Source organism: Pseudomonas sp. B21-056 (assembly GCF_026016325.1).
Classification (GTDB): domain Bacteria; phylum Pseudomonadota; class Gammaproteobacteria; order Pseudomonadales; family Pseudomonadaceae; genus Aquipseudomonas.
In genome coordinates this window covers 2,809,297-2,866,967 of record NZ_CP087203.1, presented here as the reverse complement: position 1 = coordinate 2,866,967, position 57,671 = coordinate 2,809,297, and the positions used below count along the sequence as shown (strand labels likewise).

Below are 57,671 nucleotides of genomic sequence, written 5' to 3'. Positions count from 1 at the left end.
GGCAAAGGCCCGGCGGATGGCGAGTTCAATCGCGGCGGCGCCTATTACCTGGCGGCCCGCCATGCCTTCGACAAGACCGCCGTGCTGCGCCTGGGCGGCAAGGAAGGCGTGCACGGCAGCCTGATGTGGATCAAGTCCGACAACCGTGCCCAAGCCAACACCGAAATGGCCGCCGGTACACTGGAATACACCGGCGCGCCCGGCACCCTGGGCCTGACCTACATCCATGGCATCGACGTCGACGATCACTACGCCAGCGACTTCCAGAAGCAGCGCGAAGGCATGAACATCTACAGCCTGCGCGGCAGCGGCAACGCCGGCATCGAAAACGCCCACTTCGCCTTCGAATACGCCTGGCAGGACAAGGACGCGGGGCCGGAGAAAGCCTGGTACACCGAAGCCGGCTACACCTTCGCCGACCTGCCCTGGACGCCGGACCTGACCTATCGCTACAGCCGCTACTCGCAGAACTGGGACTCGATGTTCAACGGCCTCAGCCGTGGCTACGGCACCTGGTTCCAGGGTGAAGTGACCGGCAACTATTCCGGTCCGTTCAACAGCAACACCGCCATCCAGCATATTGGCCTCAAGCTCAAGCCGGTGGAAACCGTGACCCTCGGCGCACTGCTGTTCGACTACAAGACCCTGCACACCCGCCAGGCTCTGGACCTCGACGGGCGTGAGTTGGACCTGTATGTGGAATGGGCGCTGAACGAGCACTTGATCGTCACGCCGCTGGTGGGCCTGTACAAGCCGGATAAGGACGAGAGCAACGGCGGCAACCAGGTGGGCGGCAACGGCACCAACGTCTACAGCCAGTTGGTGGTGGCGGTACCGTTCTGATGCGGTTTTTGTAGGGGCTGCCGAGGGCTGTGAATTTTTGATCTTTCGCTGGAGATTCAAGTGTCTGGGGAAAGATCGCAGCCTCGCTTCGCTCGACAGCTCCTACACATCGTTCGTCAGCACTTACGCGATGTTATTTATGTTGATGCAGCATGGTCTGGATCTGGTGCGTCGCCTGGCGGGTGCTCTCCGCCAGCTTGCGTACCTCGTCGGCCACCACGGAGAAGCCGCGTCCGACCTCACCAGCCCTGGCCGCTTCAATCGCGGCGTTCAAGGCCAGCAGATTGGTCTGGTCGGCAATCCCCTTGATCACCCCCACCACCGTGGCGATCTGGGCGTAGGTCACCTGATTCTGCTCCAGCATGCGTTGGTGGGTGGATTGGGCCGAGCGCTCATCGCTGATGTCACGCACCGCGCCAATGATCCGCACCAGTCGCCCGTGGGCGTCCCGTACTGCACGCCCGCGCTCACGGCACCAGATGTAATCCCGGCTCTTGTGGCGCATGCGGTATTCGAAGACGTATTCGCCGCTGCCCTGGGCGCCGAGGATCTCCCGGTCGAAAATCGCCATGATCTGCGGCAGGTCATCCGGGTGGGTGATACCGACCTGGGCATCCCAACCGTCGGGCAGCTCGTCCAACCCATAGCCCAGCAGCGAGCGGAACTGGCTGGAGAAACGCATGCCGCTGGCCGGGTGCTGGAGATCGCCGTTGACCACCGTGATATCCCAGCAGCCTTCGGTCAGGGTCGATTGCAGCAACTCCCAGATCTGCGCTTCCTGGCGTTGCTGCTGCAACTGCTGACGGTACTCATCCAGCCGCATTTCCAGTTCGCGTTCGCGCACCTCGGCCTGGGTCAGTTGCTGGCGCACCCTCTCCAGTTCGCGTTCGCCTTGCTGCCCGCGCGCCGTTTGCTCGTCCAGCTGTGCTTCGACCTGACGATAGCGTTCGGTAGTGTTCGCCATCTCCCGGACATGCCCGACCAGGCAGCTTCGCAGTTGTGGATACCCGTCGAGCAGCGGTGTGTCACCGGTTTCGCCAGCCAGTGCCCGCTGCACCTGGGCGCTCAACGCCAGCTTCTGTTTGTTGGTCTGGAGAAACATCGCCCGCCCCTTTGCCCATCAAGTCGAAACACCGATCTGACCGCAAACAGGCCGCGCTGGCTTGTTCCTGGCTGCAATGGGTTTTGCTCCTGGCTGCCAGATCCGCCCCCTGGCAGGCACAGACATGCGACGCGGCAGGCACAGTCAAGCCGGGCCGCCGTCCAGCGATTAACCTCGGGCTTTCCCTTGTTCGCGATCAGGAAACACTCATGAGCGATATTGCCCTGCTGCCTCAGGTCGAAGCCTTTCTCGGCCGGCGTCACGCGCTGTTCATCGATGGCCGCTACGTCGAAAGCCAAGGCAATCAGAGCCTGGACGTCATCAACCCCGCCACCGGCCAGGTCATCGCCCAGGTCAGCGACGCCGTTGCCGCCGATATCGACGCGGCGGTGGAATCGTCCCGGCGCGGGTTCAAGCAATGGTCCCAGACGGCACCCGCGGTCCGCGGCCATGTGCTGCTGAAACTGGCCGACCTGCTGGAGCAGAACCGCGAAGAACTGGCGCAGATTGAAACCTGTCAGTCGGGCAAGATCATCCACATCTCCCGGGCGTTCGAAGTCGACCAGGCCGCGCACTTCCTGCGCTACTACGCCGGCTGGGCCACCAAGATCAGCGGCCAGACCCTCACCCCGTCGCTGCCCTCCTTCGCCGGCGAACGCTATACCGCGTTCACCCTGCGCGAACCGGTCGGCGTGGTGGTGGGAATCGTGCCGTGGAACTTCTCCACCATGATCGCCATCTGGAAACTCGCCTCGGCGCTGGTGACCGGCTGCAGCATCATCATCAAACCCAGTGAATTCACCCCGCTGACCATCCTGCGCATCGCCGAGCTGGCCATGCAGGCCGGTCTGCCGGCGGGTGCCCTGAATGTGGTTACCGGTGGGGGCCTGGTGGGTAAAGGCTTGATCGAACACTCCGGCACCGACAAGGTTTCGTTCACCGGCTCCGTGCCGACCGGCATCGCGGTGGGCCAGACGGCCATGGGCGCCGGGCTGACGCGTGCCACCCTGGAGCTGGGTGGCAAGAATGCGGCGGGGTTCCTGCGGGACGTGGATCCGGAGGTGGCGGTCAACGGGATTATCGAGGCGGGTTTCCTGCACTCGGGGCAAATCTGCGCCGCGGCAGAACGGTTCTTCGTTCACCGCTCACAGATCGAGCCGATCATGGACAAACTGTCCCAGCGCCTGAGCCAGCTGAACATCGGCTCGCCCCTGGACGAACGCACCGAATTCGGCCCGGTCACCAACCGCCCGCACCAACAGAAACTCGGCGAGTTCTTCGCCAAGGCCCGGGCGCAGAACAACACCATCATTCACGGCGGCAAACTGATCGAGGGGCCGGGCTGCTACGTCGAACCGACCATCATCCTCGCCAACCGTCGTGACGACACGCTGCTCCATGAAGAAACCTTCGGCCCCATCGCGACGTTCTTCCCCTACGACAGCGAAGAGGAACTGCTGGAGCTGATGAACGACAGCCCCTACGGCCTGAGCGCCAGCCTCTGGACCCAGGACCTGGGCAAGGCCCTGCGCATGATACCGGCCATCGAAGCCGGCACCGTCTGGGTGAACATGCACACCCTGCTCGACCCGGCCGTGCCTTTCGGCGGCAGCAAGGCCTCGGGGATCGGCCGGGAGTTCGGTAGCGCATTTATCGATGACTACACTGAACTGAAGTCGGTGATGATTCGCTACTGAGCACCGCGGCTGACTGGAGAAGAATCAGCCCGCCTCAACCCACCCAACCGACAGCCGTCTTGGGAATGACCTCGGACTCATCGAGCTTGGAGGCAAACATGCTCACCGCCTCGAGTGCATCCGTGGTGCCGGTCCTGATCTGCACGATCACCGATCCGGCCTGGTCCGCCAGGGTCACCCCGCGCAACGCACCCTCATGGGTGACGTTCATGCTGGCGACCGCTTCACGGGTTTCGGACAGGATCATGCCGATCATCTCCGCGATCTCCGAGGTCGAACGGCTGGTACGCCCGGCCAGTTGCCGGACTTCGTCGGCCACCACCGCGAATCCCCTGCCCTGATCACCGGCCCGCGCCGCCTCGATGGCGGCGTTCAGGGCCAGCAGGTTGGTCTGCTCGGCAATGCCGCGAATGGTATTGACGATTGCCGTGATTTCTTCCGAGCGCGCCCCCAGTTGCCCGACCAGACGCGCGGAGGCGCCGATGTTGTCGGCGATCTGGCGCATTTCCTTGGCCGTCTGGTGGATCACCTGGGCGCCCTGCTCGGCGACTCTCTCGGTCTCGGCGGAGATGTGGTAGGCGCGAGACGCCCCCCGTGAATCTTCCTCGAACTTCTCCACCCGTTCGGTGATGTCGGTAGCGAACTTGACGATCTTGCTCAACTTGCCTTCAGCGTCGTAGACCGGGTTGTAGCTCGCCTCCAGCCAGACCACCTTGCCGTGCTTGCCGACACGTTTGAACTGGCCGCTGAAAAACTCACCGGCGTTGAGACGACGCCAGAAATCGCTGTACTCGGAACGACTGACCAGTTCCGGCTCACAAAACATCCGGTGATGCTTGCCCTTGAGCTCCGCCAGCGAGTAATTCATGACGTTCAGGAAATTATCGTTTGCGGTCAGGATATTGCCGCCCAGGTCGAACTCGATCACCGCCATGGCCCGGTCGAGCGCCACCAGCCGGCCTCGGGTTTCGGCCTCGCTCGCGACTTTGGCAGTGACGTCCAGTGCGTACTTGACCACCTTCACCACGCGGCCATTTTCGTCCATCACCGGGCTATAGCTGGCTTCGAGCCAGATATGCTGGCCTTGTCCGCTGACGCGCTGAAAGGTGCCGGAAACAAATCGACCGGCACGCAACTGGTTCCAGAACTCACGGTACTCGGCGCTGCCTGAGAGTGCGGGGGTACAGAAATCACGATGGGACAGCCCGGCCAACTGATCTGCGCGGTAACCCATCGTGCTGAGAAAATGCTCATTCGCCCGAAGCAGCTTGCCCTCGGGGCTGAACTCGACAACGGCCATCGACCGTTCCAAGGCGCCGACCAATCCCTTATAGGTGGCCAATTCGGCTGTCCTGGCCATCAGTTCATTTTTTAGCGTTGTATTAAACATGACGTACCCCTCGACGAAACTGCACAATCAGTCGGACCTCATAGGGCTATCGACTCATTAGTCGGGGGCTTGATACCGCAGAGCAGAATTATTCATTGACGTCAAGAAAACGCAGACAGGCTTGCCCTGTATCACATCAATTTTTGGTGTATCCGAGTTCATCGTGCTACCAACGCTCCCCCGCCATCAACCTCTCATGGCTCGCCCGAATATTTCTCAATGCCTGAGCATGCAACTGCGAAACCCGCGACTTTGAGATACCCATCAGCTCACTGACCTCAGTAAAGCTTAAATGCTGGTGGTAGTGCCCCTCGATGACCTGTCGCTCGTTCACCGAAAGAAGCTTCACGCACTCGTTCAACGTGTCACCTTCGCGCTCCACTTCATAAAGACTCAGCGGATTGTTGTCATTGGGTTCCTGATCAACGATACCGGACTCCAGAAACAAGCCGAAGGCCAAGCCGATAGCGACGTTCGCCACGTGTTCAAGATCGGACTCCGCTCGCTCCTCCTGTGAACCGGAAATGCTTTCCAGCCGCTCCCGGTAATAGCGACGTTGATCACTGACGTAACAAGACAGCCCCTTGAGGACGTTGCCCTTTACGTAAGGTTCGGCATAGGACTGGAAACGCGTGCCCAGTCCAGGGTTGAACCGGTCGATTGCCTGCAACAGGCCAATCGAAGCCAGATTCACGTAGTCCCCCCACTCCGCCAGCGGATGCGGATAACGAGCATATAGAAGCCCGACAATCATCCGAAGCCATTGGCCGTAGAAGAAGAACAGCCGACTCCTGGCCGCCTCTGTCTTACTGTCCACCCAGGTGCGCCACAAGGCCTGCTCATCATTGCCGTCCCTGGGGGTTTCATCTGTCGCCATGGAAGGCTCCACCTTCGGCCTTACCCAAGATTGCGCATCAACGTCTGAGCGATCAGTCCCCAACCGTCGATCAACAGGAACAGCATGATTTTCAAAGGCAGGGAAATGGTGATGGGCGGCACCATGATCATCCCCAACGACATCAAGATTGACGCAACGACCAGGTCGATGATCAGGAACGGCAGGAAGATCATGAAACCGATCTGAAAGGCTAGTTTCAGCTCACTCAACATGAAGGCCGGTATCAGCTTTACCGGTGACAGCCCTTCCGGTTCCTGCGGCAGCGGATCCTTGGCCAACTCATAGACCAAACGCAGATCCTCTTCATGGGTCTGCCTGATCATGAAGTCACGGATCGGCACCCAACCTTGCAACGCCGCGCCATCTAGTCCCACCTTGTTTGCAAGGAACGGCCTGATACCAGCGTCATAAGCTTTTTCCAGGGTCGGAGCCATGGCAAAGAGCGTCAGGAACATCGACAGCACGATCAACACGATATTCGGCGGCGTCTGTTGCAACCCCAGTGCTTGCCGGGTCAGTGACAACACCACGATGTTGCGCGTGAATGTCGTCAGGGAAATGACCAGGAAAGGCAGGAAAGAAAGCGCCGTCAGCAAGACAACGATACTGACGGGGGACTGGATCTGGTTGATGTGCAAACTTCCCCATTCGGAGAAGTCGTCTGCCGCAGTTGCACACGAGGCAAAGCAGCTCAGCCATATAAACAACAAGCGGTGAGTCATATCGGAGACTTCAAGGGTGCAGAAGATGAGGCGTGTTGAGACAGAACGGTCACTGTGGCTCCGTTGGACGACTCAGTGACCAGGACCTGCGACGTTTCTGTCTTGAGCAGATAAACCTTGGTCTTGGTCGATAACCGCAATGCGCGTACACACTGCAGCTCAGCCGCGCCGGGGGAGGCTCCGGTGGCTCCGACATGGCGACGGGCATACCAACGCATCGCTACGTAGGCGATCGCCAGTAACAACACCATGATCAGCATCACCTTGATCATCAGCATCAGTGACAGCGGATCGTCCTGGCGCAACGGCAATGCCAGGGGTTGGGCTACGGTTTCCGACGTCACAATATTTCCGTCAACTGAATGCCGAAATTGTCGTCGACTGCCACCAGATTGCCTCGGGCAACCGGTTTACCATCCAGGCACAGGGACGCCGGTTCGTGGACCTGCTCCATCAGTTTCACGACATCTCCGGCCTTGAGCGCGAACAGCTCATCCACCGTCATTGACGCGTTACCGATCTGGACCACCAATTCCACGACCACATGCTTGATCAGGTTCATGTCACGCTTGATCAGCGGCGACATCTCATCATTGGCCACTACCCTGGCCTCTTCCAGCTCAATTGCATCTACCGTCGCAGTCACACTCAAACTCCTGGTTCACTCATTGGAAATCAACTGCACGGCCAGTTGGTCGTGCTGTTTGGCCAAATAACCGCTGACCACCACGGGGCCGTCGGCCACTCGTAACGAGACAGGATCAGCTAACAAAGCGCTGGCCCGCAGGGTATCCCCTGGACGCAGGTCTCTCATCTCACCGATGGAGAGACTCGCCAAGGGCAAACGCACAGATAGCTTTACCCGGGCGTTACCCAATGCCTGCTTGCGTTCGATCAGCGGCTTGCGAGGCACTGACTGTTCAAGCTCAGCATTGAGCAATGCCGCGTCCAGCAACAAAGACAGCGTCAACTGACCCACGTGAAGTTGCAGCAGAACCTGAGCATTGAGCACATCTGAAAATGGCCTGGATGGTTCGGCTGCCAAGCGCGAAACACCGCTCTGCCCAAGGGCCTCGAGCAGGTTGTTGATCAACGCCAGTTGAGCTTCGTGGAGCAGATATCTGGCGCTCTCATCTTCAGGTACGTCATGAAAAACAGGCCCGAATACTATCGATCGCCAATCACCCGCCAGGCTGATCGCTCCGGGGGTTGATTTGGCACAGAGCCATCCTTCCTTCGATGCCACCTCACGGGCATCGCTCAACGCCGAACAACTCACCTCACAGGCATGGCGCCCATCACTGAAGCACCATTGCTCGTACCAATGCCGAACGACTGGAGGCAATCGATCACAGGCAGTGCGCAGGCGAGTCGTGCCGACAAAACCCAACATCCTCATCGGTCAGCCCCCTCTCGTTCCGTTGTACAACTGCTCCAGCATCTCGTTGGAAACTGTCATGACCCTGGAGCTGGCTTGGTATCCGCGCTGGATAATCAAAATGTCGCCGAACTCCTGGGCCAGATCGACGTTCGATAACTCCAGGTACCCTCCCTGAATTCGACCGAACTGCTTTTCCCCAGCCCGACCAAATTGAGCCTTCATGGAAGAGGGAGCGTGATAAAGCGAGTTGGCCCCTGCGATCAATGCACTTTCATCCGCAAAGTCCGCCAGCGCCAGCTGACTACCGTCACGTTTTTCACCGTTGGCGTAGGTAAACTTGAGAATGCCCGTCTCATCGAATGAAAAGGTATTCAGGCCGGCGATCGCGCTGCCGTCGACGACCCGTGCGCCCAGCGTATGGCTCGGGGCACTGGCGACCTGCGAGGCCAGATTGAAGCTTCCTGGCGTACCGAAATCCAGCACGATGTTTTGAAGCACGCCGTTGCTGGTCAGCGGAACGGACAAGGTATTGAAGCCGGCAACGGGGCTGCCGTCCGCGCCAAACGTGATGGTACCGGTCTGCAACTGCGCACCGCTCGAATCCGATACCGTGACGGTCCAGCTATTGACGGGCGTCGCCAGCGGCTCGAATTTGACGCTCAAGGTGTGAGTCCCACCGCTGGCATCGAACACCTGGATCGAACTGATCTGGTGGGTCGAATCCGTAGCACCGCTACGGGCCAATGCCCCCACCATTTCGATGCGAGTGGTTGCCTTCGGCGGCAGGGTACGCTGCCCCTGGATATTGATATCGCGCAGGTTGCCGGCCGAGTCGATGCCTGCGACGCGACGCTGGCTGATCGTGTCGACCAGATAGCCGTCCTTATCGATCTGAAATTGCCCGGCACGGGTATACGACAGGGCGCCATGTTCATCGCGCACAACGAAGTAACCCGCGCCATTGATTGCCACATTGGTGTTGGTTCCGGTCTGACGATTCTCGCCCGGCTTGATCCGCACCTCCGTGCCCGCAATGCCCGAGCCGAAACTCTGACCGTCCTGTCCATTGACGGCACGATAGAAAGTATCGCTGCCCCGATAGCCTGGCGTGTTCATGTTGGACACGTTGTTGGAGACGTTATCCAGGCCCTTCGCGAAGGAAAACAGGCCACTCATTCCATTAAAGAAAGCTTGCAGCATCACGCCCCCTGCCTGACCAATTTGATTTGAGACAAACGCACATCCGTCAGGACTGAACCATCGGCTTGCTTGACGGACAGCACCGGGCCGGTAGACGAAAATGCAATCGCCGACACCGAACCAATCACTGAACCACCGGTGGTAGTACTGACTTCAACTTGACGCCCCAGCAGTCCCAGGGACTGCGATGTGGCATTCATGGACACCAGGTTGTTGGTGTTTTCGTTGGTGATCCGGGTCTGTTCGAGGTTGGCGAATTGCGCCATCTGCGCCAGGAACTCGCGGTTGTTGATGGGTTCCAGCGGGTCCTGGAATGTCAGCTCGGTCAAGAACAACTTGATGAAATCTTCCTGTCCCAGACGGCTCTGGGCCAACTCCGAGGTGGTGGTGCTCAGCTCACTACCAATCGCTTCAACAGCCATGATGTCCACCTGTGTAATCGTTCGAAAGTGATGATGCGCGCCAGACTTCCTGGCCATTGAGCCAAATCTGCTGTGGACGCTCGGGCATCGACGAGGCTCGGCGAGATAACTCGTCAATCAGTTCATCGCGCTCTTGCGCCGACAATTGATAGTCCCGGACAACCAGCTCGAGGCCTTTGCCCCGAGGCAGGAAATGGAACTGCCGGTCCGGCCATTTCAATGTCAGGTAGCTCAACAATTGTCGTCCTGCGGAACTCCCAGCCTCTTGAGGTTCGAGCCCAACGGGTTCGCCGGGTTGGCCGTAGGGATTCCTTATCAAGACTTCACTGGACGTAAAGGAACTGGCCGACGTAATCAGTAGAGAGCTCAAAAGTGCTGGAGAACTCTGCTCCGCCCCTGCCGGCATAACGCCTCGTGCGCCCTGCTCCGCCAGGAATCCATCAGTCAGATAAGAAAGATGATGGCCTGCGTGTATACCCAGCGCGTATAGCTCCACTGTCCCTGCTGCCTTGGACTTTGGGGCATCGCCCGAATCCGACCGCACGATCCGCCTTGGATCGAGTTCGGAAAATTCCGTATGGGGAAGTCGGTACTTCGAGGGGTTCTGCTCGTTTAGCTGCCGACCTGTGCTTTCGCTCGACGTGGGGGGATGATCACCGAGTCCGATCTTGCGTTCAAAGTCCCTGGCTTGCGCTTCGCGAACAGGTTGGCGTTGCTGATCAGCCGCCGCTGCCCAAAGCGATCCCCCAACCTTAACGGCCATATCCCGCTCCCTGGCTCTGCTGCGCATCAAAAATGTCGATGGTTTCATGCTCATGCGCAGCCTGATCGAACAGTACCTGCAACCGACCTTTGGCCTTGTCGATCAGGTCCTCGTTAACCTTGCACTTGAGCAGTTGGGTCATGGCGCTATGCGACAAATGCCGCGCCTCCACAACGGGTCTATGCGCCGCTTCAAGCCGCTGGAAGGCCGCTGTCTGGGCCAGCAATCGTTGTTCATGCTGGGAAGGATCGAGCATTGCGCCGATACGCCCCAACAGCTCGAAATTCGCCTGAACGCTGTCATAGCGAAGCTGCTCTTCACTCAGGAGGCGCTCGGCCTGTGCTACCGCTCGACGGCTGCGGTCATAAGCGAGCTCTGCCTTCTCCCGTTGCATGACACGTAGACGAGACGCTGCATCCAGTTGTCGTGACTTGCGTCGTTCATCTTGCACTGCTCACCCCCTTGCCCAGCCGCTGGACCAACTCGAGAACGGTTTTCCAGGTACTTGATGCCGGGAAATGCTCTTCGGGGGTTTGCTGCAACAACCCGTCAAACTCCGGTTTCAACTCGATCATTGTGTCCAGCAGGGGCTGAGAGCCCTTTTCATAGGCACCCAGTTCAATCAGATCCACGCTGTTCTGATAGGTGCCAAGGGCCGACCGAAGACGCTCGACCTGACTTTTCTGCTCTCGGGTGTGCAGAGCGCCTGCCAACCGACTGATGCTATGCAGCACGTCGATGGCCGGCCAGTGCCCACGCGCAGCAACACTGCGACTCAGGACGATATGCCCGTCGAGAATGGCACGCATATGGTCAGCCACCGGCTCATTCATATCGTCGCCCTCGACCAGCACGGTATAGACCCCGGTGATGGAACCTTGCCCCTCCAACGCACCGGCTCGCTCCATCAAGGGTGGCAACAGGGCAAATACCGAAGGCGTGTAGCCTCGGCTTCCCATCGGCTCGCCCGTGGAGAGTCCGATTTCACGTTGGGCCAGGGCGAAACGGGTAATCGAGTCCATGATCAGCAGCACATGCTTGCCCTGGGCCCGAAACCACTCGGCAATAGTCGTTGCGGTGTAGGCCGCCTGACGCCGTAGCACGGCCGGTTGCTCAGCGGCCGCAGCAATGACCACGGCTTTCTTAAGACCTTCAGGCCCGAGGCTGTCGCGAATGAAGTCGCCTACCTCACGGCCGCGCTCACCGATCAGGGCGATCACGATCACGTCCGCTTCTGCATACTTGCTCATCATTCCCAGCAAGGTGCTTTTGCCCACGCCGCTGCCGGCAAAGATGCCAATCCGCTGACCACGTCCAAGGGGCGTGAAAACATCGACGGCCTTAACGCCCGTGACCAAGGTGGTATTGATCGGCGAACGATGCAGCGGATTGATCGGCGCCACGAAACGAGGCATCCGCTTCAACCCTTCAGGGGCAGGCAGGTCATCCAGTGGTTCACAGGTCGCATCCAGGACACGTCCCAACAGACCCTCCCCCACTGGAACGGTGTAAGGTGCCCCACGGGGATGGACTTCGCTGGCCAGGCACAGGCCATCCACCGGAGCGTAAGGCATCAACAAGGTGTATTCGCTGCGTAGACCGACGACTTCGGCCACGACAATCTCGCCGCCTTGGGCGGGCTGGATGTCCACCAACTCACCCAGCCGGGCGTCCAGGCCGGTCGCGTGAAGCACCATGCCCTGAATCGAGCTCAAACGGCCGATGCGCCGGCAAAGGCGCGTCTGGGCCAGCTGTGTCAGCAATCGACTCTCAAGCCCCTGCCACACGACCCTCTCCTTGTTCGGTCAGCACCGACGCGGCTTTGCTCAACTGAGTGTGCACGCCCGCATCCAGCCGGCCGCCCTCGAACTCGATCAGACAACTGCCTGCGCAAGCCTGGGAATCGACTACAAACGACGGCAACAACGCATCATCCGGTGCCAGTCGAAGCAACGCTTCATAATCGGTGCGGGCGACGCGAATGCGCAAAGGCTCGGTCAATTTGTACTCATCGATCGCTCGCCTCGCCAGGTCAGCAACTAGCATGTGCGTGTCGTCATGCTGACCCAGCAGGCGCGTCACCACGGCCAGCGCCAGTCGCCCGACCAGGGGCTCCATGGCCGACATCAATTGCTGCTGTTGCAAGCCCAACGCTTCGACCAGTTGAGCAAGGTGAAGGCGTTGCGTTTCAAGTGCGGCACGCAAGGAGGCTTCCTTCTTCAGCCATTGCTGCTCCTGCTCAACCAGGGCTTTGGTCAGTTGCGCACGAGCCTGTTTGCCACCTTCCAGCAGCCCTTCCGCTATCGCTTTATCGCGGCACTCACGCTCGATTTCTGCAAACTCAAGCGCGAAAGTCTCTCGTAGAATCGCCTTGGCATCTGGTTGACGCCCTTCCTTCAACGGCATGTTCGCTCGGACGTCGCCATCAAATCCGGGCAGACGTCGAATACCCGGTTTTTGCGAAGGCTGACGCAACACCGTCGAGGACGCGGGCGGTTTATAAGCGCTCATCACCCGCCTCCTGAGCTTCCAACCGGGCTTTCAAACTACGCATCAGCGCCGGGGGCAGGACCTGCTTGGCAAACTTGCTGTCCCATCGACGGATATCGGCACTGTTGGCCAGCCCTCCTAGCACTTCGCGGCGTACCGCTGGTGTTTCCAGTTGAAGTACCAGCGCGCCCCAAAAGGGATGCGTCGCTTTCGAGAGCAGGGATTTAAGCCGTGTGTGGTCGGGCGGCGTCTGAACCGTCGCCGGTGCCACCGTTAATTCGCTCATCATGGCGGAGACAACGGAGGGATCGCTGGTCAATCCCAGCAGGTTGATCTCCTCCAACAGCGCCTCAACCTGGCGACGCTCGTCGGGTTCCAGCCGCGTGAGAATCCAGTCACGGTCTTCGGCATGAGAACAGGCAAGGCGGATTGCTGCTTTACGAAGCTCTGAAAATTCCATGACGTCAGCGCCCCTCCAACAGCCAGCGGCGCAAATCGACCAGCAGTTGCTCACGCTCGACAGACGTCAGTCGCGGCACGGTCGCGGGGACAGAGACTGTCCTGCGCCGTCCTGTCACCCAGAACAAAAGAATGACAGCCAAGAGCACCATTAATCCGATGCCCAGCCAGCGAGTCCATGGCAACGCGGGATCATCGTTGACGGGTGCCGGGACTTCGACATGGCTCACGGGTGCGGGCTCTGTCGATGCCTGCGCCACAGCAGAAGCCTGCGGCACGGGCATGTCAGGGATATACACCATCACCAATCGATCGCCACGCTTCAGGTCCAGCCCCAATGCGGCTTCAAGCAAGGCCTGGATATCTTTCTGTTGAGCGTCCGTGACCGGGGTGCTGAGTACTACACCGACAGTAATGCGCTCAATCTTGCCGGACGCATGCTCGGTTTCGGCACGAGCCTTACCCACTTCATAATCGATTTCCCGATTGTTCTGGAAGCGCTTGCTCGTGGACTCACCGCTGGAGTTTTCGGTGGACTCGGTACGTTTTTCACGACGTATTTTGTTGGTGAGCGGTTGCTCGCTGATGGATTTGACGCGGTCGAAGTTCATCAGCACCCGAACCGAAACATCGACGCCATGCTGACCGAGCGGACGCGCCAACAGCTCTTCGGCCTTGAGCTTCAACGCTTGCTCGACCTGAGCAGTCAACTGCAAGTGTTCGGGAGCGGCCGCAGTGCTATCGGTAGCACTGAGTACCTGCCCGTCCTCATTGAGCACTGACACCCGCTCAAGGGTCATCCCCTCTACCGCCGACGCCACCAGTTGCTGGATACCCCTGACCCGCTGAGGCATCAACGTCCCCGTGGCGCGCAGGCGCACAATCACCGAGGCCTTCGGCGGTTCTTCCGCCTGCTGGTAGAGGCTGGTTTTCTTGAACGTCAGGTGCACACGGGCATACTCCACTTCGGAGATGCTCATGATCGTGCGCGCCAACTCTCCCTCCATGGCTCGCTGGTAATTGATCTTCTGACTAAACTCCGACATGCCGTAGTCGGCCTTGTCGAACAATTCAAACCCCGGGCCACCTCGCGTTGGAATACCCGCCTCGGCCAGATACATGCGCGCCGAGGCCGCGTGATCGGCCAGAACCTCGATCGCGCCCTGCTGCGTATTGATCCGATAAGGCACATGGCGCTGACTCAATGTCGCCAGGATCTGAGCCTGGGACGCTTCGTCGGCATTGCGGTACAAGGCCACGTATTGCGGGCGCAATACCCACCAGACCGACGCGGCGAGCAGGCCAGCAATCAGCACGGTGCCGATCAGAAAGATGCGTGTACGACCCGCGAGGAACGAAGACACCGGTTGATTCTCCATGGGTCAGATCTGCAACCGTGTGAGTTCCTGGTAGGCATCTACCAGACGGTTGCGTACTTCCACAGCCAGTTGCAGCGACAGCTTCGCCTGCTCCATGGCCATGACCAGATCGTGAGGCGCAATGTTTTCGCCCAACGCATAAGCAGACAGCAGCTCGCTGGCTTGCCCGGTCTGCTCACCCAATTGGGTCGCGCCCGACTTCAGCAAACCGACGAAATCAGAGCTTTCCGGTCCCATCGGCCCTTGCGCCAAGGCGGCGCTCGGTGAAAGGTCGGTGGTTAATGCAATAGGCGCGATGGCGGCGGTCATATCACTTTCCAATTTCAAAGGCTTTGAGCGTCATTTCGCGCAAGCTGTTGTATGAGCGGATGTTGGCTTCGTAGGCACGGGTTGCCGACACCAGGGTCGCCATTTCCCTGGCTGCTTCGATGTTCGGGTAATGCACCATGCCGTTTTGGTCAGCCATGGGGTGAGCAGGGTCATGCACCAAACGAGCGTCGCTACGCGCCTGGGGATGAACGCGTGGCTGCTGTAAACCCAATTGACCGGCAAAGCTGGTTGGAGGCGATACGCTGAGCAAGGGCGAACGTTCGCCTGGAGCCATCGCCACGTTGGCGAGCGCCAGGTTGTAGCTCGCAACCTCTACCCGTGAACGTTCATAGGCCATGCTTCCGCGAACGATCTCGCTGATGTTGTCCAGGGGCATGCTCAGCGACCTCCCTTGATTGCCAACTGCATAAGCGCGAACTGACGCGAGACACCGTCGGCCAAGGTTTGATAGCGGCCGCTCGCCGCAGACATTTGCGCAACCTCACCGTCCAACGCCAATGGCGAGACTGGCGTATAGCTCTGCAAATAGGGTGTCAACTCGCTGTCCTGTATCGAACGCAACGCCTGGCCGAACAGCTCGGGATTGTTGTGCAGGCCACGCAAGGCGGCCATCGGCTCGAAGCTGTTGAGGCGCATGGCCTTGCTCCCGGGAACATTGGCCATGGCGATGTTATGCGCCGCGACCTTCGCCCTCAGTTGTTCCAGGCTCATGGCGAAGCGAACAGTTTCTATTGCAAGACTCATATCGGCAGACATCAATCTTCCTTATTGAACAATGAGTTCGGCGTGCAAGGCGCCCGCCTGTTTGATGGCTTGCAACACGGTGATCACTTCACGCGTGCTCAATCGAACCTGATTGAGGGCTTTGACCAGGTCGCCTACTGTCGCCCCTTCGGCCAGCTTCACCGGACCGTGTTCTTCTTCATTCACGGTCAGGTCTGTATCCGGCACCACCACCGTACCGACGCCTGGTCCGGTACGTGCCACCCAGGACGGCTGGGAAACCTGGAACTTGGTGCTGATCACCACACTCAGCGAGCCCTGGGAAATGCTGACTTCGCCCAACTGCACATTGGCGCCCGCCACCACGGTGCCGGTGCGCTCGTTGACCACCACGCGTGCGGCATAATCCGGAGCCACCGAGACGTTCTGCACCCGTGAAATCAATCGAGGGACACTCATGCCGGGCGTAACGGGTACCTCGACTTTGGCCGCGTGCACCACGCGCACGCCAGACACTCCCAGCTCCCGGCTCAAGGCATCGGCTATACGCTGTGCGGTGGTGTAGTCCGGCTCGTTCAGAATCAGCACCAGACGTCTCGAAACCTCATCATTTTCTGAGAAGGCCGAGCGCTCGACACTGGCGCCTCGGGGGATACGCCCAACCGTCGGGTGGTTCTTCTGCACCGAATTGGAGTTGGCCTCAAAGATGTACCCGCCCACCGACATCGGCCCTTGAGCCAAGGCATAAAGCCTTTCGTCCGGGCCGTACAGCGGCGTCATCAACAAGGTGCCCCCCAGCAGACTGCGGGCATCGCCCAGGGAAGACACTTCGACGTCCAGCTTGTCCCCCGACTCGCTGAACGAGCGCAAGTTACCGGTGACCATCACCGCCGCGGTATTACGGGTGTTGAGATCCCCCTCAGCGACGTTCACGTTGAAGTTCTTCAAGGTATTGACCAGCGACTGGCGGGTGGCCCGATTGCGGTCGGTATCGCCCGTTCCGGCCAAACCGACCACCAGGCCATAGCCGATGATGGAGTAGTCGCGTACGCCTTGGATACGCGTCAGTTCCTTGATCCGGACATCAGCCAGCGTCGGCTGCAACCAGAGCGCGAGAAACAGGACTGAAAGCACTCGAGCAACCATTTTCATAAGATTCGCAGCCACTTGAGCACCCGGAAAACGATGTTCTGCTTCTGTGCATCGGTCACCACACCGTCGCCGACGATATCGATTTGTGCGTCTGCCAGACGATAGGAAAGCACCGTGTTGTTGTAGGCAATGTCATCCGGTCGGACCAGACCGGTAATTCTGACCTGCTGCTTTTCATCATTGACCGTCACCCGTTGCTCACCACTGACGCGCAACAAACCCTCGGGCAACATTTCAATGATGCGCACGGAAACGTTCGTGCGAATCTGCCCACTGCGGTTGGTTTGTCCGGTCCCACTGGTATCCCCTCTCAAGCCCAGGCTCGCTTGATGGGTATTGCTGTCCAGCCCCGTGCGTGCGGAGATATCGGTATTACTGTCAGCGCCGGTGCCGGCCGCACTCTGGGCCGTAGTGGACTCCACCACCAGCACTGTCAGCGTATCGCCAAGGTGGTAGCCACGACGGTCGCCTGTCAGGGAGCGGTAACCATCGGGATTGATCAGGCTTTGCGCGCCAGCCACTCCCGGCAGCAACAGCATGACCAGCAACGCGCTGCGGGCGTCATCTTTCCACATGAACCTCTCCTTTTCCGGCGACCACCGCCAACAGGCTCGACTCGGCGCCGTTCAACATCACCGGTACGCGCTCGCCCAAGACACCCGGACGCATTGCCTTGCCTTCGGTGCGCAGCATCAGGCCAGGGCCATAGACCACAACGGTCACCGGCGCATCGCGAAACACCAGGGGCTCAGCCTTGAGGTGACGCTTGAGCACCGGCATGCCGGCGTTGACCGATTGATTCAGCCACTGCCCTGCAACATCACTGGGCAAATCACCCGGCGAAAGTTGCGCGGCGGCCAGGTCCACCCGTTCCAGACGCGGCTGCACATCCGCCATCACCTGATCGGCTCGTCCATTACGGCCATAGACCCATGCCTGCTTCCAGGCCTGAACCTTGAACCACACCGTCACCACACTGGGCCGATCATGGCCGCACACGGTGCCGCTGAATGCGACCGGGACCCGACTGCGAATGCCCTGGCTCAACAACCGGATCTGCGGTTGCCCCATGGCCGGCAGCTCACCCATGGGCGTGAGCTGAAGTTCAACCTCGGGCGTGGCCAACTGCGCCTGAATAGCCTGGACGGCCGCAGTCAAGGCATTCCTTGACGCCGCTGCGTCGCAATCGGCATAGCAGCCGCTGCTTGCGATCCACAACCCGAGCCCGGCCATCCAATGAATATTCATGCTGATCAACGACGCAGGTTATTGATGGTTTCCAGAATCTGGTCGCTGGCCTGTAACAACCGCGCATTCATCTGGTAGGCCCGTTGAGCCAGCACCAACCCACTCATCTCATCGATCAGATTGACGTTCGACATCTCGACAAAGCCTTGCAACAGAACACCCTGGCCGTCGCGACCCGGCTCGGCATAAATCGCCTCGCCGCTGGCCTGGGTCGGGCGATAGAGGCCATCGCTGAGTTTGGTCAGCGCTTCGGCACTGGCGAACTTCGCCAGTTGAACCTGACCGACGCTGATGATTTCTCCGGTTTCGGTGATGGTTGCCTGGACTTCGCCGTTCTGTTTGATCACCAGGTTGCGCGCATCCGGCGGCACTCGCAGATCGGCCGTCAGCGTCTGCCCATCGGGCATTGCCAGTTGGCCCTCGCTGTCAAGGTGGAAACGTCCTGCGCGGGTATAGGCCAACTCACCCGTAGGCAACGCCACTTCGAAGAACCCGTCGCCCTGGATGGCCAGGTCCAGCGCATTACCACTCTCGCGAACAGTGCCCGGGCTGAAGACCTGGCTCGGCTGCGACGCCTGGATACCCGCGCCGGCCAGCAAGGTTTCGGTCATGCCACCCCCTGCGTCGCGCGTTCCGACTTCTCGGACCATGTCGTGGAAATCCACCTGGCTGCGCTTGTAGCCAATGGTCTGCATGTTGGCGACGTTGTTCGAAATGCTGTCAATCCAAGCCTGGTTCGCGGTCAGACCGGAGCTGGCGATACTCAATGAATCAATCACAACCACTCTCCCTGGTCAGTTCTTGCCGATTTGGTTAATACCGCTGTTGAGCATGCCGTCGTAAGCCGACAGCGCTCGCTGCATGGTTTCGACATGCCGTGACACTTCCATCATTTTCACCATGTCGGTGCCCATGGCCGCGTTGGAGCGCTCCAGCAACCCTTGATGCACAACGAAACCCTGGGCAGGGGTGATCCGGCTGCTGCTCGCATACAGCCCATCCCCAACGGCCAGCAGTTGCTGCGGGTTGTCGACCCGTACCACGCTCAGGCGACCTACCGGCCGATCGTCGACACTGACCTGGCCACTCGCGTCGACCTTCAAGACCCCGCCCGCTACCTGCAGCGGGCCTTCGTCCGCCAATACCGGATAACCCGCCTTGCTCACCAGATAACCGGCGTTGTCGACCTGAAAACGTCCGTCACGACTTAACAACACACCGCCGGGTGTCTTCAGCGCAAACCAGGCATCCCCGGACAGCGCCAGGTCCGTGACGCGTCCGGTGTGTTGCAGCGCACCACCGTCGGCGCTGATCCAGGTCTGCGCCTGTATGTCGTCGAGCCCGCTCGAAACACCCGTGCCGCCGGCCATCGAGTTGGCGGGCATCACATTGAAGGTGCGCTCGGCCCTGTAGCCATAGGTATTGGCGTTGGCGACGTTCTGTGACACGGCTTTCAGATTGTCGATATCACGCTGGATGACCCCAGCCAGTTGCATGATCAAATCGCTCATGGGGACTCCAGACTGGGAAAACCGGGCAGATCAATCATGCCGGCCGAGGTGACGCGGGCGTGCTGCCCAACTTCGTTCACCGACAGCACCGCCATGTGGGGCACCGCCCGAGACATGAAAGACCGCAAAACCCGTCGTAACGGCGCCGCGCAGAGCAGCACCGGTTGTTTGTTGCCACTGAGCTGACGCTCTGCCTCGCGTGCAACGGTGGTGACAAAGCGCTCCAGTTCCTGGGCCGGCAACAACGCCGATTGCAATCCTTCACGAGGACGTGCAGCCGCCAGCATGTAACCTTCCAACTGGGGCGCAATCGTCAGCACGTTCAGCTCACCATTCTTATCCACCAACCGCTCGTACAACGCTGCGCCCAAGCGTTCACGCACCCGCTCAACGAGATCGTCGGCATTTTTTTGGCTACGCCCCGCATCCACCAGGACTTCAAGAATGGTTTCAAGATTGCGGATGGACACCTGCTCGCGTAGCAGCAATTGCAGTACCCGCTGGATGTCCGAATAGCTGAGCACCTGAGGCACCAACTCATCGACCAGGCTGCCCAGGCTCGCGCGTTTCTTCTCGATCAGTCGCTCGGTCTCGGCACGGGTCAGGAACTCCGGTGCATAACGACGCGCCAATTCGGATAAATGGGTCAGCAATACCGTGTCGGGCTCAACCAGGGTGTACCCGGCCGTCCGCGCCTGCGTGCGTTGAGCAACGTCAATCCAGAGGGCCTTGAGGCCGTAGGTCGGTTCCTTGGTTGCCCGTCCTTCCAGGGTCAGCGTCACGCCGCCCGGATTGATCGCCAGCAACTTATCGAACTCCAATTCACCCGCGGCCACCACCGCGCCTTGCACACAGACCTGATAGGTGCCGTTTGCCAGTTTCTTGTCGGCGTGCACATTGAGTTCCGGTAGTGCAAAACCGTAGTCCCGGGCGAATTGCTTGCGCAGGTTGTCAATGCGCAAGCTCAGCGTGCTGGTCGCGGCGAGGACGTGGGCGGCAAGATCGGTGCTGAGACGCAGCTCAAACGCATCGGTGCTCATCAACGCGTAGACATCGCCGGCTTCGTTGTCCTGCGCGGCAGACGAGTCGTCGCTCCGTGGATCGCCCCCCTCCTTGGCCTTGTTTCGCAACTTGCGATAGGAGAACCAGGCCGCGATGGAGAACCCGGCAAACAGTATCAACAGCGGAATCAGAGGCAAGCCTGGCATCATCGCCAGAAAGACAGTGACCAACGCCACCACAACCAGCGTCTTGGGGTAGGCCGAAACCTGGCGCCCCAACTCTGGCCCCAGGCGAGCATCGGTCGCGGCCCGGGTAATGATGATCCCGGCAGCCACTGCGATGATCAGCGAAGGAATCTGCGTCACGATGCCGTCGCCTACCGTCAGCAGCGTGTAATGATGCAACGCATCGCCCCAGCTCTGACCTTTCTGCAGAATCCCGACCGACAAGCCGCCGATGATGTTGATCGCGATAATCACGATACCGGCAATCGCATCCCCTTTGACGAACTTGGACGCACCGTCCATGGCCCCGTAAAAGTTCGATTCACGCTCCAACTGACTGCGCCGGCGCTTGGCTTCTTCCTGGTCGATGATGCCCATGTTCAGGTCGGCATCGATGCTCATCTGTTTACCCGGCAACGAATCCAGGGTGAAACGGGCGGCCACTTCGGCCACACGCTGGGCGCCGCTGGTGACCACCACGTATTGCACAACCACCAGAATCAGGAAGACCACAAAGCCGATCACGTAGTTGCCGCCGACAACATGGGTGCCCACCGCTGCGATGACCAGGCCCGCATCGCCATCGGTCAGGATCAACCGCGTCGCCGAAATATTCAGGGCCAGACGAAACAACGTGGTCATCAACAACAACGACGGAAAGGTCGAAAAGCTCAGCGGCTTATCGATGTCGAAGGTCACCAGCAGCACCATCAGCGCCACGGCAAAATTGGTCAGCAGGAGCAAATCCAGGAGCCAGGTCGGGATCGGCGTGAACAACACCAGCAGGATCCCGATGACCGCCACAGCCAGCAGCAGATCACTGCCCTCGGATAGCACGCGAGAAAAAAGTGGCTTCATGAGGCGAGCACCTTATTGCCCGGCAATGCGATCACCCAACGATAGATACGTGCTACATCGGTCTGAGTGGAATCCGGAATGGCCGAGTCGACCAGGGCCAGCGCATGCAGCGCCCGAGCCAACGGCGGACGCCGCATAATCGGTATCCGGTGCTTTCTGGCGATGTGGCAAATACGCCGGGCGTGAAGGCCTCGTCCCATGGCCAGCACCTTGGGTGCGAGCATGCTTGCAGGTCGGTACTGCAAGGCCACCGCATAATGGGTCGGGTTGGTGATGATGACGTCAGCGTCCTTGACCTGCCCCAACGCCGCAGCCTTCTTCAGCAGAGCCTGCTGTATGCCCTTGCGCTTGGAGCGGACCTCCGGATCACCCTCCCGGCGCCGATGCTCGTCTTTGGTTTCCCGACGACTCATCCGCATCTGGCGACTGAACTCGCGCCGCGAATACCAGATATCAAACAACGCGGCGGCGGCCATGACTGCCAGTACCGTAAAGCCCAATTGCATCAGCAATTGCTTGGCGGCCTGGGGCAGCTCCAACGGCGAAATCGTCGCCATGCCCATCAACTGCGGCAGCACGCTTTGGAACAGGTAATACAGGACCAACGCGAACAGGGCGCCCTTGACCAGCACCTTGATCAGCTCAACGAACATACGTCGCGAAAAAACCTTCTTGAGCCCCTGGATCGGATTGAGTCGCTTGAAATCCGGCTTCAAGGAAACCAAAGAAAACACCGGACCGCTGAAGATCAGGTTCGTCAGGATTGCCATCAGTATCAGCGCGCCAATCAGCGGCAATAACCCGTACACCACCTGTCTCAGGCTATACCCGCCCTGCTCCCCCAGGAAACTGAACCCTCGGCCCATTTGCCCGGCATTACTCAGCCACCAATGGGTATGCGTGGCGATCACGCTGGCCAGGGGATAGGCAATGGCCGAGAACACCATCAGGAACGTCAACAGCATGATGAGGGACAACAGATCGGGACTGCGCGGCACCTGCCCTTTCTTGCGCGCTTCCTCGAGCTTGTAAGGCGTAGCTTCTTCGCTTTTATCCTGCTGATCGCTCATTGAACACCTGCCGGCGAAAGGGCAAAGCGCAAGGCGTTTTCAATCAGAAGCGGCAAGCGCTGCACGATCATCGGTAGGGTCAGTATCAGGATAAACACGCCAACGCCCAACTTGATGGGCAAGGAGAGGAAATAGACGTTGGCCTGGGGCATGGAGCGGGACATGAACGCAAAGGCAATATCGATCAGCCAGAGCCCGAGAAGCACCGGCACGACGATCATGAACGCCAGTAAAAACTGTTGGGTCATGATCGTCGCCAAGGATAAGGACAGTGTGGAGAGCGATACGCTACCGGGCGGAACCGCAACCAGGAGTTGAGCGAAACCCCGCAGCAAATCGTGATGCAGATTGAGCACAATGAACACCGCACTCAATGACCAGGCCAGCAAATCGGCTATCAGGCCGGTCATGTTGGAGGTCCCAGGATCAAAGACACCCGCCGCATTCAGACCGATCTGGGTGTCGATCAGCTTGCCGGCCATATCGACTCCGGCGTGAGCGGCATGAAAACCAAACGCCATCAACACACCGAGCAGCAACTCCCCCAGCAGCGCGGGCAGCGTAAAAATCGGTTCATGGGTAAGCGTCATGCTGCTTGCTATTACGGCGGACAGCGCCAAAGTCAGCAGTAACCTGACGGTCAATGGAATGCGCGCAAAAAACAGAATCGGCGAAACCACCACGAGCGGAATCAACCTGACCGACACGAGAAGCACGTTGAGAAAAAAGGACGTCAGCACAACCCACACCAAAACGAAGCTAGAAACTAGCGGCCTGAGTTAATGCACTGAGTGCGAATTGTTTGAGAACCGTCAGCATCCAGCTCCCAAAGACCAGCAACACGACGACCGTCACGATCAGCTTGGGAATGAACGTCAGGGTCATTTCCTGGATCTGGGTGGCGACCTGGAGAATGCTGACCAGAAGGCCGATGATCAGGATGGCGAGCAGCAAGGGGGCCGCCACCATTGCGGCGGTCAGGAGCGCTTCCTTGAGTGCGTAAAGCATGAAGTCCTGCGTCATCCCTAACCCCGGCTGAGCTTTATAGAGGGCGCGTTCTGGGCGCGCCTCAGCTTCCATGGCAGATAGCCATTAACGGGGGGCATGGTAGCTATGTGGAATCATGACATGCAACATAATGTTGCGGAACAGGTTCACAGATCGGAGCAGAATTTATTATGACTTTGCAGTCCGCTCTCGACCAATTCAGCCTCGCTCTATTTGAAATGAGTATTTTTGTCCCGTTCTACGCATCAATTCGTAATCGTGGTCTGCTCCCCAATTCTCCGATGTTGACACTCATAAACATGTTCTGGACTGCACGTTTACAGACACTCGGCGTTACGCCCTAAAGGCTACGAAACCTTGCGTCCTTCCTTACGCGTGCGTCAGAATTCGCTGGCTTGTGCGCTTTGCCCCCGGCCTCTATCGTTCACCTGCCACTGCCCATCAGTGGTCGGGTTTAGTAGCCCTTAGGTTTGGTAGGTGCATGAGCTCCATTCAGTCAGGTCATTTTTGTACCTGCACTTGATGGTGGTTGTGCGCAGGGCGCCCTTGGGCGCGCCGGTTTTGCCAATTCCTCCGGTCTACTAACCTGCGTACAGCCGCCACCCTTCTTTTAGTAGAGAACGGTTGCGGCCCCATTACAGGAATTGTCAAATATGTTCAAAGTAACTCCCACCCCCCCGAACATCGGTCCGGTACCCCATGACGCCTCTCTCGATCCTAAGAAGCTACAAGAGGCGGCAGACCGCGCACTCAACTTTTACCTCAACCCCGGGGCGCCGAAAACGCAGATACCGCCCCGGAGGCACGGCAACATCTTCCTCATCGATCCCATGGTGGATGACGAAACGCTGCTTGTCCAAGCCTGCGAATCGCTGGCATCGGCCTGTGACATGGCCGGCGATATCGCCGGTGTATTGGAAGGCTCGCAGCGCAGCAAGATGATCGGGCTGCAGCAGGTGATCATGCTGAGTGAGTTAGCGGTGAATCGCGTACTGGATAACCACCATTTGCCAGGGTAGTCGCCAGGCAATGTTGCGAGGGTGCTTGCGCGCCCTCGCAATTTTAAGCTGCGTATGGCTTCCCATTAGGCGATGGCAGCACGCCAATTTCACGCTCACCGTCAACCAAGCCGATCAGTCCCTCAAACCTGATGACGTGAATCGCAACCACGACTGAAGGGCAAGTCGAGTTCAGCCAGCTCATAATCGTGGTCTGTCCCTGAGGAATCTTCACAAATCGCTTTATCGAGTGTTTGGGGTACGCCTGACCCTGCATGGCACGACCGATTCCGGTCAAGGTCAGGCGCCGGCCTTGCAGCAATGCGCTGACACAACACATCAGGGCGGTCAGGCGGCGAGAATGGAGCGTGGGCAGTGCTTGGGCGAGTGCATTGTGTAAAAATTGGATGGCTTGCATGAGTTCGGGATCTTGCTTTTGTGTGGTGCAAACCAAGCTGCCGACTCATGCAGGCTTCTTCAATATTCCAACGTCTTGATTTCATGTAGGAAAAAGTGGGGATTCCTCAGGGCCTGTCCCCGTTTATCCACTTGGGCGAGCGCGCTGTGTAAGAATCGGATGGCCTGCATGGGTCGGGATCTTGTTTTGTGTGGTGCAACACAAGCCACCGATTCATGCAGGTCTCTTCAATATTCCAACTTCTTGATTTTGCGTAAGAAAATTCGGGGATCCCTCAGGGTCTGTCCCCGTTTATCACGTCCCCGCTTATCACTTTTCAGGCTCAGCGGGAACGAACAATTCAAATGAACCGTCCACCACCAGCTCACCTAACAGCTCCAAGGTATTAAGCTGCACATCACCATACATTTTTAAATGAACAAACTCAACCTGGTGATCATCATCGTAAAAAAAACCAACTTCCAAGTCAGCGCCGCAATAAGCTTCGATTCCAAGATATTCATTAAGATAACTCAAATCGAGATGATCTATCAGGCGCTCTTTAAAGTCCAATGACAAACGACTGGCCGATTCAAACTCCCATCCATCGTCACTTAGTTTTTTTCTTGCACCTTCGGGAACAATGAATGCCGTTCGATACTTCCCCTTCATTTCATCACTCCCATACATTTACCGGTATTTTATCTAAACCCGCTTTTCTAGCAGCTGCTGTGCGATGATGTCCATCTTGAATTTCAAGCCGCCCAGTGGAAGGGTTCCTCCAAGCATCTACAGGATGATTTTGATCAAACCCATTCTTAAGCATATCCTTCGTAAAACGCTTTATTTGCGACCCTGACATCTCAGCCTTCTCCTGAGTGGGAATCAAGTTTCGTGGATCCACTTGTAACAGCCTCCATTGAGGCTCACTACCATTCTCTACACCATATGAATGATCGATACTAGAGGTCGCAGCACTGTTCGCAATATCCTTATCACGCATCTGCATCGCATAACGCTTAGCGCCATTCACAGCATCCATGACGCTACCGCCAATAGTCTCTACACCAAACACAGTACCAGTAGCAAGAGTATCGGCATTATCAGCTAACACGCCTTTGGATTGGTAGTAATCGCCGACTTTCTCTATCGCATAATCGCGAATCTGACTTTTCGCTGCGCCAAGAATCGCCTCGTTCGCGATGACGCGCGCAGTCGCCATCGGCGCCGCCATCGCGAAACTGACCGCCTGCGCCGCATAACTGATCAGAGTGGTCGCACCCTCGTGTGCCCGGGCGAAGCTGGCAACGCTGACCAGGCCTTCATGGACCGGGGGAGTGACGTTGTTTGCCCAATCCACCCAGGTGCTATTTCCGTTGAGATACGAAACGCCTTCGACATTATCAACGGAGTAAGTGATCGGCTCCTGAACAGGTGGTATGCCTACCCATACCCCATCGCCCTCATACCTCAGGTAAGCGCCATTCTCGCCAGGTCGCGTTGGGTGAAGCAGCGTCGATCTTAGTCCTGGGTCGTTGTGGATTTCCCCCACAACTTCGGGAGTTGCTCCGTTGGCCACCAGCCGGCCGACAGCGTCCCTATAAACCTCATCATCCGGCAACCCAGACAACGTCATTGCCCGTTGCACCGTCTCTTCCGAAGGTTGACCCAATTGATCCACGAAGAAGTTGCCCAGCGTATTACCAAAAGCATCCGCCGCAACCTGACCGTAATCAGGCCGTCCACCGCCAAACCATTTGTCTTTGATAGCCGCCGAAGCGTAGGCACTCACTTGCCCACGTATGCCTGAACTCAACAAGCCTTGACCACCGCCCCCTACATACCCTGCGATAGTTGCCCCCGCAGCCGACGCGGCGACACCTCGCCAACTGAATGAGGTATCAAGACCAGCGATGCGATTGGCGACTTGGCTGGTGGCATAGTTAAAGACGCCTTGAGCTGTATAGGTTCTGGCGGCACTGGCCGCGGTTTGGGCCCAGGAACCTGGCTGAGCGCCTTGTGCCAATGTATTGATGCCGGATGTGATTCCGTAAGTGAGCCCCCCGGTAATCCCGCTGACAGCTACTTGCCCCCAGGAGAATTTATCCACCGCGCCCATGCCCATGCCAACCGCCTGGGAAACCGCGCTACCCACGGCAGCCCCGATGATTGCACCGCCAAGACTAATAGTGGCAGCCGTTCCTGCCGCGGCGGCAGACAGTGCAGCAGTACCTGCGGCGGCCGCGCCGCCAAGGGTGGTGGCTGCTCCGCTGAGCACCGCTGTGGCGGCCCCCGCAGTGAACACCGTTGCGACCACAGCCACCACCACCATCACAATAGTTGCCAGCCCCCCGCTTTTCTTTTTCTTGGGCTTGGGCGGTGGTGGTGCTTTCGGGCTGGGGTTGATGTTGCCGATGACATCATCGGGGTCGTATGGCTTGAACGTGGTCGCGTCGTTGTGCGTACTGCTGACCACGTTGGGGATTTTCAGACTATCGCCGGGCGTAAGTTCGTCGCTCGAGGCCAGGCCATTGGCGTCGGCGATCAGGTACCACATACCGGAATCACCCCAGACGCTCTGGGCGATGCTTTCCAGCGTGTCGCCCTGATTGACGACGTAGTTGCTGGGGGTGCGCCCTGGATAGTCAGGAGAGATTGGGGTGAAGGTATCGCTGACTTCCGGGGCGGAGGCATTGCCGATGTTCGCCAGAGCAGCGCCTTGATAGTACAGGTAGGTCTGGGCTACTCCGGAAGACTCTCGGCGCGCAATCAGCCGCCCTTCGGCATTGGTTGCGAGTCCGCGGGTAAAGACGTTCCCACCGGTGCCAACGCTCTGCAGAAGTTCGCCGCGAGCGGAGTACGTGTTGGTTGTGGTGCCTGGCGAGCCGCCATTGGTACGGGTTATCGTGGCCTGGCTTTCCTTATAGCCATCGAACGCCATCTGCCCGGCGCTGAAATTTCCCCGATGGTTAATACTGCCATTTGCATTATAGGCAACGTAACGATAGGCCCGTTGATTGCCTACGGCATCCAACATACCAAGCTCATTGAAATAATTTGCCTGAGTTAATACGCCACCACTATATTTCAATTCGCTAAGCGCCTGAGCGTCGCCGCGATAGTTGTAGATACTACTTGCACTGCTCGCAAGTGAGGTTTCGCCACCTTTCCAGCTATAAGAGTAATCAGCTTGTCGGGCACGATTGCCGCGCTCATCATAAGTGGCGGAAAAAAGAGTATATGCCCTGCCGAGTGCGGCGTAGGTGACTTTTTTATAGTACGAACCTCCGACTATACTTTTAGTTGCCATGGTAGTATCGGACACACCAGCACGAGCCACTTGCGCACCTGCGATAGTTGAAACCTGCCCCAGATCGTTATAGATATAGGTCGAACGTAGATAGGTATCGCCGCTATATACCTGCCAGTATGTCCAATCTACAGGTTTAGCCCCATCTCTCTTTTCCTCATATATGGCCGCCTGCCAACGCTCGGAGCTTTGTCGTCTTCCGAGCACGTCATAACTGATGGAGTAGCCTTTTGCCGCGACACTCACAGTAGGGCTTCCGCTAACAGAACTCCTACCTTGCACCGTACCGGCGACAATTTTGCCATTTTTCAAATAGCCTTCCACAATCAAAGCCCGATCTTCCAGATCAAACTTGTACCAGTCATCGACGATCTTGCGACTGCCAGACTGATTAGTTGTATCTAGATAAACGCGCCGACGGTTACCCATTTCATCGTAGTCATACTTCAGTGAATCCAGCCTCGCTGTGCTGGCCAAGGTATACTGGGTGCCGAGCGCCCCCACAAGTTGATTACCCGAAGGCGCCTTGAGCTCCTTCAGTCTCCCCTGCTCATCGAACTTGCTGCGCACTTCGTTGCTGCTTACCTGGGAAACAGCCCCGTTCAGATAACGCCCGCTGTTGATCTCCCTTATGCGATTTCCGCTCAGATCATAGGCATAGGTCGAGGTGCGCGAATCTTCGGCGGTCACTGTCCCCGCAGCACTCCTGGTGACGGTGCCCTCGACGATGGTCTTGGCCAGACCATTGCCGTAGTAGCTGTAAATTTTGTCCGGCCCCGCCCCGCTGGCAGTAGTCAGACCTTCTCTGATGAGTTGTCCAAAGCCATTATAGGTAAAGCTGTACACCCGCCCGCCCAAGTCCTTACGGCTGCTGAGAAGCCCGAAATCCTCAGTGTCGTAGGACCAAGTCAAAACTCCATTCAGTCCATCAGTCTCTTTAACCTTGCGGTTGTTGACGTCGTACTCGATGGTCTTCTCAATTTTCGACTCGTTACGCGTTTTAACAATATTGCCGCGCTCGTCGTACAAGCTGTACCTGGTATTACCCGCAACGCCGGTGGTAGTGCTGGAAAAGTTGGCGTTGGCGACGCTGTTGAGGGTTTCCTCGACAGCGCTGGCCCCACTGATTTCGCCATACAACCGCCCCGCCTGATCGTATTGATTGGTCAACAGTGTGACCGCCACGCCACTGCGAATGATGCCGTGGCTCAACTGACGATCCATGGCGTCATAAGCATCCACCAGCACCGTCCCCAGCGCATCCTTTGTCGCCACCCGGTTACCGTTGCTGTCGACCAAGTAACTGCGCGAATAGCCCAGGGCATCGACATCACGGATCAGTTCCCCAGCCTGGTTGTACACATGCTGACGGGTCCGCAGCAGAGTGTTGCCAGTGACGCCACTGTAAGGCCCCACCAGATCCGTTTCCTGAATCAACTGCCCCAAACCGTCGTAACGCTTTTCATGGATCAGGCTGGCGCGATAGCTGGTGCCATTTTCACGCAAAATGTCAGTGACCGGTAGGGTTTCAGTCAGTTGCTTGTTGTTGTGGTCGTAGGTGTAGGTGGTGACATAGCCTCGCGCATCCGTGCGGCTGAGCATGTTGCCCCAGCGGTCGTAGGCCTGACGGATGATGGGGGTGGTCAACGTCAGCGTGACGTTGTTCAGCGTGTCGGCATTGAGGTTCGCTTCAAAGGCCGGCAGGTGCAGTTCGAGGGCGCGACCAAGCAGATCGTTGCGCACGTAGCTAATACGGTCATCGGCCGCGGTTGCGGCATCGCCGAGCTGGATGCTGCGACTGGCCTTGCCGGACAGGTCGTAGGCCAACTGGCTGATGCCTTGGGCATCTTGTTGTTGGATGACACGCCCGGCCTGATCGTAGTCATAGCTGGCGAACAGGTTGCCGTTGAGCAGTTTCTGCGTGACTTCGCCGAAGCGATTATAGAGCACACTGTTACGGGTACTCTGCGCCGTACCATCGGCGACGGTATACCAGTCGACGGTGGCAGCCTGCTGACCAAGCGCGTCGTACTCGAAGGTACGCTTCAAGGTCTGGTTATAGCTGACGGCTGTCCCACCGGAGGTCCAGGCACTCAAGGTGGCGCTGACCTGCCGGCTTTCTTCCAGACGACGGCCGGCGACATCGACCTTGTAGTTCTGCGCGGAACCGGCAGCGTCGATTTCCTGAACTTCATAACCGGCGGCGTCATAGCGAGTGCGGGTAGTCTGGGTCAGTCCAGCCTGGACGATGTCGCCTGCACGGCCAGCGGTACGCGTTTCACTCAGGACCTGGCCAAAGGCGTTGACCGCATAGGTCGTGACCGGCGAAGCCAGGACCACGGCCGAAGCAAATGGATTGACCGTCCCACTTTTTGCGGTTACCCGCGCCGGTTCCGTGACTTGGCTGACTTGCCCTAGTGCGTTGTAATCGGTGGTGGTCACGTTGCCGGCAGCGTCGGTCACCGTGCGGGTGTTGCCCACGCCGTCGTAGGTCAAGCGACTGACCACCAGATTGCCCATCACCGCAGTCGCTGAGACGACACCGTTTGTGGCGTTAATGGTCTGCTGCCAATAACGCACACTTTCCTGAGTGACCTGGCTCAAGCGGCCCATCGCGTCGTAGTCGTAGCGAGTACTGCGGTCATTGGCGCTGGCGACCGGTGTGCTTGGGATGCTGTTTTCATTCCAGGTGGTCAATGCATTGGCGTATTCCACCTGACGTCTGAGCTTGCCTTGGGCGTCGTATTCCATGCGCGTGTAATTGCCCAGCGCATCCACGCTGCCGATGCGGTTGCCGACCTGATCGTAGTAATGAACGCTGCTGGTGCCGGTCATCACGGTCGCACCGCTGGCGTTGCGCGCGACCTGGGTTTCACGAACCAATTGGCCGAAGGCGTCGTAGCTGTACAACGTGGTTGGGGCTGCGGTTATTAACGTCGAAGTGCTAACCGTGCCCGTGAAGCTGTAAAGGCTGACTTGGTCCTGCTGCACCGAGACTTTACGTCCCAGCGCGTCATAGCGAGTGGTCAGCGTTCGGTCCTGGGTTGCGTTAGGCACCAGGGTCGTCGCCGTCAGGTTCGCACTGGCGTAATAACCCATCGCAGGGACGGCCAGGTTCAGCGCATTGGCGTAGCGCTTGGTGGTCAGACGATTACCCTGGGCATCGTAGGTGTAGGCCGTGACACCCTTGAGAGCATCTATGTCGTGTGTCAGTTGGCCAAGGCTGTCGTAGACCTTATAGCTGTCGACAAAATCAGTGGCCACCACGCCGGTATTGTTGATGCGCACCCGATTGCGCACGGCATTGCCGAGGGCATCGTAAGTAACTTCGGTGGTGATCTGAAAGGTGTTGGCGCTACCGTCGGAGGCCTGTTGGAAGGCGCCAGTGGTTTTGTTGTACCAGCCGGGCGACGTGATCAGCACCTGATGCCCCACCGCATCGTAGGCGTAGCGGGTCGTGCGGGCCTGACTCAAATCGTCCGTCGACGCAGTGGCATCCAGGCTGCTGCGCAACCGTCCCACGGTACGCGTGCTGATATTGCCCAAGGCGTCGTAGGTGATGACGGTGATAGGCAACGCCGTCTTCGTGGTCACCACACCATTGGCATCCATACTGGCGACACTGATCGCCGGTGCAATCTCCAGCACCAGTCGATTGAGGTTGTCGTAACGGTAGTTCCAGACTGAGCCATTCTTGTTGGTCAGGGTCAGGCGGTTGCCCACGGCGTCGTAGGTGTAGGATTCGACCTTTCCAGCCGCGTCAGTGATGCTCAGGAGCTGGCCGGCTGCATCGTAAACCGAGCGCGTACTGCGCGCTTGCGCGCCGGATGCGACTAAGGCAGCAGCGGTACCAGCCAAGGTTCTAGGGGCATTGGCGGCAATGGCCTTGTCGTACTGGCGGGTTTCGCTGACACGGCCATTGGCGTCGTAGATCGTTTCGCTGATCTGATTCAACGCGTTGATGCTATAGCGCACCCGGCCGACGTCGTCGTAGACGTAGGTCGTTGTCTGGTCGTGCGTGGCATCGAGTGTCACGGCGACGCTGAGTATCCCATCACCAAAACTGGCAAGCGTATTCGAATCCAGTGCCGTGGCGTAATGCGTGGTGCTGAGCAGATTACCGGCCGCGTCGTAGCGATTACGGGTCACGCCGCCCAACGCATTGACCGTTTCACTCAGTTGCCCTGCGTTGTCATAGACATACCAGGTGCTGTTGCCCGCCGCATCGATCTTGCGCGTAACCTGGTCATTGCCGTTGTAGCGATATTGGGTGGTCAGATTCAGCCCGGTCGGATCCTGGCGCTCACTGATGCGGCGGCCCAGATTGTCGAATTCGTACAGGGTGTTTTGCTGGTTTGGGTTGGCTACGGTGCCTCGAGTAACCTGGACCTGATTACCAAGCCCGTCATAGCTGTAGGTCGTGGTGAGCTGCAGGCCCGCCGGGTCCTGGGTAACGACCAGCGTCTGGCCGTTACTGTCGTAGGCATAGGCGGTGATTTTCGGCACCGCACTCCCTTCGGCCTCAACCACTTGAATGCGTCGCCCCTGACCGTCGAAAGTGTAACGGGTTACGCTGTTGGCGGCATCGGTGCGGGTCAGCATGCGGTTGGCGGCGTCGTAGCCGTACCGGGTCGTGCGCCCCAAGGCATCAGTCACACCCAGCAGGTTGCCCGCTTCGTCGTAGGCATTGCTTGTTTCACGGCCCAAGCCATCCAGAACGCTGGTGACCTGGCCATTCTTGTCGTACGCATAGCGGGTGGTGTTGCCGCTGCCATCGGTGAATGTCAACGTCTGGCCATGGCGGGTATTGACGGTGGTCACACTGACGCCATCCGGCGTGGTCACGGTCAGACTGCGGTCACTGTCGTTGTATCGGTAGCTGGTCGTCCGGCCCAAGGCATCAATTTGCCTGAAGACCCGGCCCAAGGCGTCGTATTCACTGCTGCGACTTTGCCCCAGTGTGTTGGTTGTCGTGATGATCCGCCCGCTCTGGTCATAGCTCGTGGAACTGACCAATCCGCGGCCGTCGGTAGTGGTCAGTACTCTTCCAAAGGCGTCGTAGCTGATCGCAGTGCTGCGGGCGAGCCCGCCTACATCGTCAACACGACCGATCTGCTCTCCTCGGCTGTTATACGTTGTGCTGCTGGTGACCGTGTTGCCCGCCGAGACGGTTCGAGTGACGGAGGTCTGGTTGCCGAAGGCGTTGTAACCGTAACGGGTCACGTACCCGAGTGCGTCAGTCGTGGAGGTCAGCAGACCGCGGGTGTCATAGTCGTAGGTGCGTCGGTTGTCGCTGTTCGCGTTGCGGATCGCTTGCACCAGGGTTTTCAGTTGGGCATTCAATACCCCGCCTGAGAGTGTGGCCGTGTCCGTATCGGCCAGGCGCCCAGTGAATGCCGTACGCTCGCGAACATCGCCGAAGGCGCTGTACACCGTCTCGCTGACTTCGCCCAGTGCGTTGACCACATGGGTCAACCGCCCCTCGGCGTCATAGTAGGAAAAGGTCCGGTTACCCAACGCGTCGCTGGCGCTGGCTACCCGGCCCAGCGCGTCGTATTGGTAAGTCAGGCCGTATTGCGCATAAATCGCGGCGACTTCGGTGTCGCTCATGCCAGTGGTTATACGCGCCGATGCTTCACCCAGCAGCTTGCCGATGGTTTGTCCGAAGGCGTCATACCGGGTGCGGACGCTACGCTCCTCGGTCGTGCCCTGGGCCTGGGTTTCGCGCACCAGGCGACCGGCCGAGTCGTACTCGTACGCGGTGATTGTGCCATCGGTGGCGACACGTTGGGCCACTCGTCCCTGCTCGTCAAAAATCGTGGTCGTTGTTTGTAAGGGACCCACACTTACTGCGGTTTTGATTGTGGCAAATGCCGTCATATCAGAAATCGCGGCGGTATAGGCCGTGGCATAACGAATCGTTTGTTGGGTATTGCCCGCTTCGTCGTACACCGTTTCGGTGACGAATTGTTTTTCATCGACGCTGCCGATTTGCCGACCGGCCGTGTCGTAGAAATACCAGCTCGACAAGTCATTCGCAGAGGTCTGGCGCAACTGGTCGAGGGTGCCGCTGGCCCGATTGGCGGCCAAGGTCTGGGTTGCGTAGCGGATGCTCTGGATCAGCCGGCCTGTGGCGTCGTAGCGGTTTTCACGCAGGTAACCTTCGGCATCCAATTGACCGCTCTGGTGTCCACTGGCGTCGTAGAAGAATCGTGTCGAGCGGTCGCCGGTCTGCTGCTGGATCAGCCGTCCTTGACCGTCGTAAGTGAAGGTGGTCAGGGTGCCGATGGCATCCGTGCGGGTGCTTAACCGGCCTGCATTGTCATAAGACAGGGTCGTCAGGCGATCAGCGGAATTAGTGACCGGATTCAAGTCGCCGACGACGGCGGTTCCGTTGTACCAGGTCGATGTATCGACTAGGGTCGCGTAGCGTTTTTCCTGAACGCGTTGTCCAGCCGCGTTGTAGCTGTACTCCGTCACCGCGCCGATGCCATCGACCTGGGCACTGACTCGCCCCACCTCGTCGTAGAACGTGTAGCTACGTGCGCCCGTTGCGTCCTGGACCATGACTTGCCGACCCGCGGCGTCGTAGACGTATGAAGTGGAACGCGGTGTTTGGCCTGCGGCGGTTTGCGTCAGGCTGAGTAGTTGGCCCTTGCTGTCGTAGGTTTGCGTAACGGTCATGCTGGAACCGTTGGTAACCGCCACCGTACGGTTGGTGCCGTTGTAAGCCGTCGTCCGGGTACCGGCCGAGTCGGTCTGGCTGATCACGCGGCCTAGGCCGTCGTAAACGATCGAACTCAGGATGGTTTTTTGGCTACGGTCCATCCCTCGTGCTACGAGCGTCTGTAAGAGTTGGCCGTGTTGGCTGTAGATATACTCGGTGACGCTGGTACTGCTCTCCTGCGTCCCAACGCCAGCTGCATTGACTGCACCGTACGTAATCCGGCGGCTCAGGTTGCCACGGTAGTCATAATTCAGTTCGGTCAGGGTCGAATGGGTTTTGTCTCGCGCATCCGCCCACGTTGCCAATTGCGCTTCTGTCAGCTCTGCCTCGGGGGCTAGCCCGGTCAGCGCGAACAACGCATCCCCGTAGCTGATTTCCTGGATTTTGAGTCCGGCGGCGTTATAGCGGTACTCCGTGACCTGTCCACGCCCATCGACCATGAAGCGCACCCGGTTATCGCTGTCGTAGGCCAATCGGGTGACCTGGGCGGTACTGGCAGGCGGCTCCGTCCAAAGGCCGGTGGCATTGTTGAAAATCGCTGCCGCGCTGTAGCGGATTTCATTGAGCAATTGGTTATCTGCGCTGTAGGTGCGCGCAACGGTGGTACCCGTCGCATCGCGCTCCAGCAGCGCATTGCCGTTCGCATCATACTGATAGGTGATGGTGTTACCGCGCCCATCCGTGATGCTGGTGACATTGCCATCCAGATCATAGGCATAGCGCGTGGACAGCCGCTGACCATTGACCGCCGGGGTCTGCACCTCGATCAGACGATCATCGGCATCGTAGAAATAGCTCCACTGCTGGCCCAGGCCATTGAGCACATCGGTACGGTTATTCGCGAGGTCGTAGCTGAATGTCGTGGTGCCGGAGCCATCGCTCACCGTTTGGACCCGGTACTCACCGTCCAGCAACTGGTACGTGAAGCTGGCCGAGGTGCCGTCACTTTGCACGACACTGGCGATACGGAAACTGGCCCCGTCATAGGTGTAGTCGGTGCGATAGACGTTGCCGTCGGCAATGCTGTTGTCTTCGGGACTCAGATCCGTACTGACACTGATCAACCGACCCTGGGCGTCATAGTCGTAATAGACCTGCTGAGTCAGCGCGCCACCCACAGCGCTGCGCGTATCCACGCGCTCCAGCTTGCCGACCGCATTGTAATTCAGCACCAGTGCCTGACCGGAACTGTCCTCAACGCTGCTCAAACGCCCATTGGCATCGTAGCCGTAGTTGATCTGAGTGCCGTTGGCATCGGTGGTGGACAGCAACCGTCCATTGCTGTCGTAGCGTTCGACGATGCGTCGCGAGCCGTCGGTCCAGAGCATCTGACTGGCATTGGCATCCCAGGTGACGGTGTCGTGAGCGCCATCACCTTCGGTCGATTGATAGCGGCTGCCGTTCCATTGATAGACCGTCTGGTGACCATCGCCCGTCGTCCGCGTCACCTGGCTACCAACCGTGTTCACAGTGCCAGTCAGGACCAGGTTGCGCTCGCCATCCCAACGCCAGCCGTCGGCATCACCGTCGCTCAAGCCGCCTTGGGTGTTGTAGGTACGGGTCTGCAGCAGATCCTGGCCCAGGCCGGACAACTGTTCGTCGGTGAAGCGCAGCACGAGGTTGCCATTGCTGACATTGACCAGCGCCTGGCCGCCGGCCTGCCCCAGGTTACCCTGGCCACCCACGCCGCTGCCTCCCAGCGAATTCAACGACGTGTTGAACAGCCCTAGTCCATTACCGGCAACGATGGCAACCATATCCCTTAACTCCCCCGACGAAGTCGAGCCGACTGAGTGGCTCAAAAAATTGGCTGCCAGCCGAACGGCCAAGCAGCGCTACTGACAGTGCTTATGCCGGGATTTCAGAAAAAGTTTAGGGGGGATGGAAAATATTCAGGACTAGAGGGCGCGACCAAGGAATGCGGGGGGCGGAGGCGCAATAACGATTTTCACAAGGAAGCTTGTTGAAGCCGGAAACCTCCTGATTGATCTGAAGAAAGTGGGCTTTAAATGTGAGGACTTCGAGCCGTCACTTGAGCAGACATACCGCCCATCCGGTGACTAGATTAACGTAGCCCCAGAGCAACGGTATGACAGGAGCTCCAACGGTCGAGCGAAATTATGATGTCTCCGTCGCTATTTTTTCCAAGAAGACCTCGACGTTTACCGCGCCGGACCTGCGATCAACTCGGGCTCGGCTAATCACCTTTGCATCCAAAGGCTGCTCGGAAGGTATGTAAATCTCAAATACGCCCTCGTTCTCACCTTCGAACTTCCCCAGCGTCCAATTGGCCTGGTCTTCTTTCAACGGCTCAGAATATTCATTTAACGCCCGACGCGTCGCCTCCTTAGCTATTGGCTCCATTTCATCCAAGCTCATTAACTTCTTCATCACCATGGCTTCCCCCCATTCAAGCTATCGCCGTTCGGCGTGAACATGCCTCGCTGCCCCCATCGTATGAAGAATCGCTTCGACCATCACCGAAGGCTCAACAAGCGCCGGCGGAGTCCAAGCAAATGTTACGCTCCGAGTGTGATGCAGCAGATGTAGGGCCTGGGGTAGATTGTGGAGATCCTCTGGGTCAGCCCCTTTTACGTTCCCGTTTCTCCATCCATGAGGAATCTGTGATTTATTCTGCGACCAAGTTCCAGCTTCCACTTCTCGCCTCGTCTTGCGATAAATTCACAACGTCCCGTGTTTCAAAAGCCTTTTGATCAAGGTTCGACTGTTGATTTAGCATATTACGCTCACCAACTATTGTCAGAGTTTGTCGAATCTCACCACCGGAGAGGAGATGAAACAGCTTACCTATGACATCGACATTTGAACTGCAACCTTTACAAGCCAGGACCGTAACGCCACCTGACAACTCAAATTTTTCTGTTATGCTCATTTTAATTTTCAACTGCCAGAGCCCTTTTATTTTTCAGCCCCTGCAATTATTACGTCCTCTGCGAGACCGATCCATATATCACACAAACACAATAAACTTCAGATCAATTGCGAAATACGCCTCATCAATCCAGAAAAATCTGCTATACCCGCACTTGAAACGGCGCAATATTGCCCAGTTACTTCATAATCTGAAATCTGTCGCCTGATCTCTACCGCCACCTCGTTTGGCAGGCGAGAAAAGACATCTATTATTTCTTCATCAGAATATTTTTTTGCTGCAGAAATTATTGAGAACGCCAACTCTGAGACAGGAAGGCCCAGCACGTTGCAGTCCTCAGTAATTTGACGCAATCCGCTGAAGAAATTGGACTCCATAGTTAAACCCTTCTATCCCGAAGTATTCTGACCAACATTGACGACATAACAATGCAATTCCCAGGTATCAAATCATTAAAACGCACACCCACCAGAAACCCATTCAGACAATGACAGACTGATTTTCTCAAAATCGTCAGGATCCATACTCCCTTGATCCACCAAAAAAACACTTTCATCTGTATAAGAAACAACTATAGAACGCCCCCCACTATCATCACCTATCACAAGATAGCCGGGCGCGTATTTTTCCACCTCGAGGGTATCATTCCTCTCAACAAGCTCATCAGAAGAATATATTACCAACCCATTGCGCAAGGAGAAACCGTTTGCTGTCTCTAGCAATTGCACGTAAGCCCTTGGCAACTGCACATTTAGCTTACTCTGCAATTCAACCAGTTGAGTATTCGAAACAGCACCGCCAGCCAAGACAATTCCTTTAATATTTGAAATATTCATTTAAACGCCCCCAAACCGTCAAAATATTTATAACTATCATTAATTGACTTCCTGACAACACCCTCCGGCACACCAGCGTCAATCATTTGCTTGTATCCAATCTGAAATTCCTGTTTTATGCCGTTACTCCAAGGGCCCACCCCATTGCTTTTCATTTCAAATCGAAGCGCTCTTTGCGCAGCAGAAATCTTTGCATGGGGGCTACCTGATGCAGACTCTAGGAGGATCGCTGGCGCCTCATTCCTATCATATCCCGGAACGTTTTCTTGAGCCCACCTATCCTGTACAGGATGATGTGATTGCACATATCCATCCTCTCGATTATTCATATAACCTGGAGCCCTGTTTACCTGCGGACTCAACAATCCATGATTATCAACATCGTTAGTTAGATAGCCTCCGGGTCTAGAAGCGCCAATACTATTGACACTCCTACCACTCATCTGCATCGCATAACGCTTAGCGCCATTCACAGCATCCATGACGCTACCGCCAATAGTCTCTACACCAAACACGGTACCAGTAGCAAGAATATCGGCATTATCGGCTAACACGCCTTTGGATTGGTAGTAATCGCCGACTTTCTCTATCGCGTAATCGCGAACCTGACTTTTCGCTGCGCCAAGAATCGCCTCATTCGCGATGACGCGAGCAGCCGCCACCCACCCCATCATCGCGTAACTGACCGCCTGCGCCGCATAACTGATCAGAGTGGTCGCATCCTCGTGTGCCTTGGCGAAGCTGGCAATGCCGATCAGGCCTTCATGAACCGGGGGAGTGACGTTGTTTGCCCAATCCACCCAGGTGCTATTTCCGTTGAGGTACGAAACGCCTTCGACATTATCAACGGAGTAAGTGATCGGCTCCTGCGCAGCTGGCACGCCCACCCAGACTCCATCGCCCTCATATCGTAGGTATGATCCATTTTCACCTCCCTTGGTTGGGTGATGCAGTTGCGACTTCAATTTCGGATCGTTAAAGATTGTCCCCGTCTGCTCAGGGGTTGCGCCATTGACCAGGGTCTGACGGACACTTTCAACCAGCACTTCGTCATCTGGCGATACGCCAGCCAGTTCAATGGCGCGACGCAGCGTCTCTGCTGAAGGTTGACGCAATTGATCTACCAGGAAATTACCCAGCGTGTTCCCAAAGGCATCCGCCGCGACCTGACCATAATCAGGCCGTCCACCTCCAAACCATTTGTCTTTGATAGCCGCCGAAGCGTAGGCACTCACCTGTCCACGCACGACTGAATTCAACAAGCCTTGACCACCGCCCCCTACATACCCTGCGACAGTTGCTCCCGCAGCAGACGCTGCGACATCACGCCAACTGAACGCGGTATCGAGCCCCACTATCCGGCTGGCAATCTGATTGCTTGCATAGTTGAACGTACCCAATGCCGCGTAGCCAGTGCCATAGGCCCCACCGCTCTTCATTGCCTCAGCAGCTGTACTAGCCCATGCCCCGATGGCGCCGGTTTGAGCAAGTGTTCCCAAGCCGGACGTAGCGCCCGCAGTAAGACCACCCACGGCAACCTGTTTCCATGAAAAACCGTCCACGACCCCCATTGCTTTACCAGCTAATTGCGACGCGGCGCTACCTACTGCGCCAGCGACGAAAGCCACACCCAAAGTCCCCAATCCCGCACCCGCTATTGTTCCGGTGAGTACACCAACACCGGTCGCCAATAGCCCGCCGCTGGCTGCAACGCCAACGAGAGGGGCTGCGGCACCTGCCGTCAGGACTGTTGCCACGACGGCGACCACCACCATGACGATGCTGGCTAGCCCGCCGGATTTCTTTTTCTTGGGCTTGGGCGGAGGTGGAGGAATGGGGCTTGGGGTATTGTCCCCCACTATTTCATCGGCACTATACGGTTTGAACGTTGTGGAGTTGTTGTGCGTACTTCCAACCACATTTGGGATGCGTACCGTGCTTCCCGGCACTAATGCAGCACTGGAGCTTAGTCCGTTGGCATCGGCAATTAGGTACCACATTCCTGAGTCACCCCAAACAGCTTGCGCAATACTTTCTAACGTATCCCCCTGATTAACGATATACCCATTAGACGTCCGAGCCGGATAGACATCTGAAATCGGCACTAACGTATCACTAAGCTCGGCTACACCTGCGGTACCAACATTAGCAAGCGCCTTCCCCTCATAATAAAAATAAGTTTGCGCCTTATTGTTAGCCTCAGCCCTTACAATGACCTGACCTTCCCTATTCGCATTAAAACGCCTGATACCTGACCCTACACTTATAGATTGCACCACCCCAAATCTATCATATCCAAAAGTCGTTATCCCAGGAGAACCAGGAAGGCTGGACGAGGCAGTAATCCCACCCTCTTTATAAGAGCCATTAATAAAAGAATATTCTTTTTCGTACTTACCAGTATATTTTATACCCACCCCGTCAGCATTATACACAGCGTAGCGCGAAAGAATTTGATTCCCAACAACGTCAAACATTCCAGACTCACCAAAATAGTTAGCCTGAGAAATTTTTTGCACCCCAGCAGACACCTTATACAGACGCTGCATGGTCATTTGACCATCCCCGCGATACGCATAATTGCTGGACGAACTCACAACCCCTGAACTATATATACTTTGGACAGTACGATTACCGAAAGCATCATAGACATTCACAACCTCCAACTCAGCAACCGTCTGAGACTGAACTCCTTGCGAGCTGTCAGCACCCACGGCCCGCTTGACGTCGAAACCACTCGAACTTAGCACCTGCCCAGAATCATTATAACTATAGCTTTTGCGCTTATATAATTCGCTGACACCGACAACACTACTAGTCCATTGTTCAGTTGTGAGACGACGACCTACTACATCATAAGTAATCGCCGTACCTTTCGTCTTCCCCCCTACTACCCCCGCAGCTACTCCGCTACCACTAGAGTAGCCCTCATCAACTAAAACACGGCCCTCCCGATCAAATTTGTACCAATTATCAATCTGTGTTCGAACTCCGGCTTGACTTGTGGCATCCAAAAAACTTCTGCGACGGTTCCCAAGCTCATCAAAATAATATTTAAGCGAATCCAATCTAGCACTACCCACGGCAGAGACTAACCCACTAAGCGCGCTTGAGCCTGCTGGAGCCTTTACCTCTTTTAATCTAGATTGCTCGTCCAACTGATACCGCGATTCCATGCTCACTGTCAAATCAACCACGACAACCATGGTATCTTTAACTCTCTTATAATTAACCTCTCTAACTCTAGCTCCAGACAAATTGTATTGATACGTGGACCGCTCCAGATAAGTGTCACCAGCCTTCAACGACTCCCCGGTTAAAACCAGGGATTTAGACAACCCATTCGTATAATAATCATATATATAATAAGTCCCACCACCAGCCAACTCAAAAAAAACCCCCGGCTTAATCTCCACCGGTCCGGACAGCGTCTCCTGAGCTATCTGCCCAAAACCATTGTAAGTATAAGTCGACCGGGGTCTAAATCGCGTCGTGCTTGATACCAAGCGGCCAAAGTCCGCTTCACTATAAGTCCAAGTCAACAGATTGCTGAGCGCGTCATTTTCGCTGACTTTACGATTAGCTTCGTTAAACTCGTAGAGCTTTTCTGTTTTCGACTCATTGCGCGTTTTAACGATATTTCCGCGCTCATCAAAAAGCGTGTACCTTACATTTCCAGCCACACCCGTCATTACCCCGGAACCACTAGCGCTATACAACGTCTCCTCAACCGCCGTACTACCGCTGATTTCTCCAACCAACCGTCCTGCCTGATCGTATTGATTAGTCAACAACGTCACCGCCGCACCATTACGAATGATGCCGTGGCTCAACTGTCGGTCCATGGCGTCATAACCATCCACCAACACCGTACCCAACGCATCCTGGGTCGCTACCCGATTACCGTTACTGTCGACCCGATAATTGCGTGAGTAACCCAGGGCATCGACATCACTGATCAGTTCCCCAGCCTGGTTGTATACGTGCTGGCGAGTACGCAGTTCAGTGCTGGTGGCAACCCCCGCATAAGGTCCCACCAGATCCGCTTCCTGAATCAACTGACCCAAGCCGTCGTAGCGTTTTTCATGGATCAGACTGGCACGATAACTGGTGCCGTTTTCGCGAAGGATGTCAGTGACCGGCAACGTTTCGGTCAGTTGTTTGTTGTTGTGATCGTAGGTGTAGGTAGTGACATAACCCCGCGCATCCGTGCGGCTGAGCATGTTGCCCCAGCGGTCATAGGTCTGTCGGATGATAGGCGTCGCCAACGTCAGTGTGATGTTGTTCAGCGTGTCGGCGTTGAGGTTTGCCTCAAAGGCCGGCAAATGCTGTTCCAGGGCTCGACCCAGGTTGTCGTACCGGGTGTAGGTGATGCGGTCATCGGTCGCAATCGCCGCATTGCCAATCTGGTTGCTGCGCGTCGCTTTACCGTTCAGGTCGTAGTCGACCTTGGCGATGCCTTGGGCATTTTGTTGCTGGATCACCCGGCCAGCCTGATCGTACGCGTAGCCGGCTTGCAAGTTGCCATTGAGCAACTGGCTGGTCACTTCACCAAAGCGGTTGTAGAGCACCGAGTTGGTCGTACTTTTTTGCGTGTTATCCGCTGCGGTGTACCAATCGGTAGTCGAGAGTTGCTGGCCCAGAGCATCGTAGACGTAGCTGCGGCGCAAGGTTTGATTACGCACCAATGCCGAGCCGCCCACGGTCCAACCGCTGAGCACAACGCTGGTTTTCAGGCTCTGTTCGGTACGGCGTCCTGCCACGTCGACCTTGTAATTGGTCGCCACGCCACTGGCGTCGTAACTTTGCACTTCGTACCCGCTCGCGTCATAGCGAGTGCGGGTAGTCTGGGTCAGTCCAGCCTGGACGATGTCGCCTGCACGGCCAGCGGTACGCGTTTCACTCAGCACCTGGCCAAAGGCGTTGACCGCATAGGTCGTGACCGGCGAAGCCAGGACCACAGCCGAAGCAAATGGATCAACCGCACCATTTTTTGCGGTTACCCGCGCAGGTTCGGTGACTTGGCTGACCTGCCCCAGCGCATTGTAATCGGTGGTGGTCACGTTGCCGGCAGCGTCGGTCACCGTGCGGGTGTTGCCCACGCCGTCGTAGGTCAAGCGACTGACCACCAGGTTGCCAACCACCGCAGTCGCCGAGACGACACCGTTCGTGGCGTTGATGGTCTGCTGCCAATAACGCACACCTTCCTGGGTGACCTGGCTCAGGCGGCCCATCGCATCGTAGTCGTAGCGAGTACTGCGGTCATTGGCGCTGGCGACCGGTGCACTTGGGATATTGTTTTCATTCCAGACGGTCAGTGCTTTGGCGTATTCCACCTGACGGCTGAGCTTGCCCTGGGCGTCGTACTCCATGCGGGTGTAGTTGCCCAGAGCATCCACGCTGCCGATGCGGTTGCCGACCTGATCGTAGTAATGAACGCTGCTGGCACCGGTCATCACGGTCGCACCGCTGGCGTTGCGCGCGACCTGGGTTTCACGGACCAATTGGCCGAAGGCGTCGTAGCTGTACAGCGTGGTTGGGGCTGCGGTTATCAGTGTGGAGGTGCTCACCACACCCGTGAAGTTGTAAAGACTGATTTGATCCTGCTGCACCGAGACTTTACGTCCCAATGCGTCATAGCGGGTGGCCAGCGTCCGGTCCTGGGTTGCGTTCGCTACCAGGGTCGTCGCCGTCAGATTCGCACCGGTGTAATAACCCGTCGCAGGGACGGCCAGGGTCAGCGCATTGACGTAGCGTCTGGTAGTGAGGCGATTACCCTGGGCATCGTAGGTGTACGCCGTGACGCCTTTGAGAGCGTCTATATCGTGAGTGAGTCGGCCAAGGCTGTCGTAGACCTTATAGCTGTCGACAAAGTCAGTGGCCGCCACGCCGGTATTGTTGATGCGCACCCGATTGCGCACGGCATTGCCGAGGGCATCGTAAGTAACTTCGGTGGTGATCTGAAAGATGCTGGCGGTACCATCGGAGGCCTGTTGGAAGGCACCGGTGGTTTTGTTGTACCAGCCGGGCGACGTGATCAGCACCTGATGCCCCACCGCATCGTAGGCGTAGCGGGTCGTGCGGGCCTGACTCAAATCGTCCGTCGACGCTGCGGCATCCAGGCTGCTGCGCAACCGTCCCACGGTACGCGTGCTGATATTGCCCAAGGCGTCGTAGGTGATGACCGTGATGGGCAGCGCCGTCTTCGTGGTTACCGCACCGTCGGCATCCATGCTGGCGACACTGATCGCCGGTGCAATCTCCAGCACCAGTCGATTGAGGTTGTCGTAACGGTAGTTCCAGACGGCGCCATTCTTGTTGGTCAGGGTCAGGCGGTTACCCACGGCATCGTAGGTATAAGACTCAATTTTACCCGCTGCATCAGTGACCGTTTTTTGTTGGCCGGCAGCGTCATAGGTGTAGGTGGTGGTCCGGTCGTTACTGGTTGGGCGCAGTAGCGTTTGCAACTGTTCGGCGCTCAGCGTATCGCCTGCGCTGTTTGCGCCGACAAAACCGGCCACGGACCAGTTCGTCCGGCCAGCATTCGCGCTTGCGTTGATATTTAGAACTTGGCCGGTCGCCGTGTCGATCAGTTCCAGCGAATCCACTTCGACCTGACGGCTCGGATCGCCGCTGCTGTCGGCACCGTAGTTGTACAAGAGCAAAGGCACCGCGCTGGCGCTGCCCTCGAAGAACTTGTTGGGGTTGGCGCTCGCGTTGATTGGGTTGGTGCCGCTGATGATGCCCTCGAAGATCCGCCACCCCATCTCCGGGGTCAGCTTCACGCCACCAACCGCACTGTAGGAGTAGGTGCCACTGTACGGATTGGTGAGCGCATTGCCTGCACTGTCAAAAGTCACCACACCGGCATAGACAAGCCCTTCCCCCGTCACCTGGCGCATCTTGATTCGTACGGTGTAGGTCTTGGCTGGATCTATGGCGACTTTACCCATGGCGGTCAATGCGCGCGCGTTACCGTTCAGGGTGAGCGTCCGACCGTCACTGCTGCCGTCAGTCGGCACCAGAATGCCGTTGGCGTACTGAACGGTCGTGGTGAGGCGGCCGTTCGCATCGTATTTGTTTTCGGTAACAGCGCCTTGCGCGTCGATTACATAGCGTTGACGGCCCATCGCGTCATATACGAACTGGGTACGCCGGTCAGTGCTGTCTCGGCGCAAAAGCGTTTGCAGCCGCTCTGCGCTGAGGGTATCGCTTGGACTATTTGCCCCAACGAGACCGGCCGAGTACCAGTTCGCCTGATCAGTACCCGTGTTTGCATTGACATTGAGTGCCTGGCCGGTCGCGTTATCCACCAGCTCCAACGAATCCACTTCGACCAGGCGACTCCCGTCGCCGCTGCCGTCGGCACCGTAGTTGTACAGTAGCAACGGCAGTGCGCCGACACTGCCCTCGAAAAACTTGTTGGGGCTGGCATTCGCATTGATCGGGTTGGTGCCACTGATGGTGCCCTCGAAAGTTCGCCAGCCCATTTCCGGCGTCAGCTTCACGCCACCCACTGCGCTGTAGGCATAGGAGCCGCTGTACGGGTTGGAAAGCCACTTGCCCGTGCTGTCATATGTCATCACGCCAGCATAGACGAACCCTTCTCCCGTTACTTGGCGCAACCTGACACGCACGGTGTAGGTCTTCGCCGGGTCGATGGGGATTTTTTCCACCGAGGTCAACCTGCCTGTGTTGCCGCTCAGGGTAAGCGTCCGCCCGTCAATACTGCCAACTGTCGGCATCTGAACCGGCTGGGCATAGCGCACCGTTTCGATCACACGCCCATTGGCGTCGTACCTGTTCTCACTGACATAACCCAGGGCGTCGACCGTCGAGGTCAAGCGACCAGCGGCGTCATAGACATACCAGGTGCTGTTACCCGCCGGATCGATCTTGCGCGTGACCTGATCGTTGCCGTTGTAGCGGTACTGGGTCGTCAGGTTCAGCCCGGTCGGATCCTGGCGCTCACTGATGCGCCGGCCCAGTTTGTCGAACTCGTACAGGGTGATCTGCTGATTCGGGCTGGCCACCGTGCCACGCGCCACCTGCACTTGTTGACCAACGCCGTCGTAGCTGTAGCTGGTGGTGAGTTGCAGGCCATTCGGCTCCTGAGTGACCCTGAGCTGCTGGCCTTTACGGTCATAGGCGTAGTCGGTGATGCGCTGCTCAGCCATGCCTTCAGCGTCGACCACTCGGACTTGCCGACCCTGGCCGTCGAAGCTGTAGCGGGTCACGCTGTTGTTGGCGTCGGTGCGGGTCAGCACGCGGTTGGCCGCGTCGTAGCCATAACGGGTGATCCGACCCAGGGCGTCGGTCACCGTGATCAGTCGACCGACCGCGTCATAAGCATTTTTGGTGACCCGGTTCAACCCATCCTGACTGGTTACGATCTGACCGTCTTTGTTGTAGCTGTACCGAGTCACGGCGCCCATACCATCGGTGACCGTCAGGGTCTGACCATGACGATCCTTCACGGTCACCACACTGACCCCATCGGGAGTGGTTACAGTCAGGCTTCGCGCAGTGTCGTCATAGGCGTAAGTCGTGGTGTTTCCCAATGCATCGGTTTGCTTGAACACCCGGCCGAAGGCATCGTATGCGCTGGTCTGACTCTGGTTGAGGGGGTTCTTGAATGTAATCACCCGACCATTGCTGGTGTAGCTGGTCGTACTGGTCAGGCCCATACCATCAGTCTGGCTCATCACCCGGCCAAAAGCGTCGTAGACCGTGGAACTGCTGCGCTGCAAACCGCCGACATCTTCGATACGGCCTATCTGCTCATCACGTTTGTTATAGGTCGCGCTGCTGACAACGGTGTTACCCACCGAGAGGGTTCGAGTGATAGAGGTCTGATTGCCGAAGACGTTGTAACCGTAGCGGGTCACGTACCCGAGTGCGTCGGTCGTGGAGGTCAGCAGGCCGCGAGTGTCATAGTCGTAGGTGCGCCGGTTGTCGCTGATCGCGTTGCGGATCGCTTGCACCAGGTTTTTCAGTTGGGCATTCAGTACGCCACCCGAGAGTGCGGCGGTGTCTGTGTCGGCCAGGCGTCCAGTGAATGCCGTACGCTCGCGAACGTCACCAAAGGCGCTATACACCGTCTCGCTGACTTCACCCAACGCGTTGACCACGTGGGTCAGGCGCCCTGCCGCGTCATAGTAGGACAGGGTCCGATTGCCCAGCGCGTCGCTGGCACTGGCCACTCTTCCGACAGCGTCATATTGGTAAGTCAGGCCGTACTGCGCATAAATCGCCGCGACTTCTGTGTCGCTCATGCCTGTGGTGATGCGCGCCGACGCTTCACCCAGCAGCTTGCCGATGGTTTGTCCAAAGGCATCATAGCGGGTGCGGACGCTGCGTTCGTCGGTCGTGCCCTGAGCCTGGGTTTCGCGCACCAGGCGACCGGCCGAGTCGTATTCATACGCGGTGATCGTGCCATCGGTGGCGACACGTTGGGCTACCCGTCCCTGTTCGTCAAAAATCGTGGTCGTTGTTTGGGCCGTCCCCGTCGCCACGGTGTTCTTGATGGTGACAAATGCCGTCGTGTCAAAAATCGCAGCGGTATAGGCCGTGCCATAACGAGTCGTTTGTTGAGTATTGCCCGCTTCGTCGTACACCGCTTCGGTGACGAATTGTTTTTCATCGACGCTGCCGATTTGCCGACCGGCCGTGTCGTAGAAATACCAGCTCGACAGGTCATCAACGGAGGGCTGGCGCAACTGATCGAGGGTGCCGCTGGCCCGATTGGCGGCCAAGGTCTGGCTGGCGTAGCGGATGCTTTGGATCAGCCGACCGGTGGTGTCGTAGCGGTTTTCGCGCAGGTAACCTTCGGCATCCAATTGACCGCTCTGGTGTCCGCTGGCGTCGTAGAAAAATCGTGTTGTGCGGTCGCCGGTCTGCTGCTGGATCAGCCGTCCTTGACCGTCGTAAGTGAAGGTGGTCAGTGTGCCGATGGCATCCGTGCGGGTACTCAATCGGCCCGCATTGTCATAAGAGAAGGTCGTCAGGCGATCAGCGGAATTAGTGACCGGATTCAAGTCGCCGACGACGGGGGTTCCGTTGTACCAGGTCGAGGTGTCGACCAGGGTCGCGTAGCGTTTTTCCTGGACGCGCTGTCCAGCCGCGTTGTAGCTGTACTCGATTACCGCCCCGACACCATCGACCAGGGCACTGACTCGCCCGGCCTCGTCATAGAACGTATAGCTGCGCGCGCCGGTCGCATCCTGGGCCATGACCTGCCGACCAGCGGCGTCGTAGACATATGAAGTGGAACGCGGTGTTTGGCCTGCGGCGGTTTGCGTCAGGCTGAGTAGTTGGCCCTTGCTGTCGTAGGTTTGCGTAAGGGTCATGCCGGAACCGTTGGTAACCGCCACCGTACGGTTGGTGCCGTTGTAAGCCGTCGTGCGAGTGCCGGCCGAGTCGGTCTGGCTGATCACGCGGCCCAGGCCGTCGTAAACGATCGAACTCAGGATGGTTTTCTGGCTACGGTCCATCCCTCGTGCTACGAGCGTCTGCAAGAGTTGGCCGTGTTGGCTGTAGATATACTCGGTGACGCTGGTACTGCTCTCCTGCGTCCCAACGCCAGCTGCATTGACTGCACCGTAGGTGACCTTGCGGCTCAGGTTGCCGCGATAGTCATAACTCAGTTCGGTCAGGGTCGAACGGGTTTTGTCTCGTGCATCTGCCCAGGCCATCAACTGCGCTTCTGTCAGCTCCGCCTCGGGAGCCAGCCCGGTCAGCGCGAACAACGCATCCCCGTAGCTGATTTCCTGGATTTTGAGTCCGGCGGCGTTATAGCGGTACTCCGTGACCTGCCCACGACCGTCGACCATGAAGCGCACCCGGCTATCACTGTCGTAGGCTAGCCGAGTGACCTGGGCAGTACCGGTTGATGGTTCAGTCGAGCTGTAACGAATTTCATTGAGCAGTTGATTATCGGCGCTGTAGTTCCGCGCAACGGTGGTACCCGTCGCATCGCGCTCCAACAGCACATTACCGTTCGCATCGTACTGATAGGTGATGGTGTTACCGCGCCCATCGGTGACGCTGATCACGTTGCCATCCAAATCATAGGCGTAGCGCGTGGACAGCCGCTGACCATTGACCGCTGGGGTTTGCACCTCGATCAGACGGTCATCGGCATCGTAGAAGTAACTCCACTGCTGGCCCAGGCCATTGAGCACATCCGTACGGTTATTCGCGAGGTCGAAACTGAACGTGGTGGTACCAGAGCCATCGGTCACCGTCTGGACCCGGTACTCGCCGTCCAGCAACTGATAGGTGAAACTGGCCGAGGTGCCGTCACTCTGCTCAACACTGGCGATACGGAAACTGGTCCCGTCATAGGTGTAGTCGGTGCGATAGACGTTACCATCGGCAATGCTGTTGTCTTCTGGACTCAGGTCCGTGCTGACATTGATCAGCCGGCCCTGGGCGTCATAGCCGTAGTAAACCTGCTGGGTCAGCGCTCCACCTGCGACGCTGCGGGTATCGACGCGCTCCAGCTTGCCGGCCGCATTGTAATTCAGCACCAAGGCCTGACCGGAACTGTCCTCGACGCTGCTCAAACGCCCATTGGCATCGTAGCCGTAACTGATCTGAGTCCCGATGGCATCAGTGGTCGACAGCAACCGTCCATTGCTGTCGTAGCGTTCGACGATGCGTCGCGAGCCGTCGGTCCAGACCATCTGGGCGGCACCCGCATCCCAAACCACCGTGTCATGAGCGCCATCACCTTCGGTCGATTGATAGCGGCTGCCGTTCCATTGATAGACCGTCTGGTGACCATCGCCCGTCGTCCGCGTCACTTGGCTACCGACCGTGTTCACAGTGCCGGTCAGGACCAGGTTGCGCTCGCCATCCCAACGCCAGCCGTCGGCATCGCCATCGTTCAAGCCGCCTTGGGTGTTGTAGGTACGGGTCTGCAGCAGATCCTGGCCCAGGCCGGACAACTGTTCGTCGGTGAAGCGCAGCACGAGGTTGCCATTGCTGACATTGACCAGCGCCTGGCCGCCGGCCTGCCCCAGGTTACCCTGGCCACCCACGCCGCTGCCTCCCAGCGAATTCAACGACGTGTTGAACAGCCCTAGTCCATTACCGGCAACGATGGCAACCATATCCCTAAACTCCCCCGACGAAGCCAAGCCGACCGAGCGGCTCAAAAAAATGGCTGCCGACCAAACGGCCAAGCAGCGCTACTGACAGTGCTTATGCCGGGATTTCAGGAAAAGTTTAGGGGGAAAGGAAAATATTTTATGAGGCGTTTAAATCAGTGCCCAACGCATGACAGCAGGCTGTTATCAAGGCAATAATCGCCCGACAGAACAGCTTCTTTCCTTTCCGACCGCCCATAAAGAACCCATTCAATGGCCATCGACCATACGTCCGCTGAACACAATCGCCTGGAGCGTCTGCTGACTTTTCTGGAGCATGACCCCACCAACCTGGCGCTTTTGGTTGATGCCCTGTCATTGGCCGTTGATCTGGGTGACATCGTTCACGGGCAACAGCTGATCGACCATATAAAAGCCCAAGGGATCGAAGCCCCCAACATTTGTGCACTGGCGGCTCATGCGTCACTACAAGCCGGGCAATATACAGCGGCGGGAGCCTTCGGTGACAAGGCCATCGAAGGTGGAATCGAGCACCCGGCCGTTCTTTTCAATACGGCTTTCGGCCATTTCTACAGTGGCGACTATGCATCGACCCACGCATTGCTTTCACGCCTGAGCAACGACCCGCAAGCCCCTGCTCATCTTCTGGTGATGCATGCACGGGCCTTGCATCAACTGGAAGAAACCGAAGAAGCCGAAGTACTGGCTGTCCGGGCTCTACAGCAAGAACCGGAAAACACCGACATACGGGGCCTGCTTGCACTGCTGCAATACGAGAACGACGACTACTCCCCGGCATTGATCACCGCACACGAGACACTGGCGGAGGATCCCGACCAACTCGACGCGCTCATTGCCTGCGCCTCGGTCCACTTCGAGCAAAACAACATCGTCGCCTCACGCAACGCCTGGCTTCACACGGTCAGCGCGCACCCGGAATGCGGCCGGGCATGGTCCGGGCTGGCACGACTGGAGTTCAACGAGCTGGAGTTCGACAAGGCTGAAGAACACCTCAAAACAGCCGTCCAGTTCATGCCGGACCATATTGGTACCTGGCACCTGCTGGCCTGGATCTACATCCTGCGCAAGGACAGCACTCAAGCTCGCCAGGCGCTCGAACGCTCTTATGCGCTGGACCGGACCTTTGGCGAAACCCATGGGGGGCTGGCGATCGTCGACATCATGGACGGACAGAAAGAGCGCGCCCAAAAAGGCATACGCCGCGCCCTCAAGTTAAAATCCGACGGTTTGTCAGCCCGGTATGCCGAAGCACTTCTACTTCAGGAGGCAGGCCAACCCGAAAAAGCCGCCCAGTTGCTCGATCAAGTACTTGATCGGACCAGGCCTGACAGCAGCGACACCGGCCGGGTCCTGATGGAAAACTGGCTGAAAACCCACCAGAACAAAGTGCCAGATCGTCATCCGGACCAACACTAAGTCATCGTTTATGGGGAAACTCAACATGCTGGACGCATCGGAATACCTGCACCTGGCTATCAATGCCAGTCAAAACGGTGACCACCACGCGGCACTGAACTATCTGAACACAGCACTTGAGCTGGAACCGAAAAATGCGGCCGTGCATTATTTTCGTGCCGCCGAACACGCGGAGCTGGGCCTGCTGGAACGTGCACACGCGGAAATGATCGAGGCACTGGAGTTCGATCCCGGAATGGACATCGCACGGTTCCAATTTGGATTGCTGAGTCTTCAGTTATCAAAAACCGATGAGGCTCGGAAGGCATTCAACTCGCTCCAGGCGACCTCGAAAGACTCAAGCTTGCGAGAGTTCTCCGGGGCGTACCTGGAGTTGCTCGACGAAAACACCCAAGGGGCAATTGCCCGATTGACACAAGGCCTGCCAGATTGCTCCAACCCGGCATTGAAGGCTGATATGCAGCGGGTACTGGCAAGCCTTTCAGACGTTCCATCTGCCCCAAGCGCCAATATAGCCGAGCCCGCCGTTTTCCTTGGCGCTTATCGCGACACCCTCGAGACTTCCTGATGAGCCGAATCGATCAGACTCGCCTGTCCCAGGTTCTCGCTGCGCTAGCCAAACCCAAGGACCGGGTGACATCGAGCACTGCAAACAGTACAACCGCAGTGAAAACCGGAAAAGGCGCAAAAGACCTTGAAGCACTGCGTATACGACTGCAGAACCGTCTTCAGGACCTCAATAGAAACACCCAAGACTTTCATGAAGCGGCAACAGTGATAACGGTGCAAGAGATATTGCGCTGGGAGTTTGGCGAAACCATTCTGGAGCATCCCGAATTCGGCACCATATCGAAAAAAGTTGCGGAGACAATGCTGGAGAATCAGGAGCTGGAAAGGACCCTGCATGGAATTGTCGATCGGATAGTGTCGCCTGACTGATTCGATACTTCATCTGTCCAACGACAGACCACACCACAGCCCCTGACTCAGCCCCCCGCGTACTGTCTCAGTATTGCGCTGGCCTCCTTGGTAAAGCGGTAGCTCTTGTCGGCTTGAAAAAAGATGACGCCCTCGTCACACAGCCGCCTGAGCACCTCACGCACACTGACGAGCGACAACTCGCCAGCAAACAGCCCCAGGTAGCGGTGCACCCCGCGCACGTTGATGGAGCGCCCATCCCTGGCGGCAACGAGCAGCGCATCGATGACCTTGAAGCGGATCAGGCTGGTGCGCAGCCCGTAATGTCGCAGCAACTCACGGATGCTGTGACGGTCGCCTTCGAGCGGGTGTGGAGTGGCGGTCGTCTCGCCTTGCGTTGGCGTCATGGACGATGCCGATGCTGAATGTCTGTACATGCGAATAGTCCTTTTCAGAATGTACGGGTATCCCCTCTATTCACCCAGCAGGCTTGCCGTTCTTATCGGCAAGCCCTGGGCGCATAGGGTCCTTTAACGAACGAGGCGCTCGTTGATCGTGCTAGCCGCTTGGAACAGGATCTGCGCAACGAAATCGATTTCCTGTTCGGTGATGATCAGCGGTGGCAGGAAGCGCACAGTCGCACCGTGGCGCCCGCCCAGCTCGACGATCAAGCCATGCTTCAGGCAGGCCTGCTGGAAAGCCTTGGCCCGGGTGGTATCCGCCGGTGCATGCCCCTGCACGTCGAGGGTGCCCTGTGGGTCGACGATTTCCATGCCCAGCATCAGGCCGCGACCGCGTACATCGCCGATCCAGGCGAACTCGTTCTGCAGCGCCTGCAGTTGTTTGCGCAGATGAGCGCCCACCGTTTCGGCGTGCTTGACCAGACCTTCATCGCGAATGAAGCGCAAGGTTGCGGTGCCGGCCGCCATGGCCAGTTGGTTGCCGCGGAACGTGCCGGCGTGGGCGCCCGGTTGCCAGGTGTCCAGTGAATCGTTGTAGACCATCACCGCCAGCGGCAACCCACCGCCGATGGCCTTGGACAGGGTGATGACATCCGGGGTGATACCCGACTGCTCGAAGCCGAACATCCGCCCACTGCGGGCGATGCCGCACTGGATCTCGTCGACGATCAGGGGAATGCCGTGGGCCTGGGTCAATCGGCGCAATTCCTGGAGCCAGCGGTCCGGCGCGGCGATCACCCCGCCCTCGCCCTGGATCGGCTCGAGAATCATGGCCGCCGGGGCGGTCACGCCGCTTTCCGGGTCATTGAGCAGATGCTCAAGGTAGCGCACGTTCAATGTCACGCCCTGCTCTCCGGCCACCCCGAACGGGCAACGGAAATCATGGGGATACGGCAGGCGTTGCACCCCTGGCGTCAACGCACCGAGGGCATTTTTCGGTGACAGGTTGCCGCTGATGGCCAGCGTGCCCAGGGTCATCCCGTGATAAGCACCTTCGAACGCCAGCACCGAGTGGCGGCCGGTGGCGGTGCGGGTGAGTTTGAGCGCGGCTTCGACCGCATCGGCGCCGCTTGGGCCGCAGAACTGGATGCGGGCGTTACGCGCGAATTCGCTGGGCAGGCAGGCGAAGATCTCTTGTACGAAGGCGTCCTTGACCGGGGTCATGAGGTCGAGGGTGTGCATGGGCACGCCGGCCGCCATGACTTGGGTAATGGCTTCGACGATCACCGGGTGGTTGTGACCCAGGGCCAGGGTCCCGGCGCCCGCCAGGCAGTCGACGAACACTTGCCCGCGGCTGTCCTGCACATAAATGCCATGGGCCCGTTCAAGCACCAGGGGAATGCGTCGCGGATAGCTGCGAGCGTTGGACTCCTGCTGTTGCTGACGCTCCAGCAGCGGCGTCGGATCCAGGCAGTAAGGGTTCGACAGGCCGGTATGCAACAGGCGTAGCTGTGGCGCGCCACCGGTTGTGGCATTTGAAAAAGCGTTCATGATTTCCTCCATGGAGGCTGGGTTTGGAAGGGAACAACAGCCTGAAAACGAATACCCGTGACGCTGCAAAAAAAAGGGCGCGGGAAGATTGCCTTCCCGCGCCCCTGGGCTTACATGTCGTAGCGCAGGATCATGCCCAACGTGCGCGGTGCGCCGACGTCGATGACGTCGTCACTGCTGTTGTTGGTGACATATTCCTTGTCGAACGCGTTTTTCACGTAGGCCGACACCGCGACGTTTTTGGTGACCTTGTACTCAGTGTTGAAATTCACCAGCACATAGTTGTCGCTCCGACGCTCGCCGGTGACCTTGTTGTTGGTGAACTCGTACTCCGAAGGCGCGGAACTCTGATAGATAACATCGGTGCCGAACATCAGGCGGTCGTCATAGTGATAGACACCGCCCACCGACATCTTGTACTTGGGCGAAGCCAGGAACGATTCGCCGCTCATGTCCTGACCAGTGCCGGTGACGAAGTCTTTGTACTTGCCATCGGTGATGGACCCACCCATGTTCAGCGTCAGCTGTTCGGTGACATCCTTTTCGACAAAGACCTCCAGGCCCTTGATGTCGCTGCGACCGGCGTTGAAGATATCAAGGGGAGCGTTTGCGTTCTGCTGTACCCTCACTTGCTGGTCTTTCCAGTCGGTGTAGTAGAGGTTGGCGCGCGTACGCAGGGTTTTGTCGAAGAACGAGCCGCGATAGGACAGCTCGTAGTTGGTGGTGTATTCCGGGTCGTAGGCTTGGTGACCACTACCGGAGCGCAGGTTGACGCCACCACCGCGATAGCCTTTTTGCACCATGAAACCGAGGTATTGGTCCGTTGCCAGCTCGTAGTCGATGCCGAGTTTCGGCAGCACGGCATCAAATGACTTATTGATTGTCGCCGGAGCGAAGGAACCATCCTGGTCAATATCAGTGTCGTTGGTCTCGTGGTCATAACGCAGGCCGGTGATCAACGTCCAGCGCGGCGCGAACGTCCAGTTGACTTCACCGAACACCGCCTTGTTTTCAATCTTGGTTTCGCCTTTGGAGGTACGAGACAGCACTTCATCGAAGAACAACCGATCGTGGAAGCGGTTGGTGTTGTGGCCATAGTAGGCACCAATGAAACTCTTCAGCGTGTCCGAGGCGTAATTCAGACGCAGCTCCTGACTGAACAGGTTACCCTCGTGCTTACGCAGAACGACGTCATTACCGAGTGCGGTCTGATCCAAGTCCAGACGGTTACTGTAATCCGAGCTGGTATTGGCGGTCATGCTCGTCAGCGACCAGGCATCGTTCAGGCGGTAATCCACCTTGGCGCTGAGGGTGTCCTGCTTGAGATTATCGAAGGCCTCGGTATTGGACGAGATGTCGTAATAGCTGGGCTTGCCATCGGTGCCGCGCATCGTCGAGCGGTCACCCTGGCGGTGTTCGCTATGGGCGTAGGTCAGCAAAACGTCCGTATCGTCATTGGGCAAAATCAGCAATTTGCCGCGGGCGTTGCTGGTGCGGTGCGGGTTGGCATCTTTATCGAGCGCGATGTTGCGGATGTAGCCGTCACCGTCGGAAGTATCCACGGCAATACGACCAGCGATCTTGTCATCGACGATGGCTCCGCCACCTGCGACGGCCGCCCCGTGCTCACCATAGTTCCCCACATTGGTTTGCGCCGAGAAGCTCGGTTCGAAGGTTGGATTCTTGGTCTGGATAACGACCGCACCGGCCAAAGAGTTGCGGCCCTGTGTCGTGGACTGCGGCCCCAGGAAGACTTCGACCTGCTCCGCATCCCAAAGCGGGACAGGGCTTAAGGTCAGCGCACGGGTCGGCTGCACGGCACCGTCAATAAACACCGATACAGCGCCATTGATGGCTCCCGGCCCTTGGTCATCAAAACCCGCCACCGGCACACCACGAATACCCCAGGTTTCATTATCGGCCTGGCCATAGACACCCGGTGTACGAGCAAACAGATCCACCAGGTTCTTGTCGCTATGCTCGCGCAGCTTCTCTTCGGTGACCACCACCACACTGGACTGAGTCTGCTCCAATGTACGGTTGATTTTCTCACCCGTCACAGTGATCGGAGCGATCTCCACGGCAGTGGATTCTTCAGCCGCCCATGCGCAGTTGCTCAGGCCCAATGCCGACCCCACAGCCAACGCAATTGTATTCTTTTTGAAATTCAAGCCCCGCACCCCTGCGACAGATATTTTTTGGTTTTTTTGAGCTGGCT

At 57.8% G+C, this 57,671-nt stretch carries 40 protein-coding genes and 5 pseudogenes (1 of these 45 running past the window's edge); 6 read left to right on the top strand and 39 right to left on the bottom strand.

Annotated elements, in window-relative coordinates:
* Positions 1-843 carry the 3' portion of an alginate export family protein gene (locus tag LOY67_RS12580; protein WP_265067475.1) on the top strand. It extends 486 nt beyond the left edge of the window, so 843 of the gene's 1,329 nt are visible here — the last part of the coding sequence; its start codon lies off the left edge, out of view; its stop codon occupies positions 841-843.
* 142 nt (positions 844-985) lie between these two features.
* On the opposite strand, the pseudogene LOY67_RS28485 reads toward LOY67_RS12580, so the two are convergent.
* Both LOY67_RS28485 and LOY67_RS28480 read right to left on the bottom strand, forming a co-directional pair.
* Positions 986-1,165, bottom strand: a pseudogene (locus LOY67_RS28485) (methyl-accepting chemotaxis protein); the annotation flags it as partial.
* Positions 1,166-1,249: 84 nt separating this feature from the next.
* Positions 1,250-1,525, bottom strand: a pseudogene (locus tag LOY67_RS28480) (PAS domain-containing protein); the annotation flags it as partial.
* A gap of 629 nt (positions 1,526-2,154) precedes the next feature.
* On the opposite strand from LOY67_RS28480, the gene LOY67_RS12565 reads away from it, so the two are divergent.
* Complete coding sequence (locus tag LOY67_RS12565; RefSeq protein WP_265067474.1) at positions 2,155-3,642, top strand: aldehyde dehydrogenase family protein; 1,488 nt, start codon at positions 2,155-2,157, stop codon at positions 3,640-3,642.
* A 34-nt stretch (positions 3,643-3,676) separates the two neighbouring features.
* On the opposite strand, the pseudogene LOY67_RS28475 reads toward LOY67_RS12565, so the two are convergent.
* From LOY67_RS28475 to LOY67_RS12435, 27 genes and pseudogenes are all read right to left on the bottom strand, one after another.
* Positions 3,677-4,150 (bottom strand): annotated as a pseudogene (locus tag LOY67_RS28475) (methyl-accepting chemotaxis protein); the annotation flags it as partial.
* Positions 4,151-4,264: 114 nt separating this feature from the next.
* Positions 4,265-4,942, bottom strand: a pseudogene (locus LOY67_RS28470) (PAS domain-containing protein); the annotation flags it as partial.
* Positions 4,943-5,198: 256 nt separating this feature from the next.
* Positions 5,199-5,909, bottom strand: coding sequence for a sigma-70 family RNA polymerase sigma factor (locus tag LOY67_RS12555; protein ID WP_265067472.1), 711 nt, complete (start codon positions 5,907-5,909; stop codon positions 5,199-5,201).
* A 20-nt stretch (positions 5,910-5,929) separates the two neighbouring features.
* Positions 5,930-6,652 carry a flagellar type III secretion system pore protein FliP gene (fliP, locus tag LOY67_RS12550; protein WP_265067471.1) on the bottom strand — a complete coding sequence of 241 codons (723 nt, stop codon included), beginning with the start codon at positions 6,650-6,652 and terminating at the stop codon, positions 5,930-5,932.
* Entirely contained in the window at positions 6,649-6,996 is a 348-nt protein-coding gene (locus tag LOY67_RS12545) for a hypothetical protein (protein ID WP_265067470.1), read from the bottom strand. The genes fliP and LOY67_RS12545 overlap by 4 nt, the downstream gene beginning before the upstream one ends.
* Positions 6,993-7,298 carry a FliM/FliN family flagellar motor switch protein gene (locus tag LOY67_RS12540; protein ID WP_055127657.1) on the bottom strand — a complete coding sequence of 102 codons (306 nt, stop codon included), beginning with the start codon at positions 7,296-7,298 and terminating at the stop codon, positions 6,993-6,995. Before LOY67_RS12540 ends, LOY67_RS12545 begins: the two co-directional genes overlap by 4 nt.
* Positions 7,299-7,313: 15 nt before the next feature.
* Positions 7,314-7,916, bottom strand: a complete 603-nt coding sequence (locus tag LOY67_RS12535) for a FliM/FliN family flagellar motor C-terminal domain-containing protein (protein WP_265067469.1) — start codon at positions 7,914-7,916, stop codon at positions 7,314-7,316.
* Between the two features lie 138 nt (positions 7,917-8,054).
* Positions 8,055-9,233 (bottom strand): flagellar basal-body rod protein FlgF, encoded by a 1,179-nt coding sequence (flgF, locus tag LOY67_RS12530; protein ID WP_265067468.1) that lies wholly within the window; start codon positions 9,231-9,233, stop codon positions 8,055-8,057.
* Entirely contained in the window at positions 9,233-9,655 is a 423-nt protein-coding gene (locus tag LOY67_RS12525) for a flagellar hook assembly protein FlgD (protein ID WP_265067467.1), read from the bottom strand. The genes flgF and LOY67_RS12525 overlap by 1 nt, the downstream gene beginning before the upstream one ends.
* Positions 9,645-10,418, bottom strand: coding sequence for a hypothetical protein (locus LOY67_RS12520; protein WP_265067466.1), 774 nt, complete (start codon positions 10,416-10,418; stop codon positions 9,645-9,647). The genes LOY67_RS12525 and LOY67_RS12520 overlap by 11 nt, the downstream gene beginning before the upstream one ends.
* Positions 10,408-10,869, bottom strand: a complete 462-nt coding sequence (locus tag LOY67_RS12515) for a hypothetical protein (protein WP_265067465.1) — start codon at positions 10,867-10,869, stop codon at positions 10,408-10,410. Before LOY67_RS12515 ends, LOY67_RS12520 begins: the two co-directional genes overlap by 11 nt.
* Positions 10,859-12,181 (bottom strand): FliI/YscN family ATPase, encoded by a 1,323-nt coding sequence (locus tag LOY67_RS12510; protein ID WP_265067464.1) that lies wholly within the window; start codon positions 12,179-12,181, stop codon positions 10,859-10,861. The genes LOY67_RS12515 and LOY67_RS12510 overlap by 11 nt, the downstream gene beginning before the upstream one ends.
* 7 nt (positions 12,182-12,188) lie before the next feature.
* Complete coding sequence (locus LOY67_RS12505; protein WP_265067463.1) at positions 12,189-12,929, bottom strand: FliH/SctL family protein; 741 nt, start codon at positions 12,927-12,929, stop codon at positions 12,189-12,191.
* Positions 12,916-13,368, bottom strand: a complete 453-nt coding sequence (locus LOY67_RS12500; protein ID WP_265067462.1) for a hypothetical protein — start codon at positions 13,366-13,368, stop codon at positions 12,916-12,918. Before LOY67_RS12500 ends, LOY67_RS12505 begins: the two co-directional genes overlap by 14 nt.
* A gap of 4 nt (positions 13,369-13,372) precedes the next feature.
* Positions 13,373-14,746, bottom strand: a complete 1,374-nt coding sequence (gene fliF / locus LOY67_RS12495) for a flagellar basal-body MS-ring/collar protein FliF (protein WP_265067461.1) — start codon at positions 14,744-14,746, stop codon at positions 13,373-13,375.
* Positions 14,747-14,749: 3 nt separating this feature from the next.
* On the bottom strand, positions 14,750-15,055 hold the full coding sequence (fliE, locus tag LOY67_RS12490; protein WP_265067460.1) for a flagellar hook-basal body complex protein FliE: 306 nt from the start codon (positions 15,053-15,055) through the stop codon (positions 14,750-14,752).
* Position 15,056: 1 nt separating this feature from the next.
* Positions 15,057-15,452 (bottom strand): flagellar basal body rod protein FlgC, encoded by a 396-nt coding sequence (locus LOY67_RS12485; RefSeq protein WP_265067459.1) that lies wholly within the window; start codon positions 15,450-15,452, stop codon positions 15,057-15,059.
* A gap of 2 nt (positions 15,453-15,454) precedes the next feature.
* Positions 15,455-15,832, bottom strand: a complete 378-nt coding sequence (locus tag LOY67_RS12480; RefSeq protein ID WP_265067458.1) for a hypothetical protein — start codon at positions 15,830-15,832, stop codon at positions 15,455-15,457.
* A 9-nt stretch (positions 15,833-15,841) separates the two neighbouring features.
* Positions 15,842-16,933: a flagellar basal body P-ring protein FlgI gene (locus LOY67_RS12475; protein WP_265067457.1), complete on the bottom strand. Its 1,092-nt coding sequence runs from the start codon at positions 16,931-16,933 to the stop codon at positions 15,842-15,844.
* A gap of 14 nt (positions 16,934-16,947) precedes the next feature.
* Entirely contained in the window at positions 16,948-17,526 is a 579-nt protein-coding gene (locus LOY67_RS12470; RefSeq protein WP_265067456.1) for a flagellar basal body L-ring protein FlgH, read from the bottom strand.
* On the bottom strand, positions 17,513-18,199 hold the full coding sequence (gene flgA, locus LOY67_RS12465; RefSeq protein WP_265067455.1) for a flagellar basal body P-ring formation chaperone FlgA: 687 nt from the start codon (positions 18,197-18,199) through the stop codon (positions 17,513-17,515). Before flgA ends, LOY67_RS12470 begins: the two co-directional genes overlap by 14 nt.
* Before the next feature lie 5 nt (positions 18,200-18,204).
* The gene (locus LOY67_RS12460) at positions 18,205-18,978 is read right to left on the bottom strand and encodes a flagellar hook-basal body protein (protein WP_265067454.1); all 774 of its coding nucleotides are present in this window, start codon (positions 18,976-18,978) and stop codon (positions 18,205-18,207) included.
* Between the two features lie 15 nt (positions 18,979-18,993).
* The gene (locus LOY67_RS12455) at positions 18,994-19,710 is read right to left on the bottom strand and encodes a flagellar hook-basal body protein (protein ID WP_265067453.1); all 717 of its coding nucleotides are present in this window, start codon (positions 19,708-19,710) and stop codon (positions 18,994-18,996) included.
* On the bottom strand, positions 19,707-21,794 hold the full coding sequence (locus LOY67_RS12450; protein WP_265067452.1) for a flagellar biosynthesis protein FlhA: 2,088 nt from the start codon (positions 21,792-21,794) through the stop codon (positions 19,707-19,709). The genes LOY67_RS12455 and LOY67_RS12450 overlap by 4 nt, the downstream gene beginning before the upstream one ends.
* Positions 21,791-22,864, bottom strand: a complete 1,074-nt coding sequence (locus LOY67_RS12445) for a flagellar biosynthesis protein FlhB (protein WP_265067451.1) — start codon at positions 22,862-22,864, stop codon at positions 21,791-21,793. Before LOY67_RS12445 ends, LOY67_RS12450 begins: the two co-directional genes overlap by 4 nt.
* The gene (locus LOY67_RS12440; protein WP_265067450.1) at positions 22,861-23,604 is read right to left on the bottom strand and encodes a flagellar biosynthetic protein FliR; all 744 of its coding nucleotides are present in this window, start codon (positions 23,602-23,604) and stop codon (positions 22,861-22,863) included. The genes LOY67_RS12445 and LOY67_RS12440 overlap by 4 nt, the downstream gene beginning before the upstream one ends.
* Before the next feature lie 19 nt (positions 23,605-23,623).
* On the bottom strand, positions 23,624-23,944 hold the full coding sequence (locus tag LOY67_RS12435) for a flagellar biosynthetic protein FliQ (protein WP_413776186.1): 321 nt from the start codon (positions 23,942-23,944) through the stop codon (positions 23,624-23,626).
* A gap of 581 nt (positions 23,945-24,525) precedes the next feature.
* Here LOY67_RS12435 and LOY67_RS12430 point away from each other — a divergent pair.
* The gene (locus tag LOY67_RS12430; RefSeq protein WP_265067449.1) at positions 24,526-24,891 is read left to right on the top strand and encodes a DUF6124 family protein; all 366 of its coding nucleotides are present in this window, start codon (positions 24,526-24,528) and stop codon (positions 24,889-24,891) included.
* A 205-nt stretch (positions 24,892-25,096) separates the two neighbouring features.
* Here LOY67_RS12430 and LOY67_RS12425 read toward each other — a convergent pair.
* The 7 genes and pseudogenes from LOY67_RS12425 to LOY67_RS12395 form a co-directional block, all read right to left on the bottom strand.
* Positions 25,097-25,288 (bottom strand): annotated as a pseudogene (locus tag LOY67_RS12425) (IS4 family transposase); the annotation flags it as partial.
* Between the two features lie 309 nt (positions 25,289-25,597).
* Positions 25,598-25,939: a hypothetical protein gene (locus LOY67_RS12420; RefSeq protein ID WP_265067448.1), complete on the bottom strand. Its 342-nt coding sequence runs from the start codon at positions 25,937-25,939 to the stop codon at positions 25,598-25,600.
* 4 nt (positions 25,940-25,943) lie between these two features.
* Positions 25,944-37,061 (bottom strand): LysM peptidoglycan-binding domain-containing protein, encoded by an 11,118-nt coding sequence (locus LOY67_RS12415; RefSeq protein WP_265067447.1) that lies wholly within the window; start codon positions 37,059-37,061, stop codon positions 25,944-25,946.
* A gap of 361 nt (positions 37,062-37,422) precedes the next feature.
* The gene (locus LOY67_RS12410; RefSeq protein ID WP_265067446.1) at positions 37,423-37,695 is read right to left on the bottom strand and encodes a hypothetical protein; all 273 of its coding nucleotides are present in this window, start codon (positions 37,693-37,695) and stop codon (positions 37,423-37,425) included.
* Positions 37,696-38,295: 600 nt separating this feature from the next.
* Positions 38,296-38,574, bottom strand: a complete 279-nt coding sequence (locus LOY67_RS12405; RefSeq protein WP_265067445.1) for a hypothetical protein — start codon at positions 38,572-38,574, stop codon at positions 38,296-38,298.
* Positions 38,575-38,649: 75 nt separating this feature from the next.
* On the bottom strand, positions 38,650-39,033 hold the full coding sequence (locus LOY67_RS12400) for an SMI1/KNR4 family protein (RefSeq protein ID WP_265067444.1): 384 nt from the start codon (positions 39,031-39,033) through the stop codon (positions 38,650-38,652).
* Entirely contained in the window at positions 39,030-51,149 is a 12,120-nt protein-coding gene (locus LOY67_RS12395) for a LysM peptidoglycan-binding domain-containing protein (protein ID WP_265067443.1), read from the bottom strand. Before LOY67_RS12395 ends, LOY67_RS12400 begins: the two co-directional genes overlap by 4 nt.
* Before the next feature lie 249 nt (positions 51,150-51,398).
* On the opposite strand from LOY67_RS12395, the gene LOY67_RS12390 reads away from it, so the two are divergent.
* From LOY67_RS12390 to LOY67_RS12380, 3 genes are read left to right on the top strand one after another with little or no spacing between them, the layout of a single operon-like run.
* On the top strand, positions 51,399-52,583 hold the full coding sequence (locus LOY67_RS12390; RefSeq protein ID WP_265067442.1) for a tetratricopeptide repeat protein: 1,185 nt from the start codon (positions 51,399-51,401) through the stop codon (positions 52,581-52,583).
* Between the two features lie 25 nt (positions 52,584-52,608).
* A complete protein-coding gene (locus tag LOY67_RS12385) occupies positions 52,609-53,151 on the top strand; it encodes a hypothetical protein (protein WP_265067441.1) in 543 nt (180 codons plus the stop codon).
* The gene (locus LOY67_RS12380; protein WP_265067440.1) at positions 53,151-53,522 is read left to right on the top strand and encodes a hypothetical protein; all 372 of its coding nucleotides are present in this window, start codon (positions 53,151-53,153) and stop codon (positions 53,520-53,522) included. The genes LOY67_RS12385 and LOY67_RS12380 overlap by 1 nt, the downstream gene beginning before the upstream one ends.
* Positions 53,523-53,569: 47 nt before the next feature.
* On the opposite strand, the gene LOY67_RS12375 is transcribed toward LOY67_RS12380, so the two are convergent.
* The 3 genes from LOY67_RS12375 to LOY67_RS12365 all read right to left on the bottom strand — a co-directional run bounded on the left by LOY67_RS12375 (position 53,570) and on the right by LOY67_RS12365 (position 57,624).
* Positions 53,570-53,908, bottom strand: coding sequence for a fe2+ zn2+ uptake regulation protein (locus LOY67_RS12375; protein ID WP_265067439.1), 339 nt, complete (start codon positions 53,906-53,908; stop codon positions 53,570-53,572).
* Between the two features lie 123 nt (positions 53,909-54,031).
* Positions 54,032-55,453 carry a diaminobutyrate--2-oxoglutarate transaminase gene (locus LOY67_RS12370; RefSeq protein WP_265067438.1) on the bottom strand — a complete coding sequence of 474 codons (1,422 nt, stop codon included), beginning with the start codon at positions 55,451-55,453 and terminating at the stop codon, positions 54,032-54,034.
* Between the two features lie 110 nt (positions 55,454-55,563).
* Positions 55,564-57,624 (bottom strand): TonB-dependent receptor, encoded by a 2,061-nt coding sequence (locus LOY67_RS12365; RefSeq protein ID WP_265067437.1) that lies wholly within the window; start codon positions 57,622-57,624, stop codon positions 55,564-55,566.
* Positions 57,625-57,671 lie beyond the last annotated feature (47 nt).

Excerpts from the sequence above, each read along its gene's own strand:
- LOY67_RS12435 (WP_413776186.1), bottom strand. The coding sequence starts at position 23,944 with ATGGAAGCTGAGGCGCGCCCAGAACGCGCCCTCTATAAAGCTCAGCCG.
- flgA (WP_265067455.1), bottom strand. The coding sequence starts at position 18,199 with ATGAATATTCATTGGATGGCCGGGCTCGGGTTGTGGATCGCAAGCAGC.
- LOY67_RS12555 (WP_265067472.1), bottom strand. The coding sequence starts at position 5,909 with ATGGCGACAGATGAAACCCCCAGGGACGGCAATGATGAGCAGGCCTTG.
- LOY67_RS12375 (WP_265067439.1), bottom strand. The coding sequence starts at position 53,908 with ATGACGCCAACGCAAGGCGAGACGACCGCCACTCCACACCCGCTCGAA.
- LOY67_RS12380 (WP_265067440.1), top strand. The coding sequence starts at position 53,151 with ATGAGCCGAATCGATCAGACTCGCCTGTCCCAGGTTCTCGCTGCGCTA.
- LOY67_RS12395 (WP_265067443.1), bottom strand. The coding sequence starts at position 51,149 with ATGGTTGCCATCGTTGCCGGTAATGGACTAGGGCTGTTCAACACGTCG.
- LOY67_RS12415 (WP_265067447.1), bottom strand. The coding sequence starts at position 37,061 with ATGGTTGCCATCGTTGCCGGTAATGGACTAGGGCTGTTCAACACGTCG.
- LOY67_RS12455 (WP_265067453.1), bottom strand. The coding sequence starts at position 19,710 with ATGAGCGATTTGATCATGCAACTGGCTGGGGTCATCCAGCGTGATATC.
- LOY67_RS12370 (WP_265067438.1), bottom strand. The coding sequence starts at position 55,453 with ATGAACGCTTTTTCAAATGCCACAACCGGTGGCGCGCCACAGCTACGC.
- LOY67_RS12520 (WP_265067466.1), bottom strand. The coding sequence starts at position 10,418 with ATGGCCGTTAAGGTTGGGGGATCGCTTTGGGCAGCGGCGGCTGATCAG.
- flgF (WP_265067468.1), bottom strand. The coding sequence starts at position 9,233 with ATGCTGCAAGCTTTCTTTAATGGAATGAGTGGCCTGTTTTCCTTCGCG.
- LOY67_RS12525 (WP_265067467.1), bottom strand. The coding sequence starts at position 9,655 with ATGGCTGTTGAAGCGATTGGTAGTGAGCTGAGCACCACCACCTCGGAG.
- fliP (WP_265067471.1), bottom strand. The coding sequence starts at position 6,652 with ATGACTCACCGCTTGTTGTTTATATGGCTGAGCTGCTTTGCCTCGTGT.
- LOY67_RS12405 (WP_265067445.1), bottom strand. The coding sequence starts at position 38,574 with ATGGAGTCCAATTTCTTCAGCGGATTGCGTCAAATTACTGAGGACTGC.
- LOY67_RS12445 (WP_265067451.1), bottom strand. The coding sequence starts at position 22,864 with ATGAGCGATCAGCAGGATAAAAGCGAAGAAGCTACGCCTTACAAGCTC.
- LOY67_RS12385 (WP_265067441.1), top strand. The coding sequence starts at position 52,609 with ATGCTGGACGCATCGGAATACCTGCACCTGGCTATCAATGCCAGTCAA.
- fliE (WP_265067460.1), bottom strand. The coding sequence starts at position 15,055 with ATGACCGCCGCCATCGCGCCTATTGCATTAACCACCGACCTTTCACCG.
- LOY67_RS12390 (WP_265067442.1), top strand. The coding sequence starts at position 51,399 with ATGGCCATCGACCATACGTCCGCTGAACACAATCGCCTGGAGCGTCTG.
- LOY67_RS12420 (WP_265067448.1), bottom strand. The coding sequence starts at position 25,939 with ATGAAGGGGAAGTATCGAACGGCATTCATTGTTCCCGAAGGTGCAAGA.
- LOY67_RS12410 (WP_265067446.1), bottom strand. The coding sequence starts at position 37,695 with ATGAAGAAGTTAATGAGCTTGGATGAAATGGAGCCAATAGCTAAGGAG.
- fliF (WP_265067461.1), bottom strand. The coding sequence starts at position 14,746 with ATGGAGAATCAACCGGTGTCTTCGTTCCTCGCGGGTCGTACACGCATC.
- LOY67_RS12470 (WP_265067456.1), bottom strand. The coding sequence starts at position 17,526 with ATGTGGAAAGATGACGCCCGCAGCGCGTTGCTGGTCATGCTGTTGCTG.
- LOY67_RS12500 (WP_265067462.1), bottom strand. The coding sequence starts at position 13,368 with ATGGAATTTTCAGAGCTTCGTAAAGCAGCAATCCGCCTTGCCTGTTCT.
- LOY67_RS12400 (WP_265067444.1), bottom strand. The coding sequence starts at position 39,033 with ATGAATATTTCAAATATTAAAGGAATTGTCTTGGCTGGCGGTGCTGTT.
- LOY67_RS12430 (WP_265067449.1), top strand. The coding sequence starts at position 24,526 with ATGTTCAAAGTAACTCCCACCCCCCCGAACATCGGTCCGGTACCCCAT.
- LOY67_RS12485 (WP_265067459.1), bottom strand. The coding sequence starts at position 15,452 with ATGCCCCTGGACAACATCAGCGAGATCGTTCGCGGAAGCATGGCCTAT.
- LOY67_RS12505 (WP_265067463.1), bottom strand. The coding sequence starts at position 12,929 with ATGAGCGCTTATAAACCGCCCGCGTCCTCGACGGTGTTGCGTCAGCCT.
- LOY67_RS12480 (WP_265067458.1), bottom strand. The coding sequence starts at position 15,832 with ATGTCTGCCGATATGAGTCTTGCAATAGAAACTGTTCGCTTCGCCATG.
- LOY67_RS12450 (WP_265067452.1), bottom strand. The coding sequence starts at position 21,794 with ATGAAGCCACTTTTTTCTCGCGTGCTATCCGAGGGCAGTGATCTGCTG.
- LOY67_RS12565 (WP_265067474.1), top strand. The coding sequence starts at position 2,155 with ATGAGCGATATTGCCCTGCTGCCTCAGGTCGAAGCCTTTCTCGGCCGG.